Here is a 55773-nt window from a genome sequence, read left to right as displayed (position 1 = left end):
GCCCTGCACCACTCGCGTTCCGGGTGATCGGAGTCCTTCCCGAACAGCAGCACCTGGCGTTCATCGTCGGCGTCGACGGGCAGAGAAAGATCCGCGGCGAGGACCAAGAGTTCTAGCAGGTCGGAGCGCACCGGGATGTCAGGGACGGCTGCCAGGCGGATGAGGAAGGGCAGAACGGCCGGCATCACGGCGCTCACGTGGAAGACGCTGTTCATCAGGACGTTCTCCAGTACGGGGAGAGCCGCAGGGCCGGCCACCTCATCCAGGAGACCGCGGAGCAGGACCGGGATCCCGGCCGGGCAGCCGGGGATCCGTGACCAGTCGACATCCGTGCAGCCCAGCAACGCGGGGTGGTCGCATGCAGCTCGCTCCACCTGCGGATATTCGCGGAGGAACCGAGCAACGGCAGCCTCTTTGACCTCCGCGTCCACCACGCACATCTCTCTGCCTCTGCTCCCACGACTTCGCCCCGAACGGCGTCCGCGAAACTCTCCCCGGGGCGGGTGCCGAACGCAAGGGCAGAGCCGAACGCTGCCAGGCCAGGGCGGCGTGCTCGGCGCGCTGGGCGCGGCGGCCCTGGCCGTGTCCGCCCCGGGGTAGTGGCACGCCGACTCAGCACCGAATTCCGGGAAGACCCCTGTCTTTCAGCCCGCGGCGGCGGGCAGGGTGACCTCGAAGCGGCAGCCGCCGGGGACGTTGCGCACCTCCGCGCGGCCCGCGTGGGCCTCGACGATGCCGCGGACGATCGCGAGGCCGAGGCCGGCGCCGGCCGGTGGGGTGCGTGCCTCGGTGCCGCGCCAGCCGGTGTCGAAGACGCGGGGAAGGTCCGCGTCGGGGATGCCGCCGCAGCCGTCGGTGACGGAAAGGACGACGGCGTCGTCGCGGCGTTCGGCGGTGACGGCGACCGTGCCGTCGGCGGGGGTGTGGCGGATGGCGTTGCCGAGGAGGTTGGCGAGGACGCGGGTCATCTCCTTGCCGTCGACCTCCACGGGAACGGCCTCGACGTGCTGCCCGACCAGGCGCACCCCGTGCTCGCGGGCGAGGGGGTCGGCACCGCTGAGGGCGTCGCCGACCAGGTCGTAGACGGAGACACGGCTCGGGCTGAGGGCGAGGGCGCCCGCGTGGATGCGCGAGAGCTCGAAGAGGTCGCTGACCATGCCGGTCAGGCGCTCGACCTCGGTGCGGATCTGCCGGTGGTAGCGGGCGGGATCGGTGGCCACGCCGTCCTCCAGTGCCTCCGCCATGACCCGCAGCCCGGCGAGCGGGGTGCGCAGGTCGTGCGAGATCCACGCGACGAGCTCGCGGCGCGACGCCTCCAGCGAGCGTTCGCGGGCCCTGGACGCCTCGAGCTTGGCGCTGGTGGCGGCCAGTTCCCGGGTGAGCGTGGCGAGTTCGGCGGTGGCGGCGCCGTCGGGGGCGGAGAAGCTGCCGCCGTCGCCGAAGTCGCGTGCGGCGCGGGCGAGTGCCCGGCTCCGGGCGACGACCCACCTGCCGAGCACGAGGGCGGTGCCGAGCGACACGAGCGCGGCCATCGCGGCGACGACGGTCACCACCCATAGGTCGTGCGGCGACAGGAACATGGCCTGGGCGACGGCGAGGGTACCGGCGAGCATCGCCGTGACGGTGACGGCGGCGACCACGGTCAGCGAGACGGCGACCGAGCGGTGGCGGACGAGGCGCAGGACGACCACTCCCGCGAGGCCCGCGCACACGGCGCCGGCGAGGGCGAACGCGGCGATGAGCAGGACGTCCTTCACGCAGCGCCCTCCGCGCGCCCCGGACCCTCCGCGGACCCCGCGGCGCCCTCCGCGCGCCCCGGCCCGCCGGCGTGCCCCGTCCCCTGGGGCCCCGGACCCTCCGCAATCGCCTGCCCCTGCCCCGGCTCCGGCTCCGGCTCCGGCTCCGGCTCCGGCTCGAAGCGGTAGCCGACTCCCCACACCGTCTGGATCAGCCTCGGCCTGGCCGGGTCCTCCTCGATCTTGGCGCGAAGCCGACGGACGTGGACGGTCACCGTGGAAAGGTCGCCGAAGTCCCAGCCCCACACCCGCCGCATCAGGTCCTCACGGGCGTGCGCCGCTCCCGGGTGCTCCAGGAAGTACGACAGGAGGTCGAACTCCCTCAGAGTGAGGGCGAGTTCGCTTCCCGCGCGGGTGGCACGGCGGGTCGCCGGGTCCACGACGAGGTCCCCGGACCGCAGTACCGGCCGGGCCGCGGCACCGGCCGACGCCCGGCTCCGGCGCAGCACGGACTCCACGCGCAGCACCAGTTCGCGCGGGCTGAACGGCTTGGTGACGTAGTCGTCCGCGCCCACCTCCAGGCCCGTGATCCGGTCCTCCTCGTCGCCCCGCGCGGTCAGCATGATCACGGGCACAGGTCCTTGTGCACGGAGCCGCCGGCACACCTCCAGGCCGTCCAGGCCCGGCAGCATGAGGTCGAGCACGACCAGCTCCGGCCGTCGTTCCCCGGCTCTGCGCAACGCGTCGGGACCGTCGGCGGCCTGCTCGACGGCGAACCCGGCCCGCTCCAGGTAGCCGGTGACCACCTCGGCCACCGTCGGGTCGTCGTCCACCACCAGGATCCGTGCCCGGCTTTCCGGGCCTCCGCTCTCGCTCATGCCGCACAGCGTCGCATCCACCGGTGCGACGGTCACGGGCGCCCCGGAGCGCCGGGAGTGATGTCCGCGTTTCGTAAGGACTTCCGGAGCCTCGATGCGCCCCGCGCTTCCTACGGTGGGTCCCGTGACACCCAAGACCGTGACCGCAGACGTCGTCCTTCCCTGTCTCGACGAGGCCGAGGCGCTGCCCTGGGTCCTCTCCCGCATCCCCGCCGGCTGGCGGGCCATCGTCGTCGACAACGGCTCCGCCGACGGATCCGCCGCGCTCGCCCGGCGGCTGGGCGCCACCGTCGTCCACGAGCCCCGGCGCGGCTTCGGCTCCGCCTGCCACGCGGGACTGCTCGCCGCCGACGCCGAGTTCGTCTGCTTCTGCGACTGCGACGCCTCTCTCGACCCCGGCCTGCTGCCCGGGCTCGTCCGTACGGTGGCCGACGGCTCCGCCGAACTGGTCCTCGGCCGCCGCCGACCCGCCGGACGCGGCGTCTGGCCTGCCCATGCCCGGGCCGGGAACCTCGCGCTGTCCTGGCTGCTGCGCCGGCGCACCGGACTGCGGCTGCGCGACCTCGGTCCGATGCGGGCCGCCCGCCGCGAGGCGCTTCTCGGCCTCGAACTCACCGACCGCCGCAGCGGTTACCCCCTGCAGACGGTCGTACGGGCCGCGGACGCGGGGTGGCGGGTGCGCGAGGTCGACGTACCGTATCTGCCCCGCTCGGGCCGGTCGAAGGTCACCGGCACGTGGAAGGGGACGTGGCAGGCCGTACACGACATGCGCAAGGTCCTCGCCGAGGCGGCGGAGACGTCCGCGTCGTCGTCCGTCCCCCTGCCGATGTCCGCAGCGGCGCCCGCGTCGACGTCAGCGCCCACGCCGACGTTCGCAGCAGCGTCCGAAGCCGGGTCCCCGCCGACGGACCGATCCGCCTCCGCACCACCGTCCCCGCCGACAGGCGAATCCGCGTCCGCGTCACGGTCCCCGTCCCCGTCCCCAGACGAAGCCACGTCCGCACCGTCATCCCCGCCCAAGGACCGGCCGACCGGCGGAGGACGCCCGTGACGGCCCTGCTCGTCATCGCCAAGCAGCCGCTGCCCGGCCGGGTGAAGACCCGGCTCACGCCGCCGTTCAGCCCCGAGGAGGCCGCCTCCCTCGCCGAGGCGGCGTTGGTCGACACCCTGGACGCCGCGGCTCAGGTCCCGGCCGGCCGCCACGTGCTGGTCCTCGACGGCGCGCCGGGGCCGTGGCTGCCCGCCGGATTCGACGTCGTCCCTCAGGCGGCGGGCGGGCTCGACGAGCGGCTCGCCGCCGCGTTCTCCGCCTGCGCCGGGCCCGCCCTGCTGATCGGGATGGACACGCCGCAGGTCACCCCGCGGCTGCTCGCCGCCGCCCTCCGCTGGGAGTGTCACGACGCCTGGTTCGGCCCCGCGGCGGACGGCGGCTTCTGGGCCCTCGGGCTGGCCCGCCCCGACCCGGCCCTGTTGCTCGGCGTGCCGATGTCGAGACCCGACACCGGTGCCGTCCTGTACGAGCGGCTGTGCGCGGCCGGGATGCGCGTCGGGATGCTGCCGGTCCTGAGGGACGTGGACACCGCCGCCGACGCCCGGCAGGTGGCGGCCGGGGCGCCCGGCACCCGTTTCGCCGCACGGCACACGGCGCTGACCGCCACGACCACCGGAGCGGGCCCGTGACCGCGACGACGGACTGGCGTGCCGACCCGTACGCCGACGCCCTGCGCGCCGGCCACGGCCCGCTCTTCCTGCGCCGTGCGGACGGCTGGCTGCTGCCGCTGGAGGTGGAACGCTGGTGCGAGGCGCCCGACCGGGCCGACCGCTCCGTCCTGGAACGCTGCCGGGGCGCGGTGCTCGACGTCGGCTGCGGCCCGGGCCGGCTCGTCGCCGCCCTGGCCGCCCGGGGCCGGCGCGCGCTGGGCATCGACATCGCCCCGGCGGCGGTCGCGCACACCGTGCGGCTGGGCGGTTCGGCCCTGTGCAGGTCGGTCTTCGATCCCGTACCGGGCGAAGGCCGCTGGGACACGGCCCTGCTGATCGACGGAAACATCGGCATCGGCGGTGACCCGGCCGCGCTGCTCCGTCGGCTCCGTCAGGTCGTGTCCCCCGTCGGGACGGTCCTCGCCGAATGCGTGCCCGTGGACGTCGACGAGCGTTGCGAGGTGCGGGTCGACGACGGCCGGGGCGGTCGCGGGGCCCCGTTCCGCTGGGCCCGGGTGGGCACCCGCGCGCTGGCCGGGCACGCCGGGCGGGCGGGCTGGGCCGTGTCCGAGCGGTGGACCGTGGCGGGTCGCTCGTTCGTCTCGCTCGTGCCTCAGTCGTCCTCGGCGGTACGCCGCTGAGGACGGGCCCGCCACCGTCGTACGAGGTGCAGCGCGCCCGCGGCGACGGCCACGGCCCCCAGCACGATCGCGAGGTTCCGGGCGTACGGGAGGGGAAGCGCCGACGGGTTCGGGGGCTCTCCCGGCCGTACGAGCAGCGGGAGCGTCACCAGGACCACGCTTCCCGCGACGACCAGCGTCCCGCGCAGCAGTCCGCGTTGGGGGCGTCCGACGAGCAGCAGTCCCGCGGCGAGGACGAGCGGGGCGAGGATGCCGTCGTGCAGGACGAGCGCCCCGACCAGCCACGCGAGGACGCCCGCCGGGTCCGGCTCGACCGCGACCAGCCAGGCGCCGAGGCCGATCAGGCCGAGGCCGAGGGCGCCGGCTCCGTACCGCAGGACGTTCGTCGTGCTCACAGCACCTCCAGGCGGTGCACCCATTTGGTCTGCAGGACGCCGGGCCGGTTGGGCGCGATGATCCGGGCCGGGAAGCCGTGGTCCAGGGACAGCGCCTGCCCGTTGAGGGTGAGGGCGAGGAGCGACAGCGGGTCCGCGGCGTAGTCGGCGCCCATCTCCGTCACCCGGTAGGCGCCGCTCACTTCCAGCGAGATCACCCGCACCGCGGCCGTCCCCGGCAGGCCGCCGGCGCGCTCGACCAGCTCGCGGACCGGCACTCCGGCCCAGTCGGCGTCGACGCTCCAGCCCTCGACGCAGGCGATCGGCAGCCGGGTGCGGGCCTGCGGCAGTGCCCGGAGCGCGTCGAGGGTGAGGACGTACGGACGGGGCCCGGCGACCTCCAGGCGCCACTCCCGCAGGCTTCGCGCCGTCACCCCCGCCGCGGCGGCGGTGCGGTTCACCGGCAGTCCCTGCGGTCCGTGGTCGGGGTGGCGTGGTGCGAGCAGGTCGAACGTCTTCAGCGGTGTGAAGGACTGACCGACCGTCGTCAGCGTCACCACGCCGACCGCCGCGCCCGTGGCCAGCAGCAGCGAACGGCGGTCGACGGCGTCCTCGGCGGGCAGGGCGCGGGTCCCCGTCGAGCGCCGCCCCCAATGGTCCCTGATCTCGGGGGCCTTGACCGCGATGTGCAGCAGGACCGATCCGGTCGCCACCCAGGCGACGGCGAAGTGCACCGGCACGAAGGCGAAGGGCCAGGGGTACCACTCGACGATGTTCAGCAGGCCGGTGAACAGCTCGAACACGGCGGAGGCCACGAGCAGCGCAACGGACAGCCGCTCGAGGGCGTGTCGCACGGAACGCACCGGCGGCCAGACGAAGAGCCGGGGGTACACCGCCCACAGCTTGACCAGGAGCAGCACGATCGCGGCCAGACCGGTGGCGACGTGCAGGCCCTGGTTGAACGCGTAGCCCCACACCGGCCGGGTGGGCAGCCGGTCGGCCAGCCAGGCCGGCGGCCGTTGGAGGTAGTGGCTGACGAGCCCCGTCACGAAGCAGACGGCGAAGGCCGCGCCGAGCCACCGGCCGACGGCTGTGGCCGTCCTGGCGTCGTGCAGTCGGCCGTGGAAGGCGGGCGGCCGGAACGCGGACGGCGCGAGGCGCGGCCTGGGCATGCGGAAGGTCATGCCGTCCATGACACCGCCGCCGCGGGCCCCGCGGGCGCTCCGACACCTTACGAAACCCGAACGCTCCGACGGGTCACCCACCGGCCGGCCGGCCTCGCTGACACGCTGCGCCCATGACCCGCGCCTCCCGTGTCCCAGCCGGCACCGCCACCGGCACCGTGCCTCAACTTCCGCTCGCGCCACCACCCGTATCGCCGTCGTGATCGCCGCCCTGCTCCTCGCGGCCCTGTCGGCCGCGCTCGTGGTCCTGCTCCGGAGCGACGTGACGGGAACGGGCTTCCTCGCCGGATACGCGGCCTCCTGGGCCCTGTTCGCGGGCGCCGTCGTAGTCCTGCGGCGCGTCCCGGCCCGCTCGGCGGTCCCGCTGGTCCTGGCCGGAGCGGTCGTGGTCACGGCCACGGGCCTCGTGGCGTCCCCGCGCACCAGCACGGACGCGTTCCGGTACGCGTGGGACGGCCGGGTGCAGGCGGCCGGCGTCTCCCCGTACGACCATGCCCCCGCCGACCCCGCTCTGTCCGGCCTGCGGGATCCGTGGCTCTTCCCCGACCGCGCCGCCTGCGCGCACGGCCAGGACCTCGCGCCGCTCGGCGACGGCCTGTGCACCCGGATCAACCGGCCCGCGGTGCACACGATTTATCCGCCGGTGGGCGAGGGCTGGTTCCTCCTGGTCCACGCCGTCTCGCCGTCCGGCGTCCGCCACAAGGCGCTCCAGACCGGCGGAGCCGTGCTGTCCCTGTCCGTCACCGGCCTGCTGGTCCTCGCCCTGCGCCGCCGGGGCGACCCGCGCCGGGCGGCCTGGTGGGCGTGGTGTCCGGCCGTTCCCGTGGAGGGGGTGAACAACGCCCACGCGGATGTCCTCGCCGTGCTGTTCGCCGTCTGTGCCCTGGTCGTCGTGGCGCGACGGCGGATGGCGGGCGGGGCCCTGCTGGGTCTGGCGATCGCGGCCAAGCTGCTGCCGCTGCTGCTTCTGCCGGGTGCCCTGTCCGGCGTACGGCGCCCGCGCGAGGCGGCGGCGGTCCTGGGGCCGGCGGCCGTCACGGTCGCCGCGCTGTACCTGCCGTACGTCCTGCTCTCGCACGGTTCGGTGCTCGGCTATCTCGGCGGCTACGCCGAGGAGGAGGGTTACGACGACGCGGGCGCGGGCGGCAGGTACGCCCTGGTGCGTCTCGTGCTCCCCGACGCGTGGGCCCTGCCCGCCGTCCTGCTCGTGCTCGCGGTGGTGTCGGTCCTCGTCGTGGTGCGCGGAGACAGCGAACGGCCCTGGCGGGGCGCCCTGGTGACCACCGGAACGGCGTTCCTGCTCCTGACTCCCGGCTACTCCTGGTACGCCCTGCTGCTCGTGGCGCTCGTGGCGCTGGACGGCCGCTGGGAATGGCTCGGCGTCGCCTTCGCCGGCGCGGTCGCGTACCTCGCGGGCCCGGAGGCCGGGAGCGGTGCCGTGACCGCCGCGTACGGGACGGCGGCGGTCGCGGTGGGCGGCGGCTGGTGGGTGCGTCGGCACCCGCGCGTCCGGCACCTCGCCCGCGGGGGCGGCGGCGGGGCCGGCCGCGTGGCTGTCAGACGCGGGTGAGCTCGGCGGCGCCGAAGGAGACGTCGAAGCGGTCGCACCAGATGCTGACACTCGTGTACTTGCTGAGGTCGGTGCCCTCGGGCAGGGCGTAGTTCTGGTCGCCCTTGTTGCCCTTGAGCTTGCCCAGGCTCAGGTGACGCCCGTCGTCGAAGACGCGCCAGCCGGCCACGCCCTCCTTCACCGGTGCGTCGGTCAGCCACACGCGGAGGTCCGGGCCGTTGCTGGTGTCGAGGTTCTCGAGGCGCAGCGTGTGCGTGCCGTCGGGGAGACGGATGATCTTCACGGTGCCGGAGGTGCTGTGCTCGTGGCTGATCAGTTCGCCGGAGGCCACCGCCTGCGGTGCGGCCGGCGGGGCCGAGGCGGTGCCGGTCGGCGCCGTGCCCGTCGACGCGCCCGACGACGCGGTGCCCGAAGGCGCGGTCGCCGGAGCGGAGGGCAGGGCCTCGCTCACGGTTTCGTCCACCCAGAGCTTCCACGGCTGGAACCAGAAGAGCCCGGCGCCGAGCCCGAGCACCACCACGGCCAGAGCGGCGATGCTGATTCGTCGACGTGACACCCTGCCCATGCGGTTCTCCCTGCATCGTTCCTGGTAGTAGCGGAGCCTCCATTCAACGCGCCCGCCCGGCGCGCGTCCCGGGCCAAGCGATGACGATTTCCTTACGTCGGTTCCCTGAGGGCCGTCCCGTGAATGATCGACGACTTGCGGTTCGACCCGCGAGGCTGCGCCTCATCCGGCGTGGGCGGGGAGCGCGGTGTTCTGCCGGCGGCAGAACACCGGCCGGACCGGGCTCCACGATCACTACAGTCCCCACTCATGACGACGATTGCGACGCGTACGGTCGAATACCCGGCCGACGGTTTGACGATGATCGGATACCTCGCGCTCCCGGCCGGTGCCGACCGCCGGCCCGCGGTGCTGATCGGACCAGAGGGCATGGGGCTCAGCGAGGTCGAGCGCCGCCGGGCCGATGCTCTCGCCGAGCTGGGATACGTAGCGCTGGCCTTCGACCTTCACGGCGGGCGCTATCTGGCTGACCCCGCCGAGATGCTGGCCCGCTGCATGCCCCTGCTCGCTGATCCCGACCGGATGCGGCACATCGGCCACGCGGCGCTCGACGAGTTACGCGCCGAGCCTCGGACCGACCCCGACCGGATCGCCGCCATCGGCTACGGCACCGGGGGCGCCATCGCGCTGGAGCTCGGGCGAGACGGCGTCAACCTGCGCGCGATCGGGACAGTCAACGCGACGACCACGGGCCGGGCGGGCGAGGCGGCGCGCATCCGCTGCCCGGTGTGGGCCGGGGTCGGATCGGAAGACCCGATCATGCCGCCTTCCCAGCGAGACGCGTTCGTCGCTGAGATGCAGGCCGCGGGCGTCGACTGGCGCCTCGCGGTCTATGGCGGCGCCTTGCACGCCTTCCACCACCCGCCGGTCGACCACCCCACGGTCCCCGGTGTCGGCTACCACCCACAGCACGCGCGGCGAGCCTGGCGCGACGTCGTCGACCTGCTCGCCGAGTGCCTGTCGTGACGGAGGACCGGGGGGCATGACCCAGCAACCCGGCGCCAGGACTGGTCAGCGTCGACACGGAAGGTCACGCGGGGACTCCCTGCCGCCGGCCGAACCGGTGAACTCGGGCAGCGTACGCAGCGGCCGCCCCGCGCCGCCGCCCCCTCCCTCCTTGGCGCGACGCGCCCGGAGCCGTCGGCCTGCCGCCCGTGCGGCGGGCTCCCGGCATACTGGTCACGATGCGTGTTGCACTGATCACTGCCGGATCCCGGGGTGACGTCGCGCCGTTCACCGGCCTCGGTCACGGGCTGGTGCGCGCGGGACACGACGTCACCGTCGTCACCCACGAGTCGTTCGGCGGGCTGGTACGCGAGGCAGGGCTGTCCTTCCACGGCCTGCCGGTGGATCCGCAGGCCGAGTTGCGCACGGAGCACGGGCGGCGACTGCTGACCACCCGCAGCGGCCCGGGGAAGCTGGCGACGGCGCTGGCCATGGCGGGGCGGCTGGTCGAGGCGATGGTTCCGGGGATGCTGGAGGCGGCGCGGGCGAGTGACGTGCTGCTGCTGTCGGGCTCCGTCGCGCCCCTGGGCCACGCCATCGCCGAGGGCCTGCGGCTGCCGAGCAGCGGCGTGTACCTCCAGCCGGTCGCGCCCACCACTGCCTTCCCGCCGCCTCTCGCAGGTACGCGGCCTTTCGGCGGCCGCGGCAACCGACTGGCCGGGCGGGCGGTCAACGCCGCCCTGGACCTGGTGTTCAGCAGAGCCGCACGGGCCGTCGAGCATGAACTCGGCGTTCCCCGCCTTCGTTCTCGGGACCGGCGCCGGAACCGGGAACGGCGGCACTGGCCGGTCCATCACGGGTTCAGTCCCCTGGTGGTGCCGCGCCCGGCCGACTGGCGTCCCGGGCTGACGATCGGGGGCTACTGGTGGCCGTACGCCGCGCCGACCGCGGAACTCCCGCCCGCCGTGCGGGACTTCCTGGACGCGGGGCCCGCTCCGGTCTTCGTCGGGCTGGGCAGCCCGACGGTGCCCGACCCGGAACGCGTGAGCCGGCTGATCGTCCGGGCGCTGCGCGAGGCCGGACGGCGCGGGGTGATCCAGTCCGGATGGAGCGGGTTGCGCGCCGACGGCGACGACATGCTGACCGTCGGAGAGCTGCCCCATTCGCTGCTGTTCCCCCACATGGCAGCGGTGGTCCACCACGCGGGTGCGGGGACGACCGCCGCCGGCCTGCGCGCGGGCGTGCCCGCGGTGCCCATGCCCGTGTGGTTCGACGGCGCGTTCTGGGCGTCCCGCCTCACGGCCCTCGGTGTGTCGCCCGGCCCGGTGCCGCTGCGACGGCTCACCTCCCCGCGCCCTCTCGCCACCGCCCTGACCGCCGCCACCCGCGACCCGGCGTACCGCCGGCGAGCCGCCGCCCTCGCCGGACGACTGCGGCAGGAGGACGGGGTGGCACCGGTACGGGCGGCGCTCGAGCACCTCGACGACGACACGCGCGAGGTGGAGGGAACCCGCCGCTGACCGGACACCGCCGCGACCGCACCGGTCGCCCGTAGGGCGCGTCGGCTCAGTGCAGGTCGCGGCGTTCCTCGTCGGTCACCGTCGGGGCGACCGGTGGGACCACCACCCGGCGGCGGCGCAGGATGCTCGTGTACACGGCCGTGCCGATGATGCCGACGGCCATGAGGATCAGCCCGACCAGGTCGAGATCGACCCCGTCGAGCTGCCAGTCGGTCGCGAAGGTCAGTATGGCGCCGACGGCGATCAGGATGATGCAGACTCCCAGACCCATGGTTTCCTCCCTTGCCGGGTCGGATGTCGCTCGCGTACCCCGGTCCTCGGCTCTCATCCCCTCGGCGGTCATGCCGGTGGGGTGGTGGTCTCGACGAGGTGGTCGACGACGTCGGTCAGGGCGGCGTTGCGGCGGTAGGCGGCGCGCTGGCCCTCGGCGCCGCCGCCCCGGGTCCGCAGCCGGGTCCAGAGGGTGTGCACGAGATCCGTGTCGCCGTGCTGGTCGAGTGCGGGGCGCAGCCGGGACAGAAGCTCCTCGACCTGGGTGACGGCCGGGGTGAGGCGGCCTGTTGCGGGGTCTATGGTCTCGCCGGTGATGCCGTCGCGGGCAGCGCGCCAGCAGGCCGCGCGCAGCATGTCGTCGGAGGGCCGGAGTGCCGGTTCTCCCGCGTCGACGGCGGTGAGGGCGGTGAGGGCGGTGGCGACCATGGCCCTGGCGATGGCTGCCAGCAGGACGGTGTCGTCGGGGGTGGCGGTGGCGTCGGCGGCACGGAACTCCAGGGTGGGCACGTGGTGGGAGGGCCTGATGTGCCAGTACAGGCCGCCGCGGTCCATGAGGGCGCCGGTGGTGAGGAATGCGCCGACGAGTTCCTCGAAGTGGGACGTGGAGGTGAAGTACGGCGGGGGGCCCGCGACCGGCCAACGGCCCCAGGTGGTCGTGCGCCAGCTGGCGTAGCCGGTGTCCCGGCCGTCCCAGAAAGGGGAGTTGGCCGACAGGACGATCAGGAGGGGGATCCACGGGCGCAGGTGGTTGCTGATCCGCAGGGCGGTCGCCAGGTCGGGGACGCCGACGTGGACGTGGCACGCGCAGGCGATCTGTTCGTCGTCGAGGGCGCGGAACGTCTCGGCGCTGCGGGCGTAGCGGGGGCCGTCGGTCAGCGGTGGGGGGCCGGGCGGGGCGAGGACGGGGGTTCCGGTGGAGATGACGCGCAGGCCTTGTCGTGCGGCGGCGCGGGCGAGGGACAGCCGTGTGGAGCGGACCTGGTCGGCGAGGCCGGTCAGGCTGGTGTGCGGGTCGGTGCGGGTCTCGACCTGGTAGCGGGTGATCTCGGGGCCCACCCGGTCGCCGAGTTCGCCGGCGGCTTCGGCGACCACCTTCTCGGCGTCGGCGCGCAGTTCACGGGAGGCCGGGTCGACCAGCAGGAACTCTTCCTCGACGCCGACGGTGAGCGGAGTCGCCGTCCGGGCGGGAGGCCGGGTCGGGTCATGGCGGCGGTCGGGTGGTGGGGTGACGGCCGGCGTGTGCCCTGTACTCGTCATGACGGCCATGCTGGCACGCGGAAGGGCCGACGGGCAGAAGGCAGAGTCGTCATCGGCCGGCACTCCGGCCGAATCACGGAGGGCCGCACGGAGGCGCGATCGGCTCCGTGCGGCCTTCGCGCGGGAAGGTGACGCCGGGTCAGCGGGGGTTGCGGCGTGGCTTGAGCGGGGTGGTGGGGAGTTCGGGGGCGGGCAGCCGGAGCGGGGTGCCGTCGTAGCCGACGACCTCGCCGAAGCGGGTGCCCGACATCCAGTCCTCCCTCGCCTGGCGGATCTCCTCGTCCGTGCGGGCGATGAAGTTCCACCACATGACGATCTCCTCCTCGAACGGCGTGCCGCCCAGCAGGACCGCCCGCGCGCGGTGGTCGGACTCGTTGGTGAGAGTGAGGGTCGTGCGTCCCGTGGGCACGTAGCCGAGCTCGGCGGGCTTGAGGACGGTGTCGGCGAGGCGCACGGCGCCCTCGTCGACGAGGAGGCCGTGCTCGAAGGCCGGGTCGACGTCGAGGGTGACGGTGGCTCCGGGGTCGACGACGAGTTCGGCGCCGAGCAGCGGGGTGAAGGTGCGTACCGGCGAGGTGTCGCCGGCGAGCGTGCCCAGGAAGACCCTGAGTTCGGCTCCGTCGATACGGAACGGCTTCGGCGCGTGGTGCTGGAAGTCGCGCGGGGCGTGGCGGTGCGCGTCGGGGAGGACGAGCCACAGCTGAACGCCGTGCAGGACGGTGGTGCCGGGGGTGGAGACCTCGGAGTGGCTGATGCCGTGGCCGCCGGTCATGAGGTTGATCTCTCCCGGCCGCACGGAGGCGTGGGTGCCGAGGCTGTCGCGGTGCTCGATCTCGCCGCTGAAGAGCCAGCTCACCGTCTGCAGCCCGGTGTGCGGGTGCGGGGCCACGTCCATGCCGCCCGAGTCGGCGACGAGGTCGGGGCCGTAGTGGTCGGCGAAGCACCAGGCCCCGATGAAGCTCCGGGCCCGCTGGGGCAGTGTGCGGCGTACGGTCATGGCGCGCGGGCCGCCCAACGGGACGTCCCGGGCGGTGAGGACCTCGACCTCCGTGCCAGTCATCTCCCGACCCCTTCCCCAAAGTAGTTCCATTTTCAACAATCATGAAGGATGATAGCCAGGACGACGTACCGCGACAACAGGCGAAGGAGCACAGGGTGAGCGACCCGGCACAGGCCACCTCGACGGCGACGGATACGGAGACAGGGAGCGAGGCCGGGACGGCGGCCGCGGCGACGGCGGTCGTGGCTGCGCGGTCCGCCCGGGCAGACCGGCGGATCTACCTCGACAAGCAGAACCCCGCTGTCTACCGGGCCCTCCTGGCCACGGCCGAGACCGTTCGGAAGACCGCCGCCGAGGCGGGCCTCGACCGCGTCCTCGTGGAGCTGGTCAACCTCCGGGTCTCCCAGCTCAACGGCTGCGCCTCCTGTCTCGACGTCCACACCCGGGCCGCGCTGCGGGCCGGTGAGACCACCCGGCGCCTCGGCGTGCTCGCCGCCTGGCGGGACACCGAGCTCTTCACCGCCCGTGAGCGCGCCGCGCTCGCCCTCGCCGAGGCGACCACCCACCCCGAGCAGGCCGACGCCCAGGACCGCGCCTACGCCGAGGCCAGGGAGGTGCTGAGCGACGACGAGCTGTCCGCGGTGATCTGGGTGGCCATCACGATCAACGCCTTCAACCGGGTCTCGATCCTCAGCAAGCACCCCGTCCGCGGGTCCGCCGACCGCTGAGCCGTCCGCCCCCGGGCTCAGGACGCCGGATTGCTGGCCACGACCTTCCCCTTCTGGTCGGCCGTCAGATAACCCACCGCGCTGTACTCGTTGATGAGGTAGAAGCGCATCGTGGGACGGTCCTCGTTGAAGGTCCAGCGGTCGACGACGACATAACGCATCGTCGGGTCGTCCACCTTCAGTTCCTTCTCGCCGCGCCGCATCAGCGACGGAAGCGTGTCCCACGCCATGGCGGCGACGTCGAAGGGCTGGTCGTCCGCGTCGGTGCCCAGCGTCCCGCCGGGGCCGGTCCTGCGGGCCACGCCGTTGCGGAACTCCCACCGGTCGTACGTGTTCGCCCCGGGCCGGGTCGGGATGGAGGCGAGCGCGTAGCCCTCGTAGACGGTGAGTTCCTTCATGGTGGTGCTGCCGGCGGCCTCACCCAGGGCCTTGATGACGCCACGGACGTTCGCCGTGGTGAGCAGGCTGCCCCGGAGCGCCGTCGTGCCCGCGTCGGCGGTGCCGGGGCCGCCGGCCGCGGTCGGCGTACGGCCCGTCGGAGAGCCCGCCGGCGAACTCGCGGCGGAAGAGGAGCCGGCGCCCTTCGCCCCGGTGCCGCGTCCGCCCTCGGTGCCACCGTCCGGAAGCAGGTTCACCACACCGAGCACGGCGGCGCCCGCCAGCACCACCGCGCCGGCCACCAGGCCGGCACGACGTCCGGTGCGCGACGGGGCGGGCTGCCCGAAGCCGCCGGACGGGACGGTCGGCGTGGCCCAGGCGCCCGCCGGCACCGGGACGGGCGGGCCGGACGGTCCGTGCGGGCCGGGCGGCCCGTAGGCGGGATGGGCGTACGGCGCGCCGAAGCCGGCCGCGGCCGGAGGTCCGGCCGGAGTCCCGACCGCCGGTCCGACCGCCGGTCCGACCGCAGGGCCCACGGGAGGCACGGCCGGCACCGCCGCCGGCGTGCCCGCCTCGGCCTCCGCGAGCAGCCGGTCCAGGAGCGCGCCGTCCGGGCGCGCCGCCGGATCGCGGACCAGGAGCCGTTCGAGTACGGGCGTGAGCGGCCCGGACCGCACCGGTGCCGGGATGGGGTCGTCGAGCACGGCGACCACGGTCGCCAGGCTCGTGGCGCGGCGCAGCGGATGGTGGCCCTCGGCCGCCACGTACAGGAGCATGCCCAGCGACCACAGGTCGGAGGCCGGATTGCCTTCCTCGCCGCGCACGCGCTCGGGTGCGATGAACTCGGGCGAGCCGATCAGGTCGCCGGTGGACGTGAGCCGCGAGGTCGCGCCGTTGAACGCGGCGATGCCGAAGTCCGTGAGGACGGCGCCGCCGTCGGGGCGGAGCAGCACGTTGGCGGGCTTCACGTCGCGGTGCTGGATGCCCGCGGCGTGCGCGGCGCGCAGCGCGGAGAGCACCTGGCGGCCGAGGGTGACCGCCTCGGCGGGCGACATCGGGCCCTCGGCGAGCCGGTCGTACAGCGAGCGGCCCTCGACGAGTTCCATGACGATCCAGGGGTGCGAACCGTCACCGGGCTCGACGATGTGATGGATCGTCACGACGTGCGGGTGGGAGAGCCGGGCCAGGGCCCGGGCCTCCCGGACGGCGCGCTCACGCGCCTGCGCGGCGAAGCCGGGATCGGCCTCCGCGGCCGCCGGGTCCGGCGGCCGTACCTCTTTGAGGGCGACGTCCCGGTCGAGGGCGATGTCCCGCGCCCGCCACACCGTTCCCATACCGCCGCTGCCCAGTCTGGCGACCAGCCGGAACCGCCCGTCGACCAGCGGTCTGCCACCCTCGCTCGTACTCATGGGCGGCATCGTAGGCGGTTCCGGTGACACCTCCGCTCCCGAGGCCCCGGGAGGGCCCGGGAGAGCGGTCTACGGCGTCTCGTCCCCGCCCGGGAGGCTGTCCATGAACGAGCTGACCGAGAACACCGCGCGGCCGGGGCCGGCCGGGCCGTAGCCGGGAGGCGAGCTGAGGCCGTGGGACTCCATCGTCGCCCGGTAGGCGTCGAGGAGCCGGATGTGGTACTCGAGCGGCGCGCCCGCCGGGTTGGCCTTGCCGAGCGGCGTGGTGGGCTCGGGGCACCAGGTGGTGAAGCGGGGCGTGATGCCGCGCGACATGAAGTACTCCAGGCCCTCCGTGGTGGAGGCGATGGCCTCGTCGACCGTCGTGAAGCCGAAGGGCTCGGCCATCTCCACGCCCGCCACGAAGTTGGGGATGACGTTGCGCGGGCCGAACACCTCGGCGGAGTCGAGGATCCGGCGGTGCCACTCGTCGCGTCCGACGTACCGCTCCTTGCCGGGGCAGTACAGCTCGAACAGGCGCTTGTCCCACACCTCGTAGTTGGGGTGGTAGATCTGGATGCCGTAGTCCTTGAACCGCTGGACGTCGGCCTTGGGCAGCGCCTGGGCGACGACCTTGCCGATCCAGCGGCCGGGGAAGCGCTCCTCGATGGCCTGGGCGTACTGGCCGTAGAAGTCGGCCTCGTCCTTGCCGGCGACGCGGGAGGTGACGGCGCCGCCCGTGAGGGTGTACGCGGTGGAGGCGCCGGCCGTGTCGTACTTGTCGATGATCGCGAGCGCCTCGAGCACCTCCTCGACGTCCTTCACGCCGGTGTAGGGCCGGCCCGCGGCCTTGTGCTGGCGCCAGTTGTGGTTGATGTCGCAGTACTGGCACTCCTCCTTGGCACCGAAGTACTGGCAGACGCGGAAGACCGTGAGGTAGATCAGGTAGCCCCACTGGATGGTGGGTGCCACCTCCATGACGGACTTCCCGTTGGCGAGGGTGTGCCGGTAGTACTCGGGCATCGGCGGAAGGCCGACGTCCGCGATGCGGCGGCCGTCGAGGTAGAGCCCGAGCATGCCGTCCTCGCCCGCGGCCACCCGGTAGGGCGAGGACGGGTTGACGCGGACGGAGACGACGGTGCGGCGCAGCTCGTACGGCCCGCCGGTGAGCACGATCTCCTCGGGCGGACGGCGCAGCGCGGCCTGCCCGAGCTCGGGCAGGGTGCGGTGGTCGAAGGAGAAGATGAAGTACGACTTGGGCTTGACCTCGCCCGCCGCCTCGTCGCCGGAGTCGGTGAGGGCCGAGTCGTCGAAGGCGATGCCGCCGCGCAGAAGGTCCTCCTTGATCACCGCCTCCTTCGGGACGTGCGGGAAGCGGTGCATGAGGTCTTCGACCTCGTCGGTGCGGCGGATCATGCGCGAAGACATCTCCTCGGTCGTGCGGTCGCGAGCCGGATGGGCCACTGACCACCCTAGGACGGCGCCGCCGGGGCCGGTATCCGACCCCGGTCGCACGCGTCCTCGGCCGCGGGGCGGAGGCCGGTCAGCCGCCGAGGACGACCTGGTGTCCGGTCAGTTCGAGCTCGAGCCCGTCCGGCTGGGAACGGGCAGCGGTGAAGTCGATGTTCCTGGGCATCGGCACCCGCCAGGTGTACGTGCTGCCGCCGAGCTCCGGGACGCGCAGCTGGAACTCGTCGGCCGCGACCGCCACGGTCGCCGTCGTGTCCAGCGGCCGGCCGTCCCAGGTCCCGGTGATGCGCAGCGGCGCCGACCGGTCGCCGCCCGCACCGCCGGATCCGCCGGGGGCCGGCGCGACGGTGAGCGCGCCGCCCTTGCCGAGCAGCCGGGAGACGACTCCGGACAGGTCCTCGTAGCCGATCGTCACGCGTCCGGTGACGAGGTTGGCGCCGGCGCTGCGCGCGGTGAAGGAGGGCGCGGTCAGGTCGTGCAGGTCGAGGCTCAGCTCGCGCACGTTGAGGTGGTCGCCCTGGGCGTTGACCGTGGTGTTGACGGAGAAGTTCCCCGCGGTCAGGGTCACGTGGTCGAAGCTCAGGTCCGCGGCCTGGGTGAGGAAGGGGAAGCCGTGGATCGACAGCTCGGTGAAGCCGTTCGTCGATCCCGATCCGTAGCCGTACTTCTCCTCGACGAGGGCGACGGCCTCCTTCTCCGCGTAGTGGACGGCGATCCGGTCCACGGCGACGAAGAGCCCCGCCAGTATCACGAGCGTGATGGTGAGCACCTTCACCCAGCGCCGCTTCATTCCCGTTCTCCCCCCGTGCGTGCCGTGTCCGCCCCCTGCGGGCACCGGCCCGGCCGATCCTAAGCGGTGCTCAGAAGTTGCCGTAGTTGACCTGCCAGGTGGGCAGGCCCATCCGGCGCCAGACGGCGACGACCCGGTCCCGGTCGTCGAGCGACACGCGGACCGCGTAGCGGGAGCGGACGTGGGCGTCGAACAGCTCGGCCTTGACGAGGTCGTCGGAGCGTCCGTCGTGGGACGCCCGCATCCACAGCTCGTCGAACGGCACCTCGTACCGCGCGAGCCAGGCCTCGGTCATCTCCCGGTGGTCCTCGCTGCGCCCGGAGAGCAGCACGATCCGGTCCTGGTGGGACGCCCGGAAGGCACGCAGGGCCTCGCGCACGGGCACGTTGAGCAGGTCGAGGTCGCAGCGCGAGAAGTCGTACGGTCCGCGGTCGCCGCGCAGGGCGAGCGTGCCGTCGATGTCGCACAGGACGGCGGAGGGCAGCGCGGGGTCCGCGACGTACGGGGTGACGGCGGGGCGGTCGTTGAGCCAGTCGTCGGTGAGCCGCCAGCCGCCGCGGGTGGCCTTGGCGTGCTTGTCGGCGAGGATGCGGATGATCTCCTCGCCGACGGGCCGGGCACGGCCGGCGTCGCGGCGGACGCACTCGTCCACGGGCACGTCGGTGAAGTCGTGCACGACGAAGGTGGCTTCGCGGCCGGCGACGGCGGCCTTGAGGCGCTTGGGGATGTGCGGGGTGAGGTGGGTGTTGTCGACGACGACGTCGAAGCCGTCGTCGACGGCGGCGCGGATCGCCGCGTCCTGGATGCCGAGCACGGTCTGCTCGTGGACGTGCGAGCGGCCTCCGTCGCCCGGCAGGTCGAGCATGGTGCGCAGGTCGTCGAGGTTGACGCGGCGCATCCGGCCCTCGGACCGCTCCTGGAGGGCACGGGCTGCGGTGGTCTTGCCGGAGGCGGGCAGTCCGGTCATGACATGGACCACGGGCACGGTCAGTTCTCCTCGTCGGTGGTGAAGGGGTCGGCGGTCTCCGGGCGCAGCTCGCGCCAGACCAGCAGGTCGGTGCGGCGGCCGTCGAGGCGCAGGAAGAGGGCGGAGCGCAGCCGCGGGTCGGGCAGCGCCTTGGCGGCCCGGGCGAAGGCCCCCCGGTCGTCGGCGAGGTGGGCGAGCGAGGCGTAGGCCTCGTCGATCGCCTGCTCGCGGACCGCGAAATCGTACTCCAGCCGGGTGATCACGGACCGCACCCAGGTGTCGAACTCGTCGGGGACCTGCTCCAGGAGGTCGTCGAGGGGACGGCCGCCCTGGGCGCGGATGCCGCCGAGCTCGGCCATGGACAGACCGAGACCCTGCGCCAGGACCTTGGCGGAGGTGCCGGCGAAGCGCTGGATGCCGTGGCCGCGCCAGATGTCGCGCTCGGTGACGCCGGTGAGGACCTTGTGGAGCCGCACGTACTCGGAGATCTTCGCCTTGGCGCGGACCCCGGACGCGAAGCGCAGCACGAAGCCCTCGGCGTCGGTGCCGGTGGACGGGCTGCCGTCGGGCAGCGTGCTGGTCTCGGTGAGCTTCAGGAGTTCGTGGAGCGCGATCGGCGGGTGGACGGTGACGACGGAGCCGATGCCCTGCCAGGCGCCGGCGGCCTCGGCGAGCGGCGTCTCGGTGCCGTCCGGGCCGAAGGCGGCGAGCAGCACGAGGTCGCGCCGGCCGCCGTAGTCGACGACGATCCGGTTCTCGGGGTAGACGATCTCCATGAGGTACGTCGTCCCCGGGACGAGCGCCGAGGTGTCGGCGGCGTCGAGCCGGCGCTGCGCCCAGGTGGCCTGGATGCTGACGAAGGAGCCCTTGGAGGCGACGTGCCACCGGCCGTCGTAGTGGAAGACCACGCCGAGGCTGCCGTCGACCTTCTCGTAGACCTCGAAGGGCTCGTCGGGGAGCGCGGGCGCGTAGGGGCGGCCGCTCTCGTGCTCGGAGACGTTGAAGAACTTGGGCAGCGGGAGGGCGACGATGCGGCCGGTGCGGTCGTCGGCGACGAGGCCGCGGCAACGGGTGGTGACCTGGTTCCACACGCCTTCGTACTGGCAGACACGCGTGTACGTGTAGATGGACAGCGGCAGCGCGGGGTGCGGTTTGCGGGTCACGTGTCCGGACGCGAGCGCGGCCGCCAGTTCGTCCGGCGGCAGCAGCGTGTCGAGAGTCAGGTCGGCCTGGCTCATGGGTTCCCTCCCCTGTTTCGAGGACGCTCATTCTTCTGTCCCGTCGCGGGCCTGACCAGCGAATTACCCGTCCACGAGTGGGTCCGGCATCCGAACCCGGGGGCGGGGGCGGGTGTCCGCCCCCGTAGACTCGCGGTCCTGAAGGACGTCGGAGAAGGCCGAGGAAGCGAGCGCAATGAATTACGCGGACACCACCGCCCCCATCTATGCCGAGCTCATACGCGAGCAGGGGGACGTCCCCGGTGACGTACGCCGGACCGCCGAAGAGGTGATGCGCGACCTCAGCCGTGTGATCCAGATGCCGCCGGCCGGACTCGGCCCGGCCGGCGTGCCGATGCAGTAGCCGCACCGCCGGTACGGTCACGGCGGACGACAGGGGGGGCGTGAGCATGACGGGTGCCGACAGCACGGGCGGGACCGGCAGCACGGGCGGGACCGAGGGCGCGGATCACGACCGCGTACGGCGGAGCTACGACGCCGTGGCCGAGGAGTACCGCGCCCGGATCGGCGACGAGCTGGACGGCAAGCCGCTCGACCGGGCGCTGTTGGGCGCGCTGGCCGAGCAGGCCGGCGACGGCGCGCGGCTGGCCGACCTGGGCTGCGGGCCCGGGCACGTCGCCGCGTGGCTGGCCGGTCGCGGTACGAGCGTGGTCGGTTTCGACCTCTCCCCCGCCATGGTGGCGATCGGCCGTGAACGGCACCCCGAGGTCGAGTTCCGCGAGGGCGACCTGCTGCGGCTGCCGGCCGGGGACGGCGAGTTCGACGCGGCCGTCGCGCTGTACTCGCTCATCCACCTCGCGCCGGACGAGCTCGCCCCGGCCCTCACGGAGATCCGCCGGGTGCTGCGCCCGGGCGGCGGGCTGCTGGTCGCCTTCCACATCGGCAGCGAGGTGAGGAACCTCACCGAATGGTGGGGGCACGAGGTGGACGTCGACTTCCACTTCCTGGAGCCGTCCGCCGTCGCGGCGGCCCTGCAGGAGGCGGGCTTCCGGATCAAGGCCCGGCTGGAGCGGGCTCCCTATCCGCACGAGGCGGAGACGCGACGGGCCTGTCTGCTCGCCCGCCGGGAGGACTGAACACCGAGGAACCGGGATCGGTCGACGACGCAGGGCGGGCGACGGAGAGCCGCGTGGTATACCAACTTGGTATACAAAGTCGGCGTCCGTCCGATCGTCTCCCCAGGAGGCCCCGTGTCGTCCCTCCAGCGCGCGACCACCACCGCCACCGTGTTCCGGAACGTGCGCCCCTTCGGCGGTGCGGCCGTCGACCTCGTGTCCGTCGACGGAGTCCTGGCGGACGCCGTGCCGGAGGGTGCCGTCGTGGAGACGGTGGACGGTGCCGGGCTGATGGCGCTGCCGACCCTGGTCGACGCGCACATCCACCCGGACAAGACCGCGTGGGGCGAGTCCTGGCACAGCCGCCGCGCGGCCCGGGGCATCGCCGAGTACGTGGCGGGCGACGTGGAGCTGGCTCGCGCGCTGCCCACGCCCGTGGCCGAGCGGGCCTACCGGCTGATGGCGCACGCGGCGGCGCGGGGCACCCGGGCGATGCGGGCCCACGCCGACGTGGCGCCCGCCTTCGGCCTGGCGGGCCTGGAGGGGATCGCCGAGGCCCGGGAGCGGCTGCGCGGCATCGTGGACGTGGAGCTCGTCGCCTTCCCGCAGCACGGCGTGGTGCGCACGCCGGGTGCGGCGGAGCTCCTTGCCGAGGCGGCGAGGAGCGGGCTGATCACGCATGTGGGCGGGATCGACCCGGCCGGTTTCGACGCGAGCGGTGACGCGGGGGCCGCGGGCGGCGACCAGCTCGGGACGGTGTTCGCGCTGGCCGAGCGCCACGGCCTGGGGCTCGACATCCATCTGCACGACCGGGGCGAGACCGGTCTCGCGCCGCTGCGGGACATCGCCGCCCGCACCAGGGCGCTGGGCCTCCAGGGGAAGGTGAGCGTCGCGCACGCCTTCGCGGTGGCCCAGCTGTCCGGCCGGGAGCTTGACGAGACGGCCGACCTGCTCGCCGGCGCCGGGGTGTCGCTGACCACGGTCGCGCTGTCGTCCGTCACGGTCCTGCCGTTCCGGCGCCTCGCCGAGCGCGGGGTGCGGGTCGGGCTCGGCTCGGACGGCGTGCGGGACAACTGGAGTCCGTTCGGCAACGCCGACATGCTGCACCGGGCGTGGCTGGCGGGCTGGGCCCTCGACGCCCGGCTCGACCAGGACCTCGAGGCCTGCTTCGCGCTGGCCGCGCACGGCGGTGCGGAGCTGCTCGGGCTGCCCCGGGCGGACCTGCGGCCCGGTGCGCCCGCCGACTTCATGCTGGTCGAGGGCGAGTGCGTGCCGCAGGCCGTGGTGGACCTGCCGCGCCGTGATCTGGTGGTGCGGGCGGGCCGGGTCGTGGCCCGCGACGGCGCCCTGGTCTGAGTCAGCCGGCGCGGCCTGCGAGGGTGCGCCAGAGGAAGGTGTGTTCCAGGGCGCTGTTGTGGGCGGTCTGCTCGTGGTCGGTGGCTCCGGCGTGGCCGCCGGCCAGGGTCTCGTGGAGCAGCACCCGGTGGCCGAGCTCGCGCAGCCGCGCTGCGGCCTTGCGGGCGTGACCGGGGTGCACCCGGTCGTCGCGGGTCGAGGTGGTGAGCAGGACGGGCGGGTAGGGCCGGCCGGCGGCGAGCCGGTGGTACGGCGAGAGCGCGGCGAGGTGCGGCCGGTCGGCCGGGTCGTCGGGGTCGCCGTACTCGGCCGTCCAGCTGGCGCCGGCGAGCAGGGTGTGGAAGCGCAGCATGTCGAGCAGCGGCACGTGCGCGACGATCGCGCCGAAGAGCTCGGGGCTGCGGACCAGCATGGCGCCCATGAGGAGGCCGCCGTTGCTGGCGCCGGTGATGCCGAGCCGGCCGGGCGTGGTGATGCCCCGGGCGACGAGGTCGCGGGCGACGGCCTCGAAGTCCTCGTACGCGCGGTGCCGTTCGGCCTTGAGTGCGGCGCGGTGCCAGCGGGGTCCGTACTCTCCGCCGCCGCGGATGCCGGCCACCACGTACGTACCGCCGCGGGCGAGCCAGGCCCGGCCGCGCACGGTGTCGTAGGACGGGGTGAGGGAGACCTCGAAGCCGCCGTAGCCGGTGAGGAGGGTGGGGCCGGGCTCCTGCTCGCGGGCGCCGACGACGGTGTACGGGACGCGGGTGCCGTCGGCGGAGACGGCGAAGTACTGCCGGGCCTCGAGGCCGGTGGCGTCGAAGCGCTCGGGGGCCTGCTTGATCCGCTCGCCGGGGCCGTCGATCTCGCCGCGGTGGAGCGTGGGCGGGAGGAGGTGTCCGGTGACGGAGAGGAAGTACTCGTCACCGGTGTCCGGGTCGGTGTCGGTCAGCGCGGCGGAGGCCAGCGGCGGCAGGTCGGCGAGTTCCCGGCGCCGCCAGGCGCCGGTGCCGGCGGCCGGGGTGAGGACGTGCAGCCGGCTGGCGACGTCCTGGAGGGTCTCGACGACGAGGTGGTTGCGGGTCCAGGAATGACCGGCCAGGGCGGTGCGCTCGTCGGGGGTGAAGAGCACCTCGGGATCGCGGCGTCCGGCGAGGAAGTCGTCGAACCGGAAGGCGAGGAGGGAGCCGGCGGGCTGTCCGAGCCAGGGCGCCTTGGGCGTGACGAGCAGCCACTCGCGGTGCACGGAGCTGTCGGCGTCGTCCGGGACCTCGATCCGGACCGGCTCGCCGCCGTCGGTGAGCAGATGGGTCTCGTGGTGCCAGAAGTCCCGGTAGCGGACCGCGAAGGAGCGCTCGAAGCCCTCGGTGGGGTCGTGCCAGGCGGACACGGCGAGGTCGGACGCGGTGCCCTCGTGGACGAGCGGGGCCTGGTCGAGCGGGGTGCCGCGGCGCCAGCGGCGCACGGTGCGCGGGTAGCCGGAGGCGGTCAGGGAGCCGGGGCCCTCGTCGGTGCCGACGAAGACGTGGTCCTCGTCGATCCAGCCGATGTCGGTCTTGGCCTCGGGCAGCGTGAAGCCGTCGGTGACGAACGCCCGCTCCTCCAGGTCGTACTCGCGCACCACCACGGCGTCGCCGCCGCCGCGCGCGAGGCTGACCAGTGCCCGGCGGAACGCGGGCCGCAGCACCTGGGCGCCCGCCCAGGTCCAGTCCTCGCCCTCGGCGTCGGCGAGCGCGTCGAGGTCGAGCAGCACGTCCCAGGCCGGCTCGTCGGTGCGGTATTCCTCGAGGGTGGTGCGCCGCCAGATTCCCCGGGTGTGGCCGGCGGCCTGCCAGAAGTTGTAGAGGTACGGGCCGCGGCGGCGGGTGTACGGGATGCGGTCGGGCGCGTCGAGGACCTCGCGCAGGTCGGCGACGAGCTCGCGGAAGGCCTCGTCCCCGGCGAGCTCGGCGGCGGTCTCGGCGTTGCGCTCGCGCACCCAGGCGAGCGCCCGCTCGCCCTCGACGTCCTCCAGCCACAGGTAGGGGTCGGCTTCGGGGCTGGTGGCGCCGGTGTCCGCGCTCGTCTCGCTCATGGGGAGATTGTGGACCACGCCACCGGCACCGGGGAGCGGCGGGCCCCTCAGGCCTGGGGCAGCAGGCCGAGCTGGTCCAGGAATTCCATCTGGTCGAAGTACAGCCGGTAGCTCTCGATCCTGCCGTCCCTGACGGTCGCGAGGTCGGTCCCGCGGATCGTGACGGTCCTGCCCGTGGCGGGCAGCGTCTCTCCGTCGGGCAGCTGGATCGGACCCGTGTTGACGCCGCTGAAGATGCCCTCGTCGATCGCGGTGTCGTCGGTCTCGTACTGGTGGAGGGGTGTGAAGGTCGCCTCCGGTATCGATTCGGTCATCGTGCGCCAGTACTCGACGATGGCGTCGCGTCCGTGCAGCTCGCCCTCGTCGGGTGTGACGGCGACGGCGTCCTCGGCGTAGAGCTCGGCGAGCGTGGTGAGGTCCGAGTGGGTCACCGCCTCGGTGAGCCGGTCCATGACGTCGCGTGCCTCGCCCATGATCCACCTCCGGTGGTTCCTGTCCGCGTGGCGGCCGGTGCTCTCATTTTCTCACCGGTGTCCACCTCCGGGAGGTCGGGCGCGGCCGTCGGGGGCCGGCCCGCCGCGGACCATTGGCGTATTGGTTCGCGGTCGGACCAATTCTGCGCCCATGTCGGCCCACCACCTCACCGTCCGACGGAAGTTAACCAATCGATTACTGCACGGCCGTATACCTTTGGGGCCCCTTCCCTCATCCTGTCCTCGGCGTGCCACCGGGGCACAGCGGGACACGAGAGGCGGGGCATGACTCCCATCAGCCGCAGAGGGTTCGTAGGCATCGGGGCGGGACTCGGGGCCGGGCTCGTCGCCGGGGCGGCGCTGCCGACCGGGACGGCGTCGGCGGCCGCGCAGGCGGCAACGGGCACCATCACCGACGTGAAGCACGTCGTGATCCTCATGCAGGAGAACCGCAGCTTCGACCACTACTTCGGTCGGCTCAAAGGCGTCCGGGGCTTCCGCGACCGGGCCGCGGGCAACATCCCCGGCGGCTGGGGCATGTTCAACCAGCCCAACTGGGGCGGCCGGCAGTACCCGTGGAAGCTGAGCTCCACTCCCCCGGCGGGCGGTGTGGACGGGGAGACACTGGCACAGTGCAACGGCGACCTGCCGCACAGCTGGACCTCCCAGCACGCCGCCTGGAACAAGGGCCGGCTCGACAACTGGGTCGCGGGCGTCGGCAACACCCGCACCCTGGGCCACCTGGACCGCGGCGACATACCCTTCCACTACGCGCTGGCGGACCACTACACCGTCTGCGACGCCTACTTCTGCTCGGCGCTCAGCGCGACCGGCCCCAACCGCACGTTCCTGTGGAGCGGGAAGATCGACGCCTCCAGCAAGGACGGCGGCGACGAGTCCGGGCTGACCTGGGAGACGTACGCGGAAGCCCTCCAGCGGGCGGGGATGAGCTGGAAGGTGTACCAGAACGCCCAGGACAACTACGGAGACAACGGTCTCGCGTACTTCAAGCGGTTCACCGACGCCAGGCCGGGCGACCCGCTGTACGACCGCGGCATGGGCTCGGTGCCGAAGGTCACCGGTTCGACCCCGGACGACATCGCCGCCGCGATCCGCGCCGACGTGCTCGCGGGGACGCTGCCGCAGGTGTCGTGGGTGGTGGCGAGCGAGGCTTTCTCCGAGCACCCGTACGCCCCGCCGGGCGACGGCGCGCACTTCGTGGACCTGGTCTACCGGGCGCTCGCCGCGAACCCCGAGGTCTTCGACTCGACCGTGCTGTTCCTCAACTACGACGAGAACGACGGCTTCTTCGACCACGTGCCCCCGCCGGTCGCGCCGCCCGGGACGCCGGGCGAGTACATCGACGGAGTACCGATCGGCCTCGGCTTCCGCGTCCCGATGATCGTCATGTCCCCGTGGACCCGGGGCGGCTGGGTCAGCTCCGAGGTCTTCGACCACACCTCGGTGCTGCGTTTCCTGGAGGTGTGGACGGCCGCCCTCGGCACTCCCGCGACCTGCCCCAACATCAGTGCCTGGCGCCGCAAGGTGACCGGCGACCTCACCGGTGTCTTCGACTTCGCCCACCCGGTGTACGGGGTGCCGGCGAACCTGCCGTCCACCGCCAAGGTCATCGGCCAGTCGACCTGCGGTCCGCTGCCGAACCCGGTCCCGCAGGACAACGCCCTGCCGCCGCAGGAGAGCGGCACCCGGCCCGCGCGCGCCCTGCCGTACCAGGTGAACGGCAATCTGGACCGCTTCGAGTTCGGCGCCGCGGGCAAGATCCTGGCCTGGTTCTCCATGAGCAACCAGGGCGCCCAGGCCCGCCGTTCGGCGCACTTCTCGATCCACCCGCACCAGTACCGGGACACCGCCGCCTGGCAGTACACGGTGGATCCCGGCACGACCGCCACCGACTACTTCAACATCGGGCTCGGCTCGGGCTCCGGCAAGTACGACATCTCGATGATGGGCCCCAACCGCTTCCTGCGCCGCTTCATCGGCGACGCCTCGAAGGCGGGCAAGGACATCGAGGTCGCCGCGCGCTACGCGACCGAGCCCGGCACCGGCAAGACCGCCCTCTACTTCACGATGACCAACAACGCGGCCACTCCGGTGACCTTCACCATCCGCTCCGACGCCTACCGCGGCGACGGCCCGTGGACGTACACGGTCCCGGCGAAGTCCTCGCGCGAGGACTACTTCAACGCCGTCGCGTACCACAACGGCTGGTACGACTTCACGATCCTGGCGGACATCGACGGCACCTGGTCACGCCGCTACACCGGCCACATCGAGACGGGCGCGCCGAGCCTCTCCGGCTGACCCCACCCGGCACCGGCCCCCGCCCGCGGGAGGAATCCCCCGCGCGGGCCGGTGCCCCGACTCCCTCATGAACCGCCGGACGGCACGGCCGGCACGGACGGCCGTCCGGCTTCGCGGCTGCCGTAGCGCGCCCTGTACCAGGCCACCTGCTCGGCGGTCATCGACGAAGCGACGGCATGGACGTCGCCGACACGGCTGTCACCGCGCCGGCGCTTCCTGCGGCTGCCGGTCCCGCCGCCGTGGCCCGCGCTCTCACGGGCGCGGGCCACCATCACGGACACCTGGGAAGCGGGCTGCCAGTGCAGGGAGTACGCGGGAGCGTTGGGGTCCGGGACCTCTTCCAGGGGCACGCCGCGCTTCGCCAGCAGCCGCTCCAGCCGGTCGAAGCGCAGCCGGCGGCCGAAGCGGCCGTACCGCTCACGGATCACCGGGTTGACCGCTCCGCTGCCGCCGTACGGGAGCCGATGCACCTGCAGGGTGAAGTGGTGGCCCTCCCACGGGTGACCGGGTGACTCGCGGGACCAGAAGAACTCGGCCATGCCGTAGTCGCGCCACATGCCGTGGTCGTCGAAGGAGTTCTCGGCGAAGTCCGGACCGAGGATTTCGGTGACCCGGTCGGGACTGTCCGTCGGCCTGGCGCCCAGCACGGTTCCGGAGGTGATCACGTCCACGTAGAACGCGAGGGAGTACGGGGTCAACTGGTCCTTCCTCGTCGGGCCGCGCAGCCCGAGCGGCTGCCTCAGCATAGGCGCCCGGACCCGCTCCCATCTCACCCTTTTGCCGGATATGAATGATTTCCGGATGATGGGTTCGGTTAGTGAGGCTGAGAGGGCCGCCGACGGCCCGTACCGCAGACAAGGCGTGGAAAGGCGGTCTTTCACCGTGTCTCGACCGAGAATCCTCGTGGTGGGCGCCGGTTTCGCCGGGGTCGCGTGCGTACGGCGCCTCGAACGGCGGCTCACCGGGCGGGAGGCCGCGATCTCGCTGCTCTCGCCCTTCGCGTACCAGCTGTACCTGCCGCTGCTGCCCCAGGTCGCCTCGGGTGTGCTCACCCCGCAGTCGGTCGCACTGTCGCTGCGGCGCAGCGAGAAGCACCGGACCCGGATCATCCCCGGCGGCGCCGTCGGCATCGACACCGAGGCCAAGGTCTGCGTGGTGCGCACCATCACGGGCGAGACGGAGGCGGAGCCGTACGACCACCTGGTGCTCGCTCCCGGCAGCGTCACCCGCACCTTCGACATCCCCGGACTCGCCCAGTACGCCCGGGGCATGAAGACCCTCGCCGAGGCGGTGTACCTCCGCGACCACGTGATCGCGCAGCTCGACCTGGCCGACGCGAGCCAGGACGAGGCCGAGCGGGCCGCGCGGCTGCAGTTCGTGGTGGTGGGCGGCGGGTACGCGGGCACCGAGACGGCCGCCTGCCTCCAGCTGCTCACCCACAACGCCGTCAGCCGCTACCCCCGGCTCGACCCGAAGCTCATCAAGTGGCACCTGGTCGACATCGCGCCCACGCTGATGCCCGAGCTCGGGCCCAAGCTCGGCGCGGCGGCCCTGGAGATCCTGCGCAAGCGCGGCATCCAGGTCTCGCTCGGTGTCTCGGTGGCCTCGGTGGACGAGGAGAACGTGACGCTCACCGACGGCCGGGTGCTGCCCTGCCGCACGCTGATCTGGACGGCCGGCGTCGCGGCCAGCCCGCTCATCGGCACGCTGGGCGCCGAGACCCTGCGCGGCCGGCTGGTCGTCGAGCCGGACATGACGGTGCCGGGTCTGCCCGGCGTGTACGCGCTCGGCGACGCGGCGGCCGTACCGGACCTGGCCAAGGGCGAAGAGGACGCGATCTGCCCGCCGACCGCCCAGCACGCCATGCGCCAGGGCAAGGTGATCGCCGACAACCTGGTGGCGACGCTGCGCGGCGAGCGGACGCGCCCGTACGTCCACAAGGACCTGGGCCTGGTGGTCGACCTCGGCGGGCGCGACGGCGTGTCCAAGCCGATGGGGGTCGAGCTGCACGGCATGCCAGCCCAGGCGGTGGCGCGCGCCTACCACTGGGGGGCGCTGCGGACGAACGTGGCGAAGACCCGGGTGATGACCAACTGGCTCCTCAACGCGTTCGCGGGCGACGACTTCGTCCGCACCGGCTTCCTGGCCTCGAAGTCCGGCACGCTGCGGGACTTCGAGTACACGGACGCGTATCTCACGCCCGAGCAGATCCGCGCCCACACCGCCTCGCTGCGCGCCGCGAAGTCCTGACGTACGCGCGGTGAGAGCGAGCCGCTCGGTCTGACCGGCGCGGACCTGCCCCGACTGCGGGAACGGCCGCGGCGCTGCGCCCGGTCTTCGCCGCGGCCGGCACCGACGCGGCGGCACACGCGCGCAACGCGCTGCTCGCCGGTCGAAGGGCTCCGTGCCGGTCAGATGTCGATGACGCGGTAGGCGATCGTGTAGACGCCGCCGGAGCCTTCCAGGGAGCGGTACTGGACCTCGGCGCCGACCTCGCTGCCGGTCACCAGGGTGGCGCCCAGCTTGTCCGAGCCGAACGTGTCCTTGTCCCAGAGCGTGAGCGTGCGGGCCTGCTCGCGGCCGAGGACGAGGGCGGGGTTGCTGTTGCCGTCGGTCATCGAGCGGACGTAGCCGGCGCCCATGGTCTGGTACGAGATGCCGTTGCCGGGCCACACCTTGACCTGGTTTCCGTTGGCGTCGGTGATGTTGAGGTAGGCCTCGTCGTGGTTGCCCTCGCTGTTGCGGTGGCAGGTCAGCTCGATGAGCTCGATCTTCACGTAGTCGATCGGCTCGGCCTGGGCGGTGCCGGCGAAGACGCCGAGGCTGCCGAGTCCGAGCAGTGCGGCGGCGGCGACGCGGACGGTCCGGTGCTTGCTCATGTGGAAATCCCCCTTGTTCGACGTCATGTGCGTGACGTCCGGTTGGCGTCCCGTCCCTTCGGAGCGGGCCGTTCGTGCCGTTCCCCTCGGCACGTCCCTTACTGTGCCCGGCACGCCCTGACGTCTTCTACGCGCGTTCCACTGGACGGAACGGCGCGGCGGCGGTCACCGCGGGCCCTCCCCGGGCCAGGCCGCGGGCGAGACAGCCTCCCAGGGCCGCGCCCGCCTCGGCGACGGCATCGGCCAGCGGTCCGAGCCGCCGCCCCGCCCTGACCATGCCGGCGAGCGCGGCCACGACGCGGCCGTCCGGCGACCGTACGGCCACCGCCGCGCAGCACACTCCGTCCATCACGTCCTCACGGTCGAGCACGGCGCCCGCACGCCGCGGCCCCCGCAGCGCCAGCCCGGCGGCCGTGTCGAGCCGGAAGCCGACCCCGTCCGGCACCGGCACCACGGGTTCGAGCTCGCCCGGCACCGAACTCACCGTCAGCGCCTGGTCCTCCCGCATCACCACGAGGAGGGCGCTGGCCCCGGTCACCGCCCGCAGCCGGTGCAGCGGCAGCCGGGCGGCGGCGCGCAGGCCGGGGTGCGGCTCCCAGGCGAGGCCGAGCCGATAGAGCTGCGGGCCGACCCGGTAGCGCCGGTCGCGGCGCTCGACGGCGCCGACGGCCACGAGCTGGTCGAGCAGCCGGTGCGCCGTGCCCTTCGGCACCCCGCAGGCCTGGGCCAGTTCGGTCACGCCCGCCGCCTCGTCCCCGTGTCTTCGCAGTGCCTCCAGGAGCGCGAACGCCCCTTCGAGCACCCCTCTGCCCCGGTTCGCCGTGGTCCCGTCTCCCGGCATGTCCGTGTGCTTCATGTGTCGTCCCCCTCGGATCCGCTCGCGTCCGGCCGCGGTCCCCCGACGGCGCGACGGCTCCCGGACGCAGAGGACACCATGCGGCAGAACGGACGTACCGGCCAAGTCGTTGCGCGGCGCGTCGCGGCGTCCCGTCGCTCAGCCGGCGATCGTCGCGGCCGGGCCCATGACGACGACGGGGTTCCGCGCCGGGTCGAGGGCGCGGAGGAGTTCGGTCATGTTCTCGCGGGGCAGCGAGACGCAGGCCTGGGTGGGGCCGCCGTGGTCGACGTGGATCCAGACCCCGCCGCCCCGCTCCGGGCCCAGCGGGCGCTCCTTGTTGAGCGGGGTGGTGCCGGGGACGCGGTTGTAGTCGATGGCGACCACGTAGTCGAAGGAGCCTTCGAGCGGCTCGCCGAGGAAGCCGGTGCCGGAGACGGCGAACTCCTCGTCCTGGTCGTACGGGATCCTGGCCCCGGGATCGGGGAGCCGGCCGCCCGCGTCGCCGAGCCGGTAGACGCCGGTCGGCGAGCGCAGGTCGTCCGCCACGTGGTCGTCGGTCCACCCGCGCAGGGCGTTGTGTCCGCGCCAGGGACCGGCGGCGCGGTGCCAACGGCCGGCCGCGTCCCGCTCGTGGAGCACGGCGGTGACGACGTTGCCGTCGACGCCGTCGCCGCTCACCACGAGGACCTGGGTGGTGCCGTCGGGGATGCGGGCGTGCGTACGGGGGCCGACGCCGGTGATGCGCGAGGGCGCCCGGTTGGCGCCGTCGCGCGCCTCCTGACCCTGCGTCCGGTCCCGGTCCGGACCGTGGAGCGGGCCGTGCAACGGGGACGTGGAGGCGTCGTGCGCCGGCGGCGGCGTTGCGGACGGCGGACGCTGCGCGGTACAGCCGGTCAGGGCTCCGCCCAGGGCGAGGGCCGAGAGCAGGGCGCAGGTCAGCACCGCGGTGGTGCCCTTGCGGACGGGCATGGGAGGGCTCCTCCGAGGCTCGGGGCGATGCCCGGATCCGTACCCGGTCGGCACCCGGGCCTGTCGCGGCCGGCGCCCCCTCACCCGTTCGGCCGATGCGGCAACGCGTTTGACGGTTCGTCGCGGGGTGGGATTTCCTGCCCGGATGAACGCGCTGCGCATCGAAAGCATCGACCCGGCCGACCCGGTGGCCGCTCCCGCGCTCCTGGCGGACTGGCGGCTGATCCACAACACGATCATCCCGACGGCCCCGCTCTCCGCGGACGAGGTGCGCGAGCGGGCGGGCCGAAACCGGCTCGACGTGGCCTACGCCGACGGCGCCGCCGTCGGCTGCTCCACCGTCCGCCCGCCGGACGACGAGACGCCCGCCGCCACGGTCATCTCCCGGATCCTGCCCGAGTACCGCGGCCGGGGGTACGGGACCGCGCTGTACGAGCGGGGCCTGGCGCACGCCCGGACGCTGAGCGAGGCGGGTGTGGAGACGGTGGTCCTGGCGAGCAACGAGGAGGGGCTGCGCTTCGCACGGGCCCGCGGCTTCGTGGAGACCGAGCGCTACGTGCTGCCGGGCGACACCGTGGCCTTCGTGACGCTGCGTCTGGACGAGGGCGCGGCGCCGGCGGAGGCGTAAACCCGCTGGACCGCACGCCCCGGCTGCGGCACCATCGGAGCATGATCGACAGAATCGAGTCCACCTTCACCCGGTGAGCGCCCAGGAAGAGCGCGGAGCGCTCACCTCCCGGCCCTCGCTGTACGCCTACGTCCTCGGTCGGCTAGCCGCCGAGCCGGACGGCCGGCCGCCTGTCGGCGGCTATCCGGCTCCTGATGAGCCGTCAGTGCCCCCGGGCTCTGTTCGGCTGCGGGGAAAGAAGGCCTTCGCCGCCGTCCGGTCGGCCCTCGGCCCGCTGCTCGCCGGTCCCGACACCCGGACCGCCGCCGAGGCGGTCGAGCGCCGCCTCGCCGGACTCCCGGTCCCGGTGGGCGCGCTGGTCGGCGCCGTGCTCTCCCTGCCGCTCGACGACGAGGCCGCCGCGCGGGCCCTCGGCCGCCGCCTGGTCCGTACGGGCCGGGAGAGCCGGTCCGTCAGCGTGGGTCTCGCGCTCATGCGGCGGCTCGGGGAGCCCGAGGACGTGCCGTCCCTCAGGACGCTCGCGCGTCTCAGGAACCTTTCGAGCCTCGCCGTGGCGGCCCTGGAGCCGCTGGATCCGCAGACCGCCGCGCTCCGCTGGCTGGACGACCGGGTCACGAAGTCCGAGCTGCGTCCGCTGGTGGACGCCCTGCTCGTGGCGCCGGCTTCCGGCCTCCGGGCGTTGATGGTCGGGCCGTCATGGGACGTGCGCGCGGTCGGGCCCTCGCCCGCCCGGCGCATCGCCGAGGCCGTCGGCCTGGCCGGGCTGCTGCGCGACGGCCCGGTCGACCCGCGCCTGCTCGCGCGGGCGGGACGGCTTCTCGTACGGATGGCGAGCCCGCGCGACTACCAGGCGGAGATCCTCTGCTACGGCGACGCGGTCGAGGTCTGCGAGGCCGTCGTGCGGCGCGCCTCCGCGCTGCCCCCGACCGTCGACCACGCCGCCGTGCTGCTGTCCCTCGCCGTCGACCTGCACAGCGGGCCGACGCATCTCCTGCCCTGGCGGGAGGGACAGCGCGAGCAGCTGCTCGACGCGCTCGGCGCCCTGCTCGCCTCGCCCGCGTGGGAGGGCGCCTTCGAGGAGCCCGGCCCGGACGCCCCGTCCGCCGTGCGGCGGCGGGCGGCCTGGCTGCGGTACACCTCCGAGCTGCTGTTCCGGACGCCCGGGCCGTCCGGGCGGCTGAGGATCGTGGTCCTCTCGCGCGATCCCCTCGACGGCGAACCGGTCGAGGCCCGCGTCCTCGTCGACGACAGGCCACTCGTGCCGGCGCTCTTCGGACGCGGCGCCGCCGAGGCCCCCGAGTACCTCCTCGACCGGCGCGCCCTGCGGGCCACGGAGGAGCCGCACGAGGTGAAGCTGGCCGAGGCGTGGTGCAGCGAGGGCTGTTGCGGCGCGCTCCGGGTGACCGTCGTCCGCGAGGGCGACGAGGTGGTGTGGCGGGACTGGCGTCATCCAGCCCGGCTGCCCTCCGGCCATCCGGCGCCCGAGCTCCCGGCGTACCGCTTCGACGCCGCCGCCTACGACGCCGAGCTCACCCGGGCGACCGCCGACGACGGCTGGTCGTGGCCGGCCCGGACCGCCGGCCGGCTGATCGACGCGGGGCTGCGGGAGCGTCCCGGGCTCCTCGCCCGCTGGGACGCGAGGTTCCTCCACGCGGGCGCCGACCACCGGGCGCCGGACACCACCGTGCTGTGGTTCCTGTACCGCCCGGGGTTCTTCGAGGGCGCGGTGGACGAGGACGGGCCCTGGCTCCAGTTCGTCTGGCGCCTGCCCGACGACGGCGCTCCCCCGGCCGAGCGGGCGGCGGCCGCGCTGCGGCGGCTCGCGGAGGAGGACCCGAGGGCCTGTGCCGACTGTGTCGCGGGCCGCCGCTGAGCCGGCACCGACGGCCCTCTCCCAGGGGTGCTGACGCTCCGTCAGATCCGGTGCGTCACACCTCTGGGAACCTCGCGCCCCCGGCGCTACCCTCCGCGCATGATTCCGACCGTGGTATGGGGAACCGGAAATGTCGGGCGTGCGGCGATCCGTGCCGTCGACGCCCATCCGGCGCTCGAACTCTCGGCCGTCCTCGTCGCGAACCCCGCCAAGGTCGGCCGTGACGCGGGTGAGCTCGCCGGGCTCGGGCGCGTGCTGGGCGTGGCCGCCCGGGACGACGTGACGGCCGTGCTGGCCGAAGGCCCCGGCGCCGTGGTGTACGCGGCGTCCGGGGACATGCGTCCGGACGAGGCGCTGGGCGACGTCGTCCGGGCCGTGCGGGCGGGCGCCGTGGTGGTCACGCCGTCGCTGTACCCGCTGTACGACCACCGGGGCGCACCGCCCGAGTTCCGGGACCCGGTCCTCGCGGCGGTGAAGGAGGGCGGCGGATCGCTCTTCGCCTCGGGCGTGGACCCGGGCTGGGGCAACGACGTGCTGCCGCTGCTCGTGAGCGGTCTCGGCAGCACGGTGGAGGCCATCCGCTGTCAGGAGATCTTCGACTACTCGACGTACGAGCAGGAGGAGTCGGTCCGTCTGCTCGTCGGCATGGGGCAGCCCATGGACTACGAGCCGCCGATGCTGCTGCCCTCGGTGCCGACGATGGTCTGGGGCGGGCAGCTGCGGCTGATGGCCCGGGCGCTCGGCGTCGAGCTCGACGAGATCCGCGAGACCCTGGACCGGCGTCCGCTGGAGGCGACGGTGCGGACCCGGACGATGGGCGAGTTCGCCGCGGGTACGCAGGGCGCGGTCCGCTTCGAGGTGCAGGGGATCGTCGACGGCGAGCCCCTCCTGGTGATCGAGCACGTCACCCGGATCCATCCGGACTGCGCCCCGGACTGGCCGGTGCCGCCGGACGGTTCGGGCGCGCACCGGGTGATCGTGGAGGGTCGGCCGCGGATCGAGGTGACGGTCGAGGCCTCGGACGAGGGCGAGAACCGGTCGGCGGGCGGCAACGCGACCGCCGTGGGCCGGCTCGTGGGAGCGATCGACTGGCTGGCGGAGGCGGAACCGGGGCTGTACGACGCGCTGGACGTGCCGTTGCGCCCGGCGGTGGGGAAGCTGGGAAGGAGAAGGCGGTGATCATCGACATTCCTGAGGGGCAGGAGCCGATCGGCTACGTGTGGGGCGACATGGTGCCGGGCATCGGCATGGCGGCGGCGAACTTCTCGTTGTCCGTGTACTCCCACACGACGCTGGGGCTGCGTGAGTTCGAGGCGGCGCGGCTGCGGATCGCGCAGATCAACGGGTGCCGGTTCTGTCTGGACTGGCGGACTGACCGGGACGGGGAGAAGGTCGAGGAGTCCTTCGCCGACGCGGTCCTCGAGTGGCGCACGACGGACGCCTTCGACGAGCGGACCAGGCTCGCGGCGGAGTACGCGGAGCGGTACGCGCTCGACCACCATCACCTGGACGAGGAGTTCTGGTCCCGGATGACGGCCGCGTACAGCCAGGTGGAGATCGTGGAGCTGACGATGAGCCTGGGCTCGTGGCTGGCGTTCGGCCGGCTCAACCGCGTGCTCGGTCTCGACACGGTGTGCGTGCTGCCGACGCACTGAGCGGCGGCGGGGCGGGCGAGGAGGGCCGGCCGGGATCTCTCCCGGCCGGCCCCTTCGCGTGCGGTTCGCACCCCGGCCGCCTCACAGGTCGGTCGCGATGATCTTCTCGATGTTGCGTTCGGCGAGCGCGGTGATGGTGACGAACGGGTTGACGCTGGTGCTGCCGGGGATGAGGGCGCCGTCGATCACGTACAGGCCGTCGTAGCCGTGCAGGCGGCCGTGGTTGTCCGTGGCCTCGCCGAGGACGGCGCCGCCGAGCGGGTGGTACGTCAGGTGGTCGCCCCAGATCTTGTAGGCGCCGAACAGGTCGGTGCGGTAGATCGTGCCCTCCTTGGCGTTGATCCTGTCGAAGATCGTCCTGGCCGCGTCGATGGAGGTCTGCTTCCAGGCCCGGTCCCAGCTGAGGTCGACGCGCCCGGCGGCGGCGTTCCAGCTGAACTGGGCGCGGTGCGGGGTCCTGGTGATGGACAGGTAGAAGGACGCGTAGGTCTCGATGCCGGTCGGCAGTGGGGCGACCTCGGCGAAGGCGCCGCCGGCGTCCCAGTTGTCGATGCCGGCGGTGGGCATGGCGGACTGGAGCTTCCCGGTGGGGTCCCACATGTGGTTGGCCCGGCCGCACATGACGTTGCCGTTGTCGCCCCAGTTCTTTCCGACGCGGTCGTTGAGCGCGGGCAGCGCGCCGGTGGCCTTCAGCCGGGTGAGCAGCTTGCTGGTGCCGACGCTGCCGGCGGCGAAGAAGACCCGGTCGGCGGTGACCGTCTTGGTCTCGACGGTGGCGCCGGTGGTGTCGGTCCGCTCGATGACCACGGTGTAGCCGCCGCCGGACGCGGGAGTGACGGTGGTGACCCTGTGGAGCGGGGAGACGGCCACCCGGCCGGTCGCGGCGGCGCGCGCGAGGTAGGTCTTCTGCAGGCTCTTCTTGCCGTGGTTGTTGCCGTAGATGACCTCGCCTTCGAGGGCGGACTTCGGTACGGCGCCCGTGGCCTCCTGCTTCATGTAGTCCCAGTCGTAGACGTTGGGCACGAAGACGAAGGGGAAGCCGGAGCGTTCGGCGTGCTTGCGGCCGACGCGCGCGTACTGGTAGCAGTCGGCGCTCTCCCACCACGCCCGGTCCACGTCGGTGACGCCGAGTCCGGCGTTGGCACGCGGGTAGTAGGTGGCGTACATCTCGGCGGGATCGACGGTCGGCAGGAGCGACGGGAAGACCTCGCGGCGCGGCGTGACGGCCATGCCGCCGTTGACGAGGGAGCCGCCGCCGACGCCGCGGCCCTGGTAGACGGTGATCCCGGCGAAGTCCTCGGCGTCCAGGATCCCGGTGTAGCGGGGCACGTCCTTGTCGAGGGGGAAGCCGAGGAACTGGCTCAGCGGCTGCTTGGTGCGGGTGCGCAGCCAGAAGGAACGGTAGTCGGGTCTGGTGGTGTTGGCGAAGATCTTCCCGTCTGAACCGGGAGTGTCCCAGGCCATGCCCATTTCGACCAGATGGACGTCGACGCCCGCCTCGGCGAGCCGGAGCGCGGCGACGGAACCGCCGTATCCGGAGCCGACGACGAGGGCGGGGACGCGGGCCCCGGAGGGGATGGACGCGAGGGCGGACCGGACCTCGGCGGAGGTCGCGGCCTGCGCGGAGGCGGTGTGACCGGCGAGCGCCAGGCCACCCAGAATGGAACCGGTTCCTGTGACGAACCGACGGCGGGTCAGGCCTCTGGAATGCGAGGCCGAAAAGGATCTGTCACTCACGTGATGTTCCTCACCCTGGGAGGGAATGGGAACATGTTCTACTGGGACGTTCTTGGGAAGTCACGAGAAACCGACCGGTAACTTCCGGCCGAAAATCATCGCTCGCGATCACGTTCGAGCAACGAACCCACCCCCGCGTGTCGAACGCGGATACGGGCCTGATAAACCTTCACGTCTGGTCGTCGCTCTGCCGCCTGCGAGTGCGCGTGGACGGCACCGGGGGGGTTTCACGCTGGACGGGCTCGGAGCGCTGCGGCGCCGTGCCCGGGTTCCACCTTCGCTGCTCCTTCCGGGCTGCCCGCTGCCCGCGGCCGCGCGCGACGCGGATCGTGAGAGGGAGCGTGTGCATGGGCGGAACCGCCCGTAGCAAGGCATTCAGATGGGGTGCGGCCGCCGTCGCCGCCCTGGCCGTCACCGCGGCCGCCGTCCCGGCTTCGGCCGCGCCGGCCGCGCCGGCGAAGGACCCGGGCCCGCAGCGGGTCGGAGCGGCACCCAAGGCGCCGAAGGGCGCCGTCCGCACGGCCGATCCGGCCCCGGGCGAGACGCTCGACCTGAGCGTCGTCCTGGAGCCCCGCGACCCGGCCGCGCTGCAGCGGTTCGTCGCCGAGGTCTCCACCCCCGGCTCGCCGCGCTACCGCCAGTACCTGGGTACGGGCGAGTTCGCGAAGGTCTTCGGCGCCGAGCCGGAGACGGTGCGCGAGGTGCGCGCCGGCCTCGAGGCCAAGGGCCTCACCGTCGGCGAGCTGGAGGCCGACGGCCTCACCCTGCCGGTGAAGACGACCGTCGCCGGCGCGGCCAAGGCCTTCCGGACCGAGTTCGACGGCTACAAGCTGAAGGACGGCACGACCGGCCACCTCAACACGGCCGCCCCCGCCTTCGACGGCCGGGTCGCGGACGAGGTGCGCACCGTCGTCGGTCTGAACACCCTGGACTCGTACAAGCCCCGCAACACCGGCGTCAAGGGCGGGAACCGCAAGAAGCAGACGGCCACGGACACCCGTGCCCTGCAGCCGCGGCTCACCGGCACGACCCCGACGATGTGTCAGGACGTCAAGGACTACCTGGCGTACGCGGGCGACCCCGAGTACCCGCCGCTGTACGACACCAAGGACTACTGGAGCGCCCGCTCGCTGGCCGCCCAGTACAACATGGCCAACCAGCCGAACGTGCAGACCGGCGCCACCATCGCGGTCTACGCGCTCGAGAACTACGACCCCAAGGACATCGCGGAGTACCAGCGCTGCCACGGCACCCGGGTGCCCGTGACCGCCGTCCGCGTGAACGGCGGGCCGACCGAGCCGGTGGACCCGTTCGGCAGCGGCGCCGGCCTGGAGACCGCGCTGGACGTCCAGACCATCATCGGTCTCGCCCCGCAGTCCAAGATCCTCGTCTACCAGGGCAAGAACACCTGGACCGACGCCACGGCCACGTACCGCCAGATCGTCACCGAGAACCGCGCCAAGGTGGTCTCGGTCAGCTGGGGTCTGTGCGAGGTCCACACGCCGGCCGACGCCCGGTCCGCCCAGAACCTGATCTTCCAGCAGGCCGCGGCCCAGGGCCAGACCGTCGTCGTCGCCTCCGGCGACAGCGGCTCGACCGGCTGCTACCTGCCGATCGACGACGAGGGCACTCCGCACCCCGAGGTTCCCGACCAGGACCAGCTGGTCGTCGACTTCCCGTCGGCCTCGCCGTACGTCCTCGCGGTCGGCGGCACCACGATGCAGACCTCCGTCTCCAACCAGACCACGTGGTCCGGCTCCGGCGGCGGTGTCTCGCGCGGCTTCACCGTCCCGGCGGACGGCTTCCAGGCCGGCCGCACCGGCGCGGGCTACAGCGACCTCTGCGCGGCGCCCGCCGACACCACCTGCCGTCAGCTCCCGGACGTCGCCGGCGTCGCCGACCCGGCCACCGGCTACCCGATCGCCTTCGGCGGCGGCCAGTACTGGGGCGTCATGGGCGGCACCAGCGGCGCCGCGCCGGTCTGGTCCGCGCTGCTCGGACAGGCCAACCAGGACCTGGCGTGCCAGGCCAACGGCCCGGTCGGCGCCGTCCACCGCGCGCTGTACCAGCTGCCGGCGACTGCCTTCCGTGACGTCACCACCGGCAACACCAACCTGACCAAGTCGGGCAACTTCAGCGGGCTCTACCAGGCGGGCGCCGGCTTCGACCTGGCCACCGGCCTCGGCACCCCGAACGGGCGCGAGATCGTCGCCGGCCTGTGCAAGGCCGTCGCCCCCTCCCCCGCGAGCACCTTCGACGCGCTCGCCCCGGCCCGCATCCTGGACACCCGTTACGGCATCGGCCGCACCGGCACCTCGCCGGTCCCGGCCAAGGGCACCGTCAAGCTGAAGGTGACCGGCGTGGGCGGCGTCCCGGCGTCCGGCGTGACCGCGGTCGTCATGAACGTCACCGCCACCGCGCCGGCCGGCCCCGGCTTCCTGATCGCGTACCCGAGCGGCACCACCCGCCCGGCCTCGTCGAACATGAACTGGCTGAAGGGCGAGACCGTCCCGAACCTGGTGACCGTCCCGGTCGGCAAGGACGGCTCGGTCGACCTGTACAACGCGGGCGGCTCCACCGTCCACCTGATCGCGGACATCTCGGGCTACTTCACCACCGGCACCGAGGGCTCGACCTACGTGCCCAAGGGCCCGGCCCGCATCCTGGACACCCGCAACGCCATCGGCCGCGCCGGCACCTCCCCGGTCGCCGGCAAGGGCACCGTCTCCCTGACGGTGGCGGGCGCCGGCGGCGTCCCGGCCACGGGCGCCACCGCGGTGGTCCTCAACGTCACGGCCACCTCGCCGACGTCGAACGGCCACCTGATCGCCTACCCGAGCGGCACCACCCGCCCCACCTCGTCGAACATCAACTGGCTCACCGGCCAGACCCGTCCGAACGCGGTGGTCCTCCCGATCGGCGCCGACGGCAAGGTGAACCTGTACAACGCCGGCAGCGGCACCGTGCACTTCATCGCCGACGTCTTCGGCTACTACACCCCGGGCGCGGAGGGCAGCACCTTCCACACCGCGGGCCCGGCCCGACTGCTCGACACCCGGTACGCGCTCGGCACCTCCGGCACCACGCCGCTCAAGGGCGGCACGCCGCTGGCGCTGAACCTGAACGACGGTCACACGCTGGCCAACGCCAAGGCGGTCGTCCTCAACGTCACCGCCACCGCGCCGACGAGCAACGGCTTCCTGACGGTGTGGCCCGACGGCACGACGCTGCCGAACGCGTCCAACCTCAACTGGACGACCGGGCAGACCACGGCCAACCTCGTCACCGTGCCGGTCGTCAACGGCAAGATCGACTTCCGGGCGAACACCGGAACGGTCCACGTGATCGCCGACCTGTTCGGCTACTACTCCTGAGACGTCACCCGTGACGCGTCACCTGACACGTCACTCCTGATCGCGGGAGCCCCCGGGCCCCGTCCCCGTCGCGCGAGCGCCGGGGGCGGGGCCCTCGCCGTCTCCGGAGCCGGACGTCAGGGCCGCGACAAGCACCGCCGCGAGCGCCGCCCAGGCGAGCGCACCGGGACCGGCCGCCCGCCAGCCGAGACCCGCGAGCAGCACTCCGGCGAGCAGCCCCGCGGCAAGGGCGCGCCGGTCGCGGGTGAAGGCGAGGGCGCGGCGGGCGGTGCCCGGGGCGACGCGCTCGCGCAGGGCGAGGCGGCACACCAGCAGCGCCGCCGCGACCGCCGCCGTCAGGGCCAGGACCATGCCGTGCACCACCTCTCCGCGCCGTACGCAGCGGGACCGCCGTGCGGCCCGCTCCGGACCAGTCTCCCCGGCGCCGCGCGCGACCGCGCGCCGGCTCGCGCGTCAGGCGGCCAGGAAGGCCTCGATGGCGTCGGCGAGCTCCTTCGGGGTCTCCTCGGGCGCGTAGTGCCCGGCCTCGGGCAGGACCGTGAGGCGCGCGTTGGGGTACCAGCGCAGCCACGTGGCCTCCATGGCGTCCGCGCCGAGCGCCGGGTCGTGGGCGCCGACGACGAGCAGGACGGGCGCCGGGTTGTCGCGGACCCGCTCGTGGAAGTCCGTGCGCGACCAGGAGTCGAGGTAGGCGCGGAAGGCGGTGGCCGAGGAACGGCGCAGGGAGCGGTCCACGAGGGCCGAGAGCCACGCGTCGTCGTAGCGGCCGCCGGTGGTGTTGTCGATGATGACCCGGCGGTTGCCGGGGTTCTCGGCGGCGCCGGCGAAGAGCGCCCAGGTGTCCTCGTCGAGCGGGAAGCCGGCCGCGGAGACGGGTGAGATCCCGACGATGGAGCGCACGCGCTCGGGCGCGTCGAGCAGCATCAGCTGGGCGGCCTTGCCGCCCATGGAGTGGCCGACGACGGAGAAGGTGTCCCAGCCGAGGTCGTCGGCGACGGCCAGGGCGTCCGCGGCGACCTCCTCCATGGTGTACGCGCCGTCGGCGTCGATGGCCTCCCCGTAGCCGCGGCAGTCGAGGAAGGCGTAGGACCCGGTGGTTCCGTCCAGGTGCTCGCGGAGCGGTGCGAAGCTGCTGCGGTCGCCGAACCAGTTGTGCAGCACCAGGGCCCGGTGCGGACCGCTGCCCTGGACGTCGTACGGAAGAACCCGGCCGGTCATGATGCCCCCTGGTCACGAGGTGTCGGGGCTGCGCGCCCGCCGCGGCAGCCGACGCCGAGTCTCGCGAGCCGTCCGGGCCGGGTCAATGCCCCCAAGGGGTGGTTCCGGGTCCCGGCGGACGGGGCTCGTGGGGTCCCGGCGCGGCGTCCAGGCGTCCGTACCGCCGGGGACTCCGGATGCGGTGCCCTTCCGGGCGGGAGCATGCTGGCTGTGTGACCTCGAACGGCGCGGCAGGCACCGCCCCGTCGGCCGAGACCGGGCCCGCGCGCCCGGAGCCGGGCGCCGCCGGGTGGGTGGCGGACGCCCTGACGGCCGTCCTCGCGGAGTCGGTGCTGCGGGCCGTCGAAGCGGTCGGCGGCTACGCGGGCGGGGTCTATCTGCGATCCGGCACCTCGGGGCTGCTGCGGCTGGCCGTGCTCGCGGGGCTTCCCGGGCAGCTGTTCCGGCCGTGGTGGCGGATGCATGAGAACCGGCCGTTCCCGGTGGCCGAGGCGCACCGGTCGGGCCAGCCGGTCCACCTGGGGGACGTCGAGGAGGCCATGCGACTGTTTCCCCAGCTGGTGGCCAGCCTGCCGTTCCCCTTCGCCTCGCTGTACACGCCGGTGCTCGGCGGCAGGGAGCGGTACGGGGTGCTGGTGGTGCTGCGCACGCCCACGCCCGGGGTGCCGGTGGACGCGCGGGACCGCAGCCGGATGCTGCAGGAGGCGCGCCGGCTCGGTGTGACGCTCGGCGCGCTCGCCGCCCACGGGACACGGGTCGAGTGGCCGGGCGAGCCGGTGTCCGTCCAGCTGCCGACCAGGACCGGGCCGCGCGTACGGATCGGCTATTTCGACTGGGACCTGGATTCCGGCACGCTCACGGCGGACGCGGGTCTGCGCGAGATCCTCGGCATGCCCGACCCGCTGCCGTGGACGGTCGAGTCGCTGACCGCCCGGCTGGTCCCCGAGGACGCCTACGCCCTGGGGGCGCTGGCCCGGCAGGCCGCGGAATCCGGCGGTCCCGCGGCGCGCCGGATCCGGCTGAAGGGCCCGGACGGCGGTCTGCACCTGCTGGAGGTGACCGCCCGGCCCCTCGCCGACGGCCGGGACGGACACGTCCTGACCGGGTCCCTGGTCGACCTGGGGACCGGGCTCGTCGGCTCGGACGCCACGGACCGGCTGCCCCGGGCGATCCTGGCGATCGACCGGCTCGGGAGGATCACGTACGTCAACGAGCGCACCGAGGCCCTGCTGGGCGTGGCGCGCGGCGCCCTGGCCGGCCGGCCGCTGTGGGAGGCGGTGCCGTGGTTCGCGCACCCGTACCACGAGGAGCAGCTGCGCGGGGCCCTGCTGTCGGACCAGCCGATCCATTTCCTGGCGCACCCGGGACGCGGGTCGTGGCTGTCGGTCTCGCTCTATCCGGGGCGGGACGGGGTCACCCTGGTGCTGGTACCGGAGGGCGACCTGGCCGCGGGCGACCCGGCCGAGGGCGGGGCACGGGGCGGGGCCGCCGCCGACGAGGACGACGGTCTCTCCCCGCCCGAGGGGCGGGCGGCGGCCCTGTACCGTCCGGTGGCCCTCGCCATCGCGCTCTCCGAGGCGGTGACGGCCCGCCAGGTGTCGGCGGTGGTCACCGAGGAGCTCCTGCCGGCCTTCGGCGGACGGCAGCTGGCGATCTATCTGCTGAGCGAGCGGCATCTCTATCTGGCGTGGGAGACCGGCTTCCCGACGGGCTTCCTCGAGCCCTTCGACGGGGTCGGCCTCGACGCCCGGGTGCCGGGCGTGGAGACGTTGACGACGGGACGGCCGCTGTTCTTCGAGTCGATGGACCAGCTCGGCACGGCCTATCCGGGGATGCCGCTGGACGCGCACACGGGGGCGCGGGCCTTCCTGCCGCTGATCGCCTCGGGGCGGCCGGTGGGCTCGTGCATCCTCGGCTTCGACAAGCCGCGCGGCTTCACCGCCGAGGAGCGGACGGTGCTCACGGCGCTCGCGGGGCTGATCGCCCAGGCCCTCGAGCGGGCGCAGCGCTACGACTCCGAGTCGGCGCTGGCCCGGGGGCTGCAGGACGCGCTGCTGCCGCACCGGCTGCCGGTGTACGAGGGCGTGGACACGGTCGGCCGGTATCTGCCGGGCACGCAGGGCATGGACGTGGGCGGCGACTGGTACGACGTGGTGGAGACGGAGCCGGGCCGGCTGGCCCTCGTCATCGGCGACGTGCAGGGCCACGGGGTGGCCGCGGCGGCCACGATGGGTCAGCTGCGCAGCGCGGTACGGGCGTTCGCGCTCAGCGGGCACCCGCCGCAGGAGGTGGTGCGGGCCACCAACCGGCTGCTCATCGATCTGGACCCGGGCCAGTTCGCGAGCTGCTGCTACGTCGTCCTCGACCCGCGCACCGGCGAGGCGGAGGCGGCGCGGGCCGGGCATCCGCAGCCGCTGCTGCGCCGGGCGGGCGGCGGCACGGAGGTGGTGGAACTCGCGGGCGGCGTGGTGCTCGGCGTGGACGGCGCGGCCGGCTATCCGGTGACGCGGCTGCGGCTCGAAGCCGGCGACGTGCTCGCCCTGTTCACGGACGGTCTGGTGGAGCGGCCCGGCACGGACATCGACGAGGGCGTGGAGCGGCTGCGCCGCACGTTCGCGGCCACCGGCACGGCTCCGCTCGCCGATACCGCCGACCGGCTGATCCGGGAGGCGCGGCAGGCGCCCGACCGGCCCGACGACATCGCCCTGCTCCTGGCGGCCCGCTGGGGCTCCCACCCGTCCGGGTGACGCCCGGTCGGTCGTACGGCGCTGGTTGTCCGGGCGCTGCCCGGAGACGCTGGGCGGAGCGGGGGACGTGCGGTGCCGACCCCCTTCACCCCGTCCGAGGAGGACATGTGCAGCAGGACAAGCAGCCGGAGTACCGGCCCGTGGTGTTCCGCGACCGGGCGGCCGGGTTCGCCTTTCTGACCCGTTCCACGGCGAACAGCGACCAGACCATCGAGTGGGACGACGGCGAGACGTATCCGGTGGTCGACGTCGAGATCTCGTCCGAGAGCCACCCGTTCTACACGGGCAAGGCGCGGACGGTGGACACGGAGGGGCGGATCGCCAGGTTCGAGCGCCGCTACGGCGGGGACGACGCCTGAGGCGCCGTGCCGGCGAGGGCCGTGGCCGTGCGACCGCCCCCGGCCGGACGCGGCGCGGGGGCGGTGGTCGACGGCCGGGGCGGCCGTGGGTCGGGCCGGTGTCGGGAGAGACCGGCCGTCGCAGGATCAGGCCTCGACGACGCCGGACTTGGCGACGCGGACCTCGGCCTTGGTGCGACCGGAGGGAGAGCCCAGGGCCTCGACCTTCTTGACGACGTCCTGGCCCTCGACGACCTGGCCGAAGACGACGTGCTTGCCGTCGAGCCAGTCGGTGACGATGGTGGTGATGAAGAACTGCGAGCCGTTGGTGTTCTTGCCCGCGTTCGCCATCGAGAGCAGGAACGGGCGGTCGTGCTTGAGCTGGAAGTTCTCGTCGGCGAACTTCTCGCCGTAGATGCTCTTGCCGCCGGTGCCGTTCTCGTTGGTGAAGTCACCGCCCTGGAGCATGAACTGCGGGATGACGCGGTGGAACGGGGAGCCGGCGTAGCCGAAGCCGTGCTCGCCGGTGGCCAGCTCGCGGAAGTTGCGGGCGGTCTTCGGGACGACGTCGTCGAAGAGCTCGAAGACGATCCGGCCGGCCGGCTCGTCGTTGATGGTGATGTCGAAGAAAACGTTGTTGCTCATGGGGACATCCTGTCATTCCTCAGCCACTGCGCGCGCACGGGCCTGCCCCTCTCGGGTGTCGGCGCGGGATGAGGACAGGCGGGAGCGGCGCTACATGCAGGTGCCCCGTAGCCCTTGAAGGGCGGTACGGGGCACGGGAACGTCCGACGGTCCGCGGCGTACGTGGCATGCGCGCGGCGCGTGGAGCACGTCAGCCGGTGAGCTGCGGGGACTCCGCGGTCAGAGGAGACCGCCGGTCGTGGGCGCCTCCGGCGCCTGTGGGGCCTGGACGTCGCCGGCGCCCTCGACGGTGTCGCCCAGGAGGGCACCGACGCCCTGGTCCTCCTGGAGCAGGCCGGTGACGCCGCCGGCCGCGCCGCCGGAGTCCGCGGCGGAGGCGTTCGGGGGAGGGGTGACGAGGGCGGTGACGACGCCTGCGGCGAGGGAGGCGATGGCGAGCATGCTGCGCTTCTTCATGCCCGGGTCAACTGCGCAGGGCCGTCGAGGTTACGGGTGCCGCCCGCACCGATTCCGTACGTCGTCATCCGGCCGGCCCGACGCGGCGCATAATGCATGACAGTAGGAAATTTCACCATTCCGGCGGAACCATCCTTTCGCGACGGATGTCTTCCCCAGTGACACCACTGTCCCCATCGCACGAGGAACCCGGGGGACGCCATGCTTCACCGTCAGAGCCTCGCGGCCGCTGCCGCGGGCATTCTCCTCACCGCCGGGATCGGCGCCACGATCCCCGCAGGTGCCACTGCCGCCCCGACCCGCACCACGACCCCGCCGGCCATGGCCCAGGTCGTGAACGTCCGCTGGGGCGGCCACCCCACCTTCGACCGGCTGGTCATCGACGTCCGGGGCACGATGCCCCCGGTGAGCGTCACTCCGGTGAAGGTGCTGCGCTACGACGGCTCGGGCCAGAAGGTGCCGCTCGCCGGGAAGTACTTCCTGGAGATCAAGCTCTCGCCCGCCGCCGCCCACAACGATGCCGGCCAGTCCGTCTACAAGGGACCCCGGCTGCTGAAGATCCACCTTCCCGCCCTCAAGGGTGTCGCCCTGACCGGCGACTTCGAGGGCGTGGTCACCGTCGGAGCCGCCTTCCACGTCAAGCCCTTCTACAAGACCTTCGTCCTGCACTCCCCCGAACGCTTCGTGCTGGACGTCGCCCATCCCGCACCCCTGTGCCGCGGCTGAGCCGCGACCGCCACGGGGCGGTGGCCGGTCCCGGGCCGGCCACCGCTCCTTCTCCGGTCGGGACCGGGGTCAGGAAGGGTCCGCGGTCTCCAGGTAGACGGTCTCGCCGGTCCGGCGGGCCCGGTCGATCGCGACCAGCCGCCGGAAGGTCTGCCGGGTCATCTCCCGCTCCCACTCGGCGAGCGAGCGGACCTGGCAGGCGCTGTGCTCCTCCGGGTCGAGGACGACGGCGTCGATCTGCTCGTCGGTCAGCTCCCCGCCGTCGAAGATGAAGCCGATGTGGTTGGCCGGCCAGTCCTCGCCGCGGTCGCAGGTGAAGTGGGTGCCGAGCAGCCGGGGTTCGCCGGCGAAGACCAGACCGGTCTCCTCGCGGCATTCCCTCAGGGCCGTCTCCCACGGGGTCTCGCCCGGATCCATGTTCCCGCCGGGCCACTGCCAGTGCTCGGACGCCTGGGTGGCGAGGAGCTGGAACGGGCGCCCGCGCGTGTCCGTGAAGTAGAGGCAGGCGTACGCGGTCGCTCTCGGCAGCGTCGCGATGTACTCGGCGGGCGGCAGCCAGGCGTGGGTCATGGGGCAGCTCTTTCTCGTCGAGGGCGGCAGAACGATCACCACCATCCAAGCGGTCGGACCGGCCCCGTCGGGCCCCCCGCACGGGCGTCACCGGATCGTGTGATCACCTCGGTCCAGGACGTCGACAGCCGGCCGGCGCCGTTCCCGTGGACGACCGGCGTGGGTCAGCGGTCGCCGGGGTCCCGGAGTTCGCGGAGCAGCCGGCGCTCCACGAGCCGTTCGTGCACGAGCCGTCCGACGAGGGCGCCTCCGTACACCACGAAGCCCACGCCGACGAGCCACGACTGCAGGACGAGGACCGTGCCGAACTGGCCGTAGGTGACGGCGTTGGAGGCGATGAGGGGCGAGAAGACCAGCTGGGAGAAGACGCGCAGGCCGAGCAGGCCCAGGGCGGTGAGGACGGCTCCCGGGACGAGGGCGCGCCAGCGGATGCGGCCGCACAGCAGGAAGCGCTGCGACCACCAGAAGAAGAGGAAGGTGCCGACGACGTCGCCGACGGCGACGAGGGTGGTGACGGCTGCCGACGCGTGTTCGGAGACCGGGCCGGCGACGAAGAGGAGGAGTGCCGCGACGAGGACGGCGAGCCAGACGACATGGCGCCACATGGTGTGCCAGCGGGCGGTGGGCAGGTCCCAGACCCGTTCGTAGCCGGTCTGGACGGCCGATCCGAAGGTCACGCCGAACGCGGCGAGGGCGGCGAGACCGAAGGCGGTGGTGCGCTGCAGGGCCTGTCCCGGCTGCCCGAAGAGCCGTTCGACCTCCTCCTGGGAGACCTCGGAGACGCCGAGGCCCTGGACGAGCCAGCGGGCGAAGCCCTGGCCGCTGGCGAGGTCGGCGGCGGCGACCACGATGAGGAGGGGCACGAGGGTGAGGAGGCTGAGCGCGGCGAACCCCATGGCGCGGTGCATCAGTTCCACCTCGCGGCCGCGGTTCCAGACGAGGCCGACCGGTGACGCGAGGACGCGGACGTGGAGCCGGTGGAACCAGTGGCCGTGCTCGGCGGGGGCACCGTCGCGCGGCGCACCGGAAGTGGGGGGCATGCCTCGTCGAGTACCCCGCCGGCCGGCGGAACCCGTCCGGCATGCGGCCGAACGGGTGCACCTGCCGCCGGAGACTCAGTGCCGGACGGGGCGGGCGGCGGGACCGGGGCGGACGGTAACCTCGAAGGGGGTGAGCGGCCTGTGCTCCTCGCCGGTGCAGACGACCTCGACGCGGACGGGCGCGCCGCAGTCGGAGTGGCTGATGTCCAGCGGGGTTCCTGCCGGGTCGCCGGCGTGGGTGTCGCCCCACTGCTTGAGGGCGAGCAGGACGGGCCACAGGTCGCGGCCTCTGGAGGTGAGGCGGTACTGGGAGCGGGTGCGGGAGCCGGGTTCGCGATAGGGCTCGACGCGCAGGATTCCGGCGGCGACGAGCTTGCGCAGCCGGTCGGCGAGGACCGCCTCGGAGAGTCCGAGGTGGCGGCGGAAGTCGTCGTAGCGGCGCACTCCGTTGAAGGCGTCCCGCAGGATCAGCAGGGACCACTTCTCGCCCACCAGGTCCAGCGCGCGGCGGACCGGGCAGTTCTCGGTGTCGATCTCCAGCCACTCCATCGTCCCACTCTAACGAGCTGACTGCGACGTTGACAGTCAGCCGACCGAACATCTAGCTTCGATCTTCGAAGTCAGATGGCGGGCGCGCGCCCCCGGCGGAGGGAACAGTGATGGAGCGGACACGAACGGTGCGCTGGGAGGACGCCGCGGCCACCGCCGCGGCCGCCGGCACGATGGCGGGTCTGGACTTCCTCCGCGCGATCGCCGAGGGCCGCCTTCCCGCCGCGCCGCTCGGCGCGCTGCTCGGCTTCGCCCTGGACGAGGTCGAGGACGGCCGGGCGGTTTTCTCCTTCGAGCCGGGCGAGGAGCACTACAACCCGATCGGGAGCGTGCACGGAGGCGTCTACGCGACCCTGCTCGACTCGGCGGCGGGCTGCGCCGTGCACTCCACGCTGCCGCAGGGCATGGGGTACACCTCGCTCGACCTGTCGACCCGCTTCCTGCGCCCGATCACGCGGGACACCGGCAAGGTGCGGGCGATCGGCACAGTGCTGAGCCGGGGCCGCCGGACGGCGCTGGCGGAGGCGGGTCTTTACGACGGACAGGACCGGCTGCTCGGGCACGCGACCAGCACGTGCATGCTGTTCCCCATGGCCTGAGCCGGCGGTCCGGCCCGGGTCAGGAGCAGACGAACGGGCGTCCGGTGCGGGTGCAGTGGTCGGGAGCGAGGTCGTCGGCGGGATAGGGGGCGCCGGTGGCCTGGAGCGCGGCACTGACCAGGGTGGCGAGCAGGTCGATGTCCGAGCCCGCGTCCAGACGGACCGTCACCCAGCCGGAACCGGCGCGCAGTCGCAGCGCGCTCGATCCGAGGAGGGCCGGCCGCAGCCGGGCGATCATGGCGCGGGTGAGGTGGACGTCGGCTTCGTGCTCGCCGTGGAAGTGCACGATCTCCTGCGTAGCGGTGCGCAGTCCGAGCTCGGCGCCGCACGGCGCCCGGTCGGCGATCAGCGAGGGCCAGCTCATCAGGCGTTCACTGGCGTGCCTGGCTGTGTTCATACGAGGAGCGTGCCGCGCCGGACGGGGCGGCACAAGCGTCCGGCGGAAATAATCCCGCCCATGCCTGAAACCCGTCGACTCGCGTCACACCGTGGTGCGTTCACGTCACACCCTGGTGCTTCCGCGTCACTCCTGAGGGCGTTCGCGGCGTCGCGCGGCGAGCACCGCGACGTCGTCCTCGGCCGTACGCGCGTCGAGTCGGCGCAGCACCTCGTCGACCACTTCCTCCGGCCCGGAGCCCGGCGGCAGCCGCAGTGCGGCGAGCCGGTCGAGCGAGACGTCGATGTCCTCGCCACGCCGTTCGACGAGGCCGTCGGTGAACAGCAGCAGGGTGTCGGACGGTGCGAGGGCGCGGACGGCCGGTTCGTAGCCGCCGAGTCCGGTGCCGAGCGGCGGCCCGACGGGCAGGTCGACGAGTTCGGCCGAGCCGTCGGCGGCGAAGACGACCGGCGGGAGGTGCCCCGCGCTGGCGAAGGTCGCGGTGGAGCGCGCCGGGTCGACCTGGATCAGCAGACAGGTCGCCGGCCGCCGCCCCTCGTCCTCGGCCACGACGGCGTCCAGCTGGCGCAGGACCCGGTGCGGCGGCAGGTCGGACGCGGCGACCTCGCGCAGCGCGCTCCGATAGGCGTTCATGTCCACGGCGGCGTCGAGGCCGTGGCCCATGACGTCGCCGACGACCAGGAGGCTGCGGCCGAAGTGGAGCCGTACCGTCTCGAACCAGTCGCCGCCGACGAGGGTGCGCGGGCCGACGGGGAGATAGCGGCCCGCGATCTCCAGATTGGGGTGGGGCCGGCCCGGCTCCGCGACCAGGGCGCGCTGCAGGTGCAACGCGGTGGCCTCGGTGGCGGCAAGCCGGCGCGCGTGCCCGAGGTGGACGGCGGCGAGCCGTGCCGCGTGGGCGACGACGGCCGTCTCGTGCGCGGAGAAACCGCCGGCGGCCCGGGCCACGCGGACCCGGCCCATGTCCTCGCCCTGCGGCGTGCGCAGCGGCAGCACCAGGACGGCGCCGGTGCGCTGCTCGTCGTCCGCGGGGCCGTCGACGGGGCGGTCGAGCAGGGCCCCCTTCCCGGCGGTGACGGCGACGCCGGTGGCGGTCCCGCCCTCCTCCGGCGGCTGCGGCTGGAAATCGACGGCGGCTGCATCGGCGACCCGCCGCACCAGGAACTCGGCGAGTTCGGCGCAGACGGTCCCTTCCTCGGGCCGGGTGCCTATCTCGGCAGCGGCGTGCTCCAGTGCGTCGAGCCGGGCGAGGACGGCCTCGTACTCCCCCTCCGGCAAGGACCGCTCCCCCGCTCGTCCGGACACCGCACCTCCACACCCGTTCACGTCCCTCCATTCCATCAGCGGCCCGTCCACCCCGCGCGCGGCACCCCCCGGACCAGCGCCGGGTCACCCTCGACGAGGCCGTGGTCCGTTCCGTGCGGGCCTTGTTCCGAGGCGTCCGTCCGTGACCCGTGCCGGATCGGCGTGCCGAGCGCTAGGCTGCCGTTACCAGTGAGTAACCCAGGGCACACCGGGGGGAACAGCAATGACGACCGGGTACTTCAGCTCCGTCGACGACGTCGTCGAGCGCCTCGCCGCGACCGGCTATCTGGCCTCGCCCGCCGTCGCCACCACCGTCTTCCTCGCGGACCGGCTGGGAAAGCCGCTGCTCGTCGAGGGGCCCGCCGGAGTGGGCAAGACGGAGCTGGCGAAGGCGGTCGCCGCCGTCGCGGGGGCGCGCCTGGTCAGGCTGCAGTGCTACGAGGGCGTGGACGAGGCGCGCGCCCTGTACGAGTGGAACCACGCCAAGCAGCTGCTGCGGATCACCGCGGGCCGCGACGAGAGCTGGGACGAGACCCGTACGGACATCTTCGGCGAGGAGTTCCTGCTGTCCCGGCCGCTGCTCACCGCCATCCGCTCCGACGAGCCGACCGTGCTGCTCGTCGACGAGACCGACAAGGCCGACGTCGAGGTCGAGGGACTGCTCCTGGAGGTACTCGGCGACTTCCAGGTGACCGTGCCGGAACTCGGCACCATCACCGCCACCCGCCGGCCCTTCGTCGTCCTCACCTCCAACGCCGGCCGGGAGCTTTCCGAGGCGCTGCGCCGTCGCTGCCTGTTCCTGCACATCGACTTCCCCGAGGAGGAGCTGGAGCGGCGGATCGTCCGGAGCAAGGTGCCCGGCATCGACGAGGCGCTCACGGCCTCCGTGGTGCGGGTCGTCGGCGCCCTGCGTGCGATGGACCTGCGGAAGGCGCCGTCGGTGGCCGAGACCGTCGACTGGGCCCGCACCCTGCTCGCGCTGGGCGCGGACACGCTCTCCGAGGACGTCGTGCGGGACAGCCTGGGGGTGATCCTCAAGCACCAGGAGGACATCCGGAAGGCGGCCGCCAAGCTGGACCTGGACACGATGTGAGCGCCGTTCTCCCGGAGGGCCGGCCGGACCCGGCGGACGCACCGGCTTCTCCCGGCGGCCCGGCCGGCCCGGGCGACCGGGTCACCGGCCTGGTGCGGGCGCTGCGGGCGCACGGCCTCCGCATCGGAACGGGCGAGACGGTCGACGCGGGACTCGCCCTCACGGCGGTGGGCTTCGACGACCGGGAACGGATGCGGGAGGCGCTCGCCGCCACGCTGTTGCACGGAGCGGCACAGCGAAGGCTTTTCGACCACGTCTTCGACCTGTACTTCCCGACGGTCGAGGGACGGGCCGAGGAGGAGGAGCCGGGAGCGCCGGGCGACGACGACTCCGCGGGCGACCCCGCCTCCGAACTGGCCCGGCTGCGCGACCGGCTGGCCGCCGCGCTCGCGGCGGGCGACGACACGGCGCTGAACGTGCTGGCCGGCGAGGCCGTCGGGGCGCTCGGCGGGTACGGCACGACGCCCGGCTCGGACGGCTGGTCCTCGTACCAGACGCTCTCCCGGCTCCGCCCCGAGACGCTGCTGGCCCGGATCCGGGCGATGCTCGCGAGCGGGGAGGGCGGCGGCGACGGGAGCACCCGGGAGGTGCCGGAGTTCGCCGACCGGCTGACCGACGACGAGATCCGGCGGCGCATCGAGGACTTCCGGGAGCGGGTGCGGACGGAGGCCCGCCGCCGGGTGGCGCTGCGGCAGGGCCGGGACCGGGTGGCCCGGCGGGCGGTGGCCGCCACGGCGGACCGGGTCGACTTCCTGCTCGCCGGCCGGGACCAGCTCGACGAGCTCCGGCGGACCGTACGGCCGCTCGCCCGGAAGCTCGCCACCCGGCTCGCCGCGCGCCGGCGCCGGGCCGCGCGCGGCGAGATCGATCTGCGGCGCACCCTGCGGCGTTCGCTGTCGACCGGCGGTGTGCCGGTGCGGCCGGTGCTGCGGCGACGGCGCCCGGGGCGGCCGGAACTGGTGCTGCTGTGTGACGTGTCGGGCTCGGTGGCGGGATTCGCGCACTTCACGATGCTGCTGGTGCAGGCGCTGCACGACCAGTTCAGCCGGGTCCGGGTGTTCGCGTTCGTCAACCGGGTCGACGAGGTGACGGACCTGGTGGCGAGGGCCCGCGCGGATCCGGCCGGTCTGGGCGAGCGGATCCTCGCCGAGGCGACGCTGACCGGCTGGCACGGCCAGAGCGACTACGGGACGGCGCTCGGTGAGTTCGCCGAGCGTTACGTCGACGTCCTGGGGCCGCGCACGGTGGTCTTCGTGCTCGGCGACGCCCGCACCAACCGCAGCGACCCGAATCTCGCGGCCCTGAGGCTCGTTGCGGACCGGGCCCGCCGGGTGTACTGGCTCAACCCGGAGCAGCCCGCCCTCTGGTCCACCGGCGACTCCGTCGCGCACGCCTACGCGGAGCTGGTCGAGATGCGCCCCTGCCGCAACGCCGGGCAGCTCGCCGAGCTCGTCGGACGGCTGCTCCCGGTCTGAGCGCGGGCGCCCTGAGCAGGGCGGATCGTGGCGTACGCGGTAGCGTGGCCCGCATGGAACTCATCGGTGAGATCACGGCCGGCCGTCCCCTGCTCGTCCTCGCGGTCAAGGAGGAGGCCCAGCACCTCGACACCGACCTGCCGGTGCTGCTGACCGGCATGGGCAAGGTCAACGCGGCGACGGCGCTCGCCACGGTCCTGGCGCGCGGGCCGCGTCCCTCCGAGGTCGTCAACCTCGGCACGGCGGGCGCGCTGCGCACGGGCTTCACCGGTACCCATGTCGTCGGCACGGTCATCCAGCACGACCTCGACGGCGAACTGCTCGCGACGCTCACCGGCGAGACCTACGGGGCGCCGATCACCCTGCCCGACGGCGGTGACGTGGTGCTGGCGACCGGCGACGCCTTCATCTCCGACGAGGCGGCGCGCGAGCGGCTCGCGCTGCGCGCCGCACTGGTGGACATGGAGGGCTACGCGCTCGCGACGGCCGCCGCATGCGCCGGGGTGCCGCTGCGGCTGGTGAAGCACGTGAGCGACGAGGCGGGCGAGGGCGCGGCCCGCAGCTGGCGCGAGTCGATCGCCGAGTGCGCGAGGGCGCTGGCCGACTGGGCCGAGGCCAACACGCCGTACCGCGCCTGAGACACCGACCCGACAGGCACCGGCCCGAGAGGCACCGGCCCCAAGCACCGCCCCCAGAGACACGGCGACGGCCGGCACGGCGGCCCGCGGAACCCTGGCCGCCGGCCGGTCCGGCTCCGTCTGACGCGGCGCGTCGAGGGGCCGGGCGGTCCGCCCGGCCCC

Annotated in this window: 52 protein-coding genes and 2 pseudogenes (1 of these 54 only partly in view); 24 read left to right on the top strand and 30 right to left on the bottom strand. The window is 73.6% G+C overall.

Annotation, left to right across the window (positions count from 1 at the left end):
* The 3 genes from ACFVGS_RS16745 to ACFVGS_RS16735 form a co-directional block, all read right to left on the bottom strand.
* On the bottom strand, window positions 1–434 hold the 5' portion of the coding sequence (locus tag ACFVGS_RS16745) for a hypothetical protein (protein WP_385692843.1). It extends 244 nt beyond the left edge of the window; only the first 434 of its 678 coding nucleotides appear in the window; it begins with the start codon at window positions 432–434; its stop codon lies beyond the left edge, outside the window.
* A 210-nt stretch (window positions 435–644) separates the two neighbouring features.
* Complete coding sequence (locus tag ACFVGS_RS16740) at window positions 645–1757, bottom strand: sensor histidine kinase (protein WP_385692842.1); 1113 nt, start codon at window positions 1755–1757, stop codon at window positions 645–647.
* A complete protein-coding gene (locus tag ACFVGS_RS16735) occupies window positions 1754–2614 on the bottom strand; it encodes a response regulator transcription factor (RefSeq protein ID WP_385692841.1) in 861 nt (286 codons plus the stop codon). Before ACFVGS_RS16735 ends, ACFVGS_RS16740 begins: the two co-directional genes overlap by 4 nt.
* A 94-nt stretch (window positions 2615–2708) precedes the next feature.
* Here ACFVGS_RS16735 and ACFVGS_RS16730 point away from each other — a divergent pair.
* The 3 genes and pseudogenes from ACFVGS_RS16730 to ACFVGS_RS16720 all read left to right on the top strand — a co-directional run.
* Window positions 2709–3401 (top strand): annotated as a pseudogene (locus tag ACFVGS_RS16730) (glycosyltransferase family 2 protein); the annotation flags it as partial.
* A gap of 260 nt (window positions 3402–3661) precedes the next feature.
* On the top strand, window positions 3662–4294 hold the full coding sequence (locus ACFVGS_RS16725; RefSeq protein WP_385692840.1) for a DUF2064 domain-containing protein: 633 nt from the start codon (window positions 3662–3664) through the stop codon (window positions 4292–4294).
* Window positions 4291–4956, top strand: a complete 666-nt coding sequence (locus ACFVGS_RS16720) for a methyltransferase domain-containing protein (protein ID WP_384406671.1) — start codon at window positions 4291–4293, stop codon at window positions 4954–4956. The genes ACFVGS_RS16725 and ACFVGS_RS16720 overlap by 4 nt, the downstream gene beginning before the upstream one ends.
* Here the strand turns inward: ACFVGS_RS16720 and ACFVGS_RS16715 are convergent.
* Both ACFVGS_RS16715 and ACFVGS_RS16710 read right to left on the bottom strand, forming a co-directional pair.
* On the bottom strand, window positions 4929–5351 hold the full coding sequence (locus ACFVGS_RS16715; RefSeq protein ID WP_385692839.1) for a hypothetical protein: 423 nt from the start codon (window positions 5349–5351) through the stop codon (window positions 4929–4931). The two genes, ACFVGS_RS16720 and ACFVGS_RS16715, sit on opposite strands and share 28 nt — an antisense overlap.
* Complete coding sequence (locus ACFVGS_RS16710) at window positions 5348–6514, bottom strand: molybdopterin-dependent oxidoreductase (protein ID WP_385692838.1); 1167 nt, start codon at window positions 6512–6514, stop codon at window positions 5348–5350. The genes ACFVGS_RS16715 and ACFVGS_RS16710 overlap by 4 nt, the downstream gene beginning before the upstream one ends.
* 199 nt (window positions 6515–6713) lie before the next feature.
* Here ACFVGS_RS16710 and ACFVGS_RS16705 point away from each other — a divergent pair, with 199 nt between their 5' ends.
* Window positions 6714–8084 (top strand): glycosyltransferase 87 family protein, encoded by a 1371-nt coding sequence (locus ACFVGS_RS16705; RefSeq protein ID WP_385692837.1) that lies wholly within the window; start codon window positions 6714–6716, stop codon window positions 8082–8084.
* Here the strand turns inward: ACFVGS_RS16705 and ACFVGS_RS16700 are convergent.
* Entirely contained in the window at window positions 8071–8649 is a 579-nt protein-coding gene (locus tag ACFVGS_RS16700; RefSeq protein ID WP_385692836.1) for a DM13 domain-containing protein, read from the bottom strand. The genes ACFVGS_RS16705 and ACFVGS_RS16700 overlap by 14 nt on opposite strands.
* Window positions 8650–8898: 249 nt before the next feature.
* On the opposite strand from ACFVGS_RS16700, the pseudogene ACFVGS_RS16695 reads away from it, so the two are divergent.
* Together ACFVGS_RS16695 and ACFVGS_RS16690 are read left to right on the top strand one after the other, a co-directional pair.
* Window positions 8899–9635: pseudogene (locus tag ACFVGS_RS16695) on the top strand (dienelactone hydrolase family protein).
* A gap of 198 nt (window positions 9636–9833) precedes the next feature.
* The gene (locus tag ACFVGS_RS16690; RefSeq protein WP_385692835.1) at window positions 9834–11114 is read left to right on the top strand and encodes a glycosyltransferase; all 1281 of its coding nucleotides are present in this window, start codon (window positions 9834–9836) and stop codon (window positions 11112–11114) included.
* 46 nt (window positions 11115–11160) lie between these two features.
* Here ACFVGS_RS16690 and ACFVGS_RS16685 read toward each other — a convergent pair whose 3' ends face one another.
* The 3 genes from ACFVGS_RS16685 to ACFVGS_RS16675 all read right to left on the bottom strand — a co-directional run bounded on the left by ACFVGS_RS16685 (window position 11161) and on the right by ACFVGS_RS16675 (window position 13704).
* Window positions 11161–11385: a DUF6458 family protein gene (locus ACFVGS_RS16685; RefSeq protein WP_384406685.1), complete on the bottom strand. Its 225-nt coding sequence runs from the start codon at window positions 11383–11385 to the stop codon at window positions 11161–11163.
* Window positions 11386–11453: 68 nt separating this feature from the next.
* Window positions 11454–12644 (bottom strand): glutamate--cysteine ligase, encoded by a 1191-nt coding sequence (locus tag ACFVGS_RS16680; protein WP_385692834.1) that lies wholly within the window; start codon window positions 12642–12644, stop codon window positions 11454–11456.
* A gap of 139 nt (window positions 12645–12783) precedes the next feature.
* On the bottom strand, window positions 12784–13704 hold the full coding sequence (locus tag ACFVGS_RS16675) for a pirin family protein (protein WP_385692833.1): 921 nt from the start codon (window positions 13702–13704) through the stop codon (window positions 12784–12786).
* A gap of 182 nt (window positions 13705–13886) precedes the next feature.
* Between ACFVGS_RS16675 and ACFVGS_RS16670 the strand changes: the two genes are divergently transcribed.
* Window positions 13887–14372, top strand: coding sequence for a carboxymuconolactone decarboxylase family protein (locus ACFVGS_RS16670; RefSeq protein WP_385692928.1), 486 nt, complete (start codon window positions 13887–13889; stop codon window positions 14370–14372).
* A 17-nt stretch (window positions 14373–14389) separates the two neighbouring features.
* Here ACFVGS_RS16670 and ACFVGS_RS16665 read toward each other — a convergent pair whose 3' ends face one another.
* The 5 genes from ACFVGS_RS16665 to ACFVGS_RS16645 all read right to left on the bottom strand — a co-directional run bounded on the left by ACFVGS_RS16665 (window position 14390) and on the right by ACFVGS_RS16645 (window position 20603).
* Entirely contained in the window at window positions 14390–16159 is a 1770-nt protein-coding gene (locus ACFVGS_RS16665; protein ID WP_385692832.1) for a serine/threonine-protein kinase, read from the bottom strand.
* 69 nt (window positions 16160–16228) lie between these two features.
* On the bottom strand, window positions 16229–17554 hold the full coding sequence (locus ACFVGS_RS16660; protein WP_384406693.1) for a radical SAM protein: 1326 nt from the start codon (window positions 17552–17554) through the stop codon (window positions 16229–16231).
* Between the two features lie 127 nt (window positions 17555–17681).
* A complete protein-coding gene (locus tag ACFVGS_RS16655) occupies window positions 17682–18398 on the bottom strand; it encodes a DUF2993 domain-containing protein (protein ID WP_385692831.1) in 717 nt (238 codons plus the stop codon).
* A gap of 70 nt (window positions 18399–18468) precedes the next feature.
* A complete protein-coding gene (locus ACFVGS_RS16650; RefSeq protein WP_385692830.1) occupies window positions 18469–19383 on the bottom strand; it encodes an AAA family ATPase in 915 nt (304 codons plus the stop codon).
* 2 nt (window positions 19384–19385) lie between these two features.
* A complete protein-coding gene (locus tag ACFVGS_RS16645; RefSeq protein ID WP_385692829.1) occupies window positions 19386–20603 on the bottom strand; it encodes an RNA ligase in 1218 nt (405 codons plus the stop codon).
* 175 nt (window positions 20604–20778) lie between these two features.
* Between ACFVGS_RS16645 and ACFVGS_RS16640 the strand changes: the two genes are divergently transcribed.
* The 3 genes from ACFVGS_RS16640 to ACFVGS_RS16630 all read left to right on the top strand — a co-directional run bounded on the left by ACFVGS_RS16640 (window position 20779) and on the right by ACFVGS_RS16630 (window position 23014).
* Window positions 20779–20946 (top strand): hypothetical protein, encoded by a 168-nt coding sequence (locus tag ACFVGS_RS16640; protein ID WP_384406701.1) that lies wholly within the window; start codon window positions 20779–20781, stop codon window positions 20944–20946.
* Window positions 20947–20992: 46 nt separating this feature from the next.
* Complete coding sequence (locus tag ACFVGS_RS16635) at window positions 20993–21679, top strand: class I SAM-dependent methyltransferase (protein ID WP_385692828.1); 687 nt, start codon at window positions 20993–20995, stop codon at window positions 21677–21679.
* A gap of 93 nt (window positions 21680–21772) precedes the next feature.
* Complete coding sequence (locus ACFVGS_RS16630) at window positions 21773–23014, top strand: amidohydrolase (RefSeq protein ID WP_385692927.1); 1242 nt, start codon at window positions 21773–21775, stop codon at window positions 23012–23014.
* 1 nt (window position 23015) lies between these two features.
* Here ACFVGS_RS16630 and ACFVGS_RS16625 read toward each other — a convergent pair whose 3' ends face one another.
* Both ACFVGS_RS16625 and ACFVGS_RS16620 read right to left on the bottom strand, forming a co-directional pair.
* Window positions 23016–25067 (bottom strand): prolyl oligopeptidase family protein, encoded by a 2052-nt coding sequence (locus tag ACFVGS_RS16625; RefSeq protein WP_385692827.1) that lies wholly within the window; start codon window positions 25065–25067, stop codon window positions 23016–23018.
* Window positions 25068–25114: 47 nt separating this feature from the next.
* Window positions 25115–25540, bottom strand: a complete 426-nt coding sequence (locus tag ACFVGS_RS16620) for an ester cyclase (protein ID WP_384406706.1) — start codon at window positions 25538–25540, stop codon at window positions 25115–25117.
* A gap of 285 nt (window positions 25541–25825) precedes the next feature.
* Here ACFVGS_RS16620 and ACFVGS_RS16615 point away from each other — a divergent pair, with 285 nt between their 5' ends.
* Window positions 25826–27862 carry a phosphocholine-specific phospholipase C gene (locus ACFVGS_RS16615; protein ID WP_385692826.1) on the top strand — a complete coding sequence of 679 codons (2037 nt, stop codon included), beginning with the start codon at window positions 25826–25828 and terminating at the stop codon, window positions 27860–27862.
* A 65-nt stretch (window positions 27863–27927) separates the two neighbouring features.
* On the opposite strand, the gene ACFVGS_RS16610 is transcribed toward ACFVGS_RS16615, so the two are convergent.
* Window positions 27928–28560: a hypothetical protein gene (locus tag ACFVGS_RS16610; protein ID WP_385692825.1), complete on the bottom strand. Its 633-nt coding sequence runs from the start codon at window positions 28558–28560 to the stop codon at window positions 27928–27930.
* A gap of 184 nt (window positions 28561–28744) precedes the next feature.
* Between ACFVGS_RS16610 and ACFVGS_RS16605 the strand changes: the two genes are divergently transcribed.
* Window positions 28745–30112: an NAD(P)/FAD-dependent oxidoreductase gene (locus tag ACFVGS_RS16605; protein ID WP_385692824.1), complete on the top strand. Its 1368-nt coding sequence runs from the start codon at window positions 28745–28747 to the stop codon at window positions 30110–30112.
* A 161-nt stretch (window positions 30113–30273) separates the two neighbouring features.
* Here ACFVGS_RS16605 and ACFVGS_RS16600 read toward each other — a convergent pair whose 3' ends face one another.
* From ACFVGS_RS16600 to ACFVGS_RS16590, 3 genes are all read right to left on the bottom strand, one after another.
* Window positions 30274–30741 (bottom strand): hypothetical protein, encoded by a 468-nt coding sequence (locus tag ACFVGS_RS16600; RefSeq protein ID WP_385692823.1) that lies wholly within the window; start codon window positions 30739–30741, stop codon window positions 30274–30276.
* 127 nt (window positions 30742–30868) lie between these two features.
* On the bottom strand, window positions 30869–31597 hold the full coding sequence (locus tag ACFVGS_RS16595) for an IclR family transcriptional regulator (RefSeq protein ID WP_385692822.1): 729 nt from the start codon (window positions 31595–31597) through the stop codon (window positions 30869–30871).
* 138 nt (window positions 31598–31735) lie between these two features.
* Window positions 31736–32548: a hypothetical protein gene (locus ACFVGS_RS16590; protein WP_385692821.1), complete on the bottom strand. Its 813-nt coding sequence runs from the start codon at window positions 32546–32548 to the stop codon at window positions 31736–31738.
* A gap of 145 nt (window positions 32549–32693) precedes the next feature.
* Between ACFVGS_RS16590 and ACFVGS_RS16585 the strand changes: the two genes are divergently transcribed.
* From ACFVGS_RS16585 to ACFVGS_RS16570, 4 genes are all read left to right on the top strand, one after another.
* Complete coding sequence (locus ACFVGS_RS16585; protein WP_385692820.1) at window positions 32694–33176, top strand: GNAT family N-acetyltransferase; 483 nt, start codon at window positions 32694–32696, stop codon at window positions 33174–33176.
* Between the two features lie 73 nt (window positions 33177–33249).
* The gene (locus ACFVGS_RS16580) at window positions 33250–35049 is read left to right on the top strand and encodes a hypothetical protein (RefSeq protein WP_384406722.1); all 1800 of its coding nucleotides are present in this window, start codon (window positions 33250–33252) and stop codon (window positions 35047–35049) included.
* Between the two features lie 99 nt (window positions 35050–35148).
* On the top strand, window positions 35149–36228 hold the full coding sequence (locus tag ACFVGS_RS16575) for a dihydrodipicolinate reductase (protein ID WP_385692819.1): 1080 nt from the start codon (window positions 35149–35151) through the stop codon (window positions 36226–36228).
* Entirely contained in the window at window positions 36225–36704 is a 480-nt protein-coding gene (locus ACFVGS_RS16570) for a carboxymuconolactone decarboxylase family protein (RefSeq protein WP_384406726.1), read from the top strand. The genes ACFVGS_RS16575 and ACFVGS_RS16570 overlap by 4 nt, the downstream gene beginning before the upstream one ends.
* Before the next feature lie 81 nt (window positions 36705–36785).
* On the opposite strand, the gene ACFVGS_RS16565 is transcribed toward ACFVGS_RS16570, so the two are convergent.
* Complete coding sequence (locus tag ACFVGS_RS16565; protein ID WP_384406728.1) at window positions 36786–38441, bottom strand: GMC oxidoreductase; 1656 nt, start codon at window positions 38439–38441, stop codon at window positions 36786–36788.
* Window positions 38442–38788: 347 nt separating this feature from the next.
* Here ACFVGS_RS16565 and ACFVGS_RS16560 point away from each other — a divergent pair, with 347 nt between their 5' ends.
* Window positions 38789–41815, top strand: coding sequence for a protease pro-enzyme activation domain-containing protein (locus tag ACFVGS_RS16560; RefSeq protein ID WP_385692818.1), 3027 nt, complete (start codon window positions 38789–38791; stop codon window positions 41813–41815).
* 30 nt (window positions 41816–41845) lie between these two features.
* Here ACFVGS_RS16560 and ACFVGS_RS16555 read toward each other — a convergent pair whose 3' ends face one another.
* Together ACFVGS_RS16555 and ACFVGS_RS16550 are read right to left on the bottom strand one after the other, a co-directional pair.
* A complete protein-coding gene (locus tag ACFVGS_RS16555; RefSeq protein ID WP_385692817.1) occupies window positions 41846–42166 on the bottom strand; it encodes a hypothetical protein in 321 nt (106 codons plus the stop codon).
* Window positions 42167–42268: 102 nt separating this feature from the next.
* Window positions 42269–43033 (bottom strand): alpha/beta fold hydrolase, encoded by a 765-nt coding sequence (locus ACFVGS_RS16550; RefSeq protein ID WP_384406734.1) that lies wholly within the window; start codon window positions 43031–43033, stop codon window positions 42269–42271.
* A gap of 212 nt (window positions 43034–43245) precedes the next feature.
* On the opposite strand from ACFVGS_RS16550, the gene ACFVGS_RS16545 reads away from it, so the two are divergent.
* Both ACFVGS_RS16545 and ACFVGS_RS16540 read left to right on the top strand, forming a co-directional pair.
* Window positions 43246–45780, top strand: a complete 2535-nt coding sequence (locus tag ACFVGS_RS16545; protein ID WP_384406736.1) for a SpoIIE family protein phosphatase — start codon at window positions 43246–43248, stop codon at window positions 45778–45780.
* Between the two features lie 107 nt (window positions 45781–45887).
* A complete protein-coding gene (locus ACFVGS_RS16540; RefSeq protein ID WP_384406738.1) occupies window positions 45888–46139 on the top strand; it encodes a type B 50S ribosomal protein L31 in 252 nt (83 codons plus the stop codon).
* 126 nt (window positions 46140–46265) lie between these two features.
* Here ACFVGS_RS16540 and ACFVGS_RS16535 read toward each other — a convergent pair whose 3' ends face one another.
* On the bottom strand, window positions 46266–46763 hold the full coding sequence (locus tag ACFVGS_RS16535) for a peptidylprolyl isomerase (RefSeq protein ID WP_384406740.1): 498 nt from the start codon (window positions 46761–46763) through the stop codon (window positions 46266–46268).
* Between the two features lie 219 nt (window positions 46764–46982).
* Window positions 46983–47219, bottom strand: a complete 237-nt coding sequence (locus tag ACFVGS_RS16530; protein WP_384406742.1) for a hypothetical protein — start codon at window positions 47217–47219, stop codon at window positions 46983–46985.
* A 201-nt stretch (window positions 47220–47420) separates the two neighbouring features.
* Here ACFVGS_RS16530 and ACFVGS_RS16525 point away from each other — a divergent pair, with 201 nt between their 5' ends.
* Complete coding sequence (locus ACFVGS_RS16525) at window positions 47421–47945, top strand: hypothetical protein (RefSeq protein ID WP_384406744.1); 525 nt, start codon at window positions 47421–47423, stop codon at window positions 47943–47945.
* Between the two features lie 69 nt (window positions 47946–48014).
* Here ACFVGS_RS16525 and ACFVGS_RS16520 read toward each other — a convergent pair whose 3' ends face one another.
* The 3 genes from ACFVGS_RS16520 to ACFVGS_RS16510 all read right to left on the bottom strand — a co-directional run bounded on the left by ACFVGS_RS16520 (window position 48015) and on the right by ACFVGS_RS16510 (window position 50104).
* Window positions 48015–48515, bottom strand: coding sequence for an NUDIX domain-containing protein (locus ACFVGS_RS16520; RefSeq protein WP_385692816.1), 501 nt, complete (start codon window positions 48513–48515; stop codon window positions 48015–48017).
* A 164-nt stretch (window positions 48516–48679) separates the two neighbouring features.
* A complete protein-coding gene (locus ACFVGS_RS16515; RefSeq protein WP_384406748.1) occupies window positions 48680–49555 on the bottom strand; it encodes a YhjD/YihY/BrkB family envelope integrity protein in 876 nt (291 codons plus the stop codon).
* Window positions 49556–49630: 75 nt separating this feature from the next.
* A complete protein-coding gene (locus ACFVGS_RS16510) occupies window positions 49631–50104 on the bottom strand; it encodes a winged helix-turn-helix transcriptional regulator (RefSeq protein WP_384406750.1) in 474 nt (157 codons plus the stop codon).
* 110 nt (window positions 50105–50214) lie between these two features.
* On the opposite strand from ACFVGS_RS16510, the gene ACFVGS_RS16505 reads away from it, so the two are divergent.
* Complete coding sequence (locus tag ACFVGS_RS16505) at window positions 50215–50703, top strand: PaaI family thioesterase (protein WP_384406752.1); 489 nt, start codon at window positions 50215–50217, stop codon at window positions 50701–50703.
* 19 nt (window positions 50704–50722) lie between these two features.
* Here the strand turns inward: ACFVGS_RS16505 and ACFVGS_RS16500 are convergent, their stop codons facing one another.
* The gene (locus ACFVGS_RS16500; RefSeq protein WP_384406754.1) at window positions 50723–51100 is read right to left on the bottom strand and encodes a luciferase family protein; all 378 of its coding nucleotides are present in this window, start codon (window positions 51098–51100) and stop codon (window positions 50723–50725) included.
* 126 nt (window positions 51101–51226) lie between these two features.
* Window positions 51227–52378: a PP2C family protein-serine/threonine phosphatase gene (locus ACFVGS_RS16495; RefSeq protein ID WP_385692815.1), complete on the bottom strand. Its 1152-nt coding sequence runs from the start codon at window positions 52376–52378 to the stop codon at window positions 51227–51229.
* A gap of 250 nt (window positions 52379–52628) precedes the next feature.
* Between ACFVGS_RS16495 and ACFVGS_RS16490 the strand changes: the two genes are divergently transcribed.
* The 3 genes from ACFVGS_RS16490 to ACFVGS_RS16480 all read left to right on the top strand — a co-directional run bounded on the left by ACFVGS_RS16490 (window position 52629) and on the right by ACFVGS_RS16480 (window position 55611).
* A complete protein-coding gene (locus ACFVGS_RS16490; RefSeq protein ID WP_384406758.1) occupies window positions 52629–53498 on the top strand; it encodes an AAA family ATPase in 870 nt (289 codons plus the stop codon).
* Between the two features lie 89 nt (window positions 53499–53587).
* Window positions 53588–54973, top strand: coding sequence for a VWA domain-containing protein (locus ACFVGS_RS16485; protein WP_385692926.1), 1386 nt, complete (start codon window positions 53588–53590; stop codon window positions 54971–54973).
* A gap of 53 nt (window positions 54974–55026) precedes the next feature.
* On the top strand, window positions 55027–55611 hold the full coding sequence (locus ACFVGS_RS16480) for a nucleosidase (protein ID WP_385692814.1): 585 nt from the start codon (window positions 55027–55029) through the stop codon (window positions 55609–55611).
* Window positions 55612–55773: the final 162 nt, after the last annotated feature.

This window comes from Streptomyces sp. NPDC127114, from assembly GCF_042677525.1.
In the GTDB taxonomy this organism is placed as follows: Bacteria; Actinomycetota; Actinomycetes; order Streptomycetales; family Streptomycetaceae; genus Streptomyces.
Note: the sequence above shows the minus strand (reverse complement) of the source record. Positions and strands in the feature narration are given on the sequence as shown.

Coding starts and splice junctions, on each gene's coding strand:
- ACFVGS_RS16530 (WP_384406742.1), bottom strand. CDS start 47,219: ATGAAGAAGCGCAGCATGCTCGCCATCGCCTCCCTCGCCGCAGGCGTC.
- ACFVGS_RS16710 (WP_385692838.1), bottom strand. CDS start 6,514: ATGACCTTCCGCATGCCCAGGCCGCGCCTCGCGCCGTCCGCGTTCCGG.
- ACFVGS_RS16655 (WP_385692831.1), bottom strand. CDS start 18,398: ATGAAGCGGCGCTGGGTGAAGGTGCTCACCATCACGCTCGTGATACTG.
- ACFVGS_RS16525 (WP_384406744.1), top strand. CDS start 47,421: ATGCTTCACCGTCAGAGCCTCGCGGCCGCTGCCGCGGGCATTCTCCTC.
- ACFVGS_RS16700 (WP_385692836.1), bottom strand. CDS start 8,649: ATGGGCAGGGTGTCACGTCGACGAATCAGCATCGCCGCTCTGGCCGTG.
- ACFVGS_RS16585 (WP_385692820.1), top strand. CDS start 32,694: ATGAACGCGCTGCGCATCGAAAGCATCGACCCGGCCGACCCGGTGGCC.
- ACFVGS_RS16505 (WP_384406752.1), top strand. CDS start 50,215: ATGGAGCGGACACGAACGGTGCGCTGGGAGGACGCCGCGGCCACCGCC.
- ACFVGS_RS16675 (WP_385692833.1), bottom strand. CDS start 13,704: ATGACTGGCACGGAGGTCGAGGTCCTCACCGCCCGGGACGTCCCGTTG.
- ACFVGS_RS16690 (WP_385692835.1), top strand. CDS start 9,834: ATGCGTGTTGCACTGATCACTGCCGGATCCCGGGGTGACGTCGCGCCG.
- ACFVGS_RS16645 (WP_385692829.1), bottom strand. CDS start 20,603: ATGAGCCAGGCCGACCTGACTCTCGACACGCTGCTGCCGCCGGACGAA.
- ACFVGS_RS16660 (WP_384406693.1), bottom strand. CDS start 17,554: ATGATCCGCCGCACCGACGAGGTCGAAGACCTCATGCACCGCTTCCCG.
- ACFVGS_RS16575 (WP_385692819.1), top strand. CDS start 35,149: ATGATTCCGACCGTGGTATGGGGAACCGGAAATGTCGGGCGTGCGGCG.
- ACFVGS_RS16635 (WP_385692828.1), top strand. CDS start 20,993: ATGACGGGTGCCGACAGCACGGGCGGGACCGGCAGCACGGGCGGGACC.
- ACFVGS_RS16680 (WP_385692834.1), bottom strand. CDS start 12,644: ATGACGAGTACAGGGCACACGCCGGCCGTCACCCCACCACCCGACCGC.
- ACFVGS_RS16510 (WP_384406750.1), bottom strand. CDS start 50,104: ATGGAGTGGCTGGAGATCGACACCGAGAACTGCCCGGTCCGCCGCGCG.
- ACFVGS_RS16595 (WP_385692822.1), bottom strand. CDS start 31,597: ATGAAGCACACGGACATGCCGGGAGACGGGACCACGGCGAACCGGGGC.
- ACFVGS_RS16535 (WP_384406740.1), bottom strand. CDS start 46,763: ATGAGCAACAACGTTTTCTTCGACATCACCATCAACGACGAGCCGGCC.
- ACFVGS_RS16560 (WP_385692818.1), top strand. CDS start 38,789: ATGGGCGGAACCGCCCGTAGCAAGGCATTCAGATGGGGTGCGGCCGCC.
- ACFVGS_RS16520 (WP_385692816.1), bottom strand. CDS start 48,515: ATGACCCACGCCTGGCTGCCGCCCGCCGAGTACATCGCGACGCTGCCG.
- ACFVGS_RS16515 (WP_384406748.1), bottom strand. CDS start 49,555: ATGCCCCCCACTTCCGGTGCGCCGCGCGACGGTGCCCCCGCCGAGCAC.
- ACFVGS_RS16480 (WP_385692814.1), top strand. CDS start 55,027: ATGGAACTCATCGGTGAGATCACGGCCGGCCGTCCCCTGCTCGTCCTC.
- ACFVGS_RS16600 (WP_385692823.1), bottom strand. CDS start 30,741: ATGAGCAAGCACCGGACCGTCCGCGTCGCCGCCGCCGCACTGCTCGGA.
- ACFVGS_RS16500 (WP_384406754.1), bottom strand. CDS start 51,100: ATGAACACAGCCAGGCACGCCAGTGAACGCCTGATGAGCTGGCCCTCG.
- ACFVGS_RS16665 (WP_385692832.1), bottom strand. CDS start 16,159: ATGAGTACGAGCGAGGGTGGCAGACCGCTGGTCGACGGGCGGTTCCGG.
- ACFVGS_RS16590 (WP_385692821.1), bottom strand. CDS start 32,548: ATGCCCGTCCGCAAGGGCACCACCGCGGTGCTGACCTGCGCCCTGCTC.
- ACFVGS_RS16555 (WP_385692817.1), bottom strand. CDS start 42,166: ATGGTCCTGGCCCTGACGGCGGCGGTCGCGGCGGCGCTGCTGGTGTGC.
- ACFVGS_RS16615 (WP_385692826.1), top strand. CDS start 25,826: ATGACTCCCATCAGCCGCAGAGGGTTCGTAGGCATCGGGGCGGGACTC.
- ACFVGS_RS16625 (WP_385692827.1), bottom strand. CDS start 25,067: ATGAGCGAGACGAGCGCGGACACCGGCGCCACCAGCCCCGAAGCCGAC.
- ACFVGS_RS16490 (WP_384406758.1), top strand. CDS start 52,629: ATGACGACCGGGTACTTCAGCTCCGTCGACGACGTCGTCGAGCGCCTC.
- ACFVGS_RS16640 (WP_384406701.1), top strand. CDS start 20,779: ATGAATTACGCGGACACCACCGCCCCCATCTATGCCGAGCTCATACGC.
- ACFVGS_RS16620 (WP_384406706.1), bottom strand. CDS start 25,540: ATGGGCGAGGCACGCGACGTCATGGACCGGCTCACCGAGGCGGTGACC.
- ACFVGS_RS16550 (WP_384406734.1), bottom strand. CDS start 43,033: ATGACCGGCCGGGTTCTTCCGTACGACGTCCAGGGCAGCGGTCCGCAC.
- ACFVGS_RS16685 (WP_384406685.1), bottom strand. CDS start 11,385: ATGGGTCTGGGAGTCTGCATCATCCTGATCGCCGTCGGCGCCATACTG.
- ACFVGS_RS16735 (WP_385692841.1), bottom strand. CDS start 2,614: ATGAGCGAGAGCGGAGGCCCGGAAAGCCGGGCACGGATCCTGGTGGTG.